62 protein-coding genes and 2 riboswitches are annotated in these 57036 nt (G+C 36.9%); of the genes, 42 read left to right on the top strand and 20 right to left on the bottom strand.

Features of this window, described 5'->3' with window-relative positions; translation table 11 throughout:
• The first annotated feature begins 152 nt into the window (after window positions 1-152).
• The 5 genes from ACFX4G_RS18465 (at window position 153) to ACFX4G_RS18445 (ending at window position 2868) form a co-directional block, all read left to right on the top strand.
• Window positions 153-920, top strand: a complete 768-nt coding sequence (locus ACFX4G_RS18465; RefSeq protein ID WP_377576086.1) for a YqcI/YcgG family protein — start codon at window positions 153-155, stop codon at window positions 918-920.
• On the top strand, window positions 895-1203 hold the full coding sequence (locus tag ACFX4G_RS18460) for a cupin domain-containing protein (protein ID WP_034651653.1): 309 nt from the start codon (window positions 895-897) through the stop codon (window positions 1201-1203). The genes ACFX4G_RS18465 and ACFX4G_RS18460 overlap by 26 nt, the downstream gene beginning before the upstream one ends.
• 21 nt (window positions 1204-1224) lie before the next feature.
• On the top strand, window positions 1225-1812 hold the full coding sequence (locus ACFX4G_RS18455) for a cysteine hydrolase family protein (protein ID WP_274156765.1): 588 nt from the start codon (window positions 1225-1227) through the stop codon (window positions 1810-1812).
• Window positions 1813-1904: 92 nt separating this feature from the next.
• On the top strand, window positions 1905-2396 hold the full coding sequence (locus ACFX4G_RS18450) for a GNAT family N-acetyltransferase (RefSeq protein ID WP_014459898.1): 492 nt from the start codon (window positions 1905-1907) through the stop codon (window positions 2394-2396).
• Window positions 2397-2499: 103 nt separating this feature from the next.
• Window positions 2500-2868, top strand: a complete 369-nt coding sequence (locus tag ACFX4G_RS18445; protein WP_264407574.1) for a hypothetical protein — start codon at window positions 2500-2502, stop codon at window positions 2866-2868.
• Window positions 2869-2904: 36 nt separating this feature from the next.
• Here ACFX4G_RS18445 and ACFX4G_RS18440 read toward each other — a convergent pair whose 3' ends face one another.
• The gene (locus ACFX4G_RS18440) at window positions 2905-4344 is read right to left on the bottom strand and encodes an amino acid permease (RefSeq protein ID WP_013057233.1); all 1440 of its coding nucleotides are present in this window, start codon (window positions 4342-4344) and stop codon (window positions 2905-2907) included.
• Between the two features lie 102 nt (window positions 4345-4446).
• Window positions 4447-4631: riboswitch (Lysine riboswitch) on the bottom strand.
• A 174-nt stretch (window positions 4632-4805) separates the two neighbouring features.
• Window positions 4806-4906, top strand: a riboswitch (TPP riboswitch).
• A gap of 34 nt (window positions 4907-4940) precedes the next feature.
• Here ACFX4G_RS18440 and thiT point away from each other — a divergent pair.
• The 7 genes from thiT to ACFX4G_RS18405 all read left to right on the top strand — a co-directional run bounded on the left by thiT (window position 4941) and on the right by ACFX4G_RS18405 (window position 12931).
• A complete protein-coding gene (gene thiT / locus ACFX4G_RS18435; protein ID WP_377576081.1) occupies window positions 4941-5549 on the top strand; it encodes an energy-coupled thiamine transporter ThiT in 609 nt (202 codons plus the stop codon).
• 156 nt (window positions 5550-5705) lie between these two features.
• Window positions 5706-7124: an ethanolamine ammonia-lyase reactivating factor EutA gene (locus ACFX4G_RS18430; RefSeq protein ID WP_377576078.1), complete on the top strand. Its 1419-nt coding sequence runs from the start codon at window positions 5706-5708 to the stop codon at window positions 7122-7124.
• A gap of 26 nt (window positions 7125-7150) precedes the next feature.
• Window positions 7151-8521: an ethanolamine ammonia-lyase subunit EutB gene (locus tag ACFX4G_RS18425; protein WP_377576075.1), complete on the top strand. Its 1371-nt coding sequence runs from the start codon at window positions 7151-7153 to the stop codon at window positions 8519-8521.
• A gap of 14 nt (window positions 8522-8535) precedes the next feature.
• The gene (gene eutC / locus ACFX4G_RS18420; RefSeq protein WP_377576072.1) at window positions 8536-9249 is read left to right on the top strand and encodes an ethanolamine ammonia-lyase subunit EutC; all 714 of its coding nucleotides are present in this window, start codon (window positions 8536-8538) and stop codon (window positions 9247-9249) included.
• A gap of 21 nt (window positions 9250-9270) precedes the next feature.
• Complete coding sequence (gene eat / locus ACFX4G_RS18415; protein WP_377576069.1) at window positions 9271-10620, top strand: ethanolamine permease; 1350 nt, start codon at window positions 9271-9273, stop codon at window positions 10618-10620.
• 143 nt (window positions 10621-10763) lie between these two features.
• Window positions 10764-11693, top strand: a complete 930-nt coding sequence (locus tag ACFX4G_RS18410; RefSeq protein WP_377576066.1) for a TcaA NTF2-like domain-containing protein — start codon at window positions 10764-10766, stop codon at window positions 11691-11693.
• Window positions 11694-11740: 47 nt separating this feature from the next.
• Complete coding sequence (locus tag ACFX4G_RS18405) at window positions 11741-12931, top strand: TcaA NTF2-like domain-containing protein (RefSeq protein WP_043982806.1); 1191 nt, start codon at window positions 11741-11743, stop codon at window positions 12929-12931.
• A gap of 53 nt (window positions 12932-12984) precedes the next feature.
• Here ACFX4G_RS18405 and ACFX4G_RS18400 read toward each other — a convergent pair whose 3' ends face one another.
• The gene (locus tag ACFX4G_RS18400; protein ID WP_377576063.1) at window positions 12985-13980 is read right to left on the bottom strand and encodes a DUF3231 family protein; all 996 of its coding nucleotides are present in this window, start codon (window positions 13978-13980) and stop codon (window positions 12985-12987) included.
• Window positions 13981-14329: 349 nt separating this feature from the next.
• Here ACFX4G_RS18400 and ACFX4G_RS18395 point away from each other — a divergent pair, with 349 nt between their 5' ends.
• Together ACFX4G_RS18395 and ACFX4G_RS18390 are read left to right on the top strand one after the other, a co-directional pair.
• Window positions 14330-15412, top strand: a complete 1083-nt coding sequence (locus ACFX4G_RS18395) for a tyrosine-type recombinase/integrase (RefSeq protein WP_377576060.1) — start codon at window positions 14330-14332, stop codon at window positions 15410-15412.
• A 141-nt stretch (window positions 15413-15553) separates the two neighbouring features.
• A complete protein-coding gene (locus tag ACFX4G_RS18390; RefSeq protein WP_013083346.1) occupies window positions 15554-15988 on the top strand; it encodes a hypothetical protein in 435 nt (144 codons plus the stop codon).
• A gap of 36 nt (window positions 15989-16024) precedes the next feature.
• Here the strand turns inward: ACFX4G_RS18390 and ACFX4G_RS18385 are convergent, their stop codons facing one another.
• Window positions 16025-16477 carry a MarR family winged helix-turn-helix transcriptional regulator gene (locus tag ACFX4G_RS18385; protein ID WP_013083345.1) on the bottom strand — a complete coding sequence of 151 codons (453 nt, stop codon included), beginning with the start codon at window positions 16475-16477 and terminating at the stop codon, window positions 16025-16027.
• A 198-nt stretch (window positions 16478-16675) separates the two neighbouring features.
• Between ACFX4G_RS18385 and ACFX4G_RS18380 the strand changes: the two genes are divergently transcribed.
• The 3 genes from ACFX4G_RS18380 (at window position 16676) to ACFX4G_RS18370 (ending at window position 19038) form a co-directional block, all read left to right on the top strand.
• Entirely contained in the window at window positions 16676-17464 is a 789-nt protein-coding gene (locus tag ACFX4G_RS18380; RefSeq protein WP_013057222.1) for an HAD family hydrolase, read from the top strand.
• A 342-nt stretch (window positions 17465-17806) separates the two neighbouring features.
• A complete protein-coding gene (locus tag ACFX4G_RS18375) occupies window positions 17807-18274 on the top strand; it encodes a hypothetical protein (RefSeq protein WP_377576056.1) in 468 nt (155 codons plus the stop codon).
• 506 nt (window positions 18275-18780) lie between these two features.
• Window positions 18781-19038, top strand: coding sequence for a hypothetical protein (locus ACFX4G_RS18370; protein ID WP_230184132.1), 258 nt, complete (start codon window positions 18781-18783; stop codon window positions 19036-19038).
• 87 nt (window positions 19039-19125) lie between these two features.
• Here the strand turns inward: ACFX4G_RS18370 and ACFX4G_RS18365 are convergent, their stop codons facing one another.
• The 3 genes from ACFX4G_RS18365 to ACFX4G_RS18355 form a co-directional block, all read right to left on the bottom strand.
• Entirely contained in the window at window positions 19126-20406 is a 1281-nt protein-coding gene (locus ACFX4G_RS18365; RefSeq protein ID WP_377576052.1) for an Nramp family divalent metal transporter, read from the bottom strand.
• Window positions 20407-20562: 156 nt separating this feature from the next.
• Window positions 20563-21501, bottom strand: a complete 939-nt coding sequence (locus ACFX4G_RS18360) for a PD-(D/E)XK nuclease family protein (RefSeq protein WP_377576355.1) — start codon at window positions 21499-21501, stop codon at window positions 20563-20565.
• 496 nt (window positions 21502-21997) lie between these two features.
• Window positions 21998-22492 carry a hypothetical protein gene (locus ACFX4G_RS18355; RefSeq protein WP_097823296.1) on the bottom strand — a complete coding sequence of 165 codons (495 nt, stop codon included), beginning with the start codon at window positions 22490-22492 and terminating at the stop codon, window positions 21998-22000.
• A gap of 416 nt (window positions 22493-22908) precedes the next feature.
• Here ACFX4G_RS18355 and ACFX4G_RS18350 point away from each other — a divergent pair, with 416 nt between their 5' ends.
• Window positions 22909-23409 (top strand): GNAT family N-acetyltransferase, encoded by a 501-nt coding sequence (locus ACFX4G_RS18350; RefSeq protein ID WP_377576048.1) that lies wholly within the window; start codon window positions 22909-22911, stop codon window positions 23407-23409.
• A gap of 34 nt (window positions 23410-23443) precedes the next feature.
• On the opposite strand, the gene uraH is transcribed toward ACFX4G_RS18350, so the two are convergent.
• From uraH to ACFX4G_RS18335, 3 genes are read right to left on the bottom strand one after another with little or no spacing between them, the layout of a single operon-like run.
• Window positions 23444-23800, bottom strand: coding sequence for a hydroxyisourate hydrolase (gene uraH, locus ACFX4G_RS18345; protein ID WP_028408377.1), 357 nt, complete (start codon window positions 23798-23800; stop codon window positions 23444-23446).
• Window positions 23797-24324 carry a 2-oxo-4-hydroxy-4-carboxy-5-ureidoimidazoline decarboxylase gene (gene uraD / locus ACFX4G_RS18340; RefSeq protein ID WP_097823297.1) on the bottom strand — a complete coding sequence of 176 codons (528 nt, stop codon included), beginning with the start codon at window positions 24322-24324 and terminating at the stop codon, window positions 23797-23799. The genes uraH and uraD overlap by 4 nt, the downstream gene beginning before the upstream one ends.
• A 12-nt stretch (window positions 24325-24336) precedes the next feature.
• On the bottom strand, window positions 24337-25659 hold the full coding sequence (locus ACFX4G_RS18335; protein WP_097823298.1) for a nucleobase:cation symporter-2 family protein: 1323 nt from the start codon (window positions 25657-25659) through the stop codon (window positions 24337-24339).
• A 269-nt stretch (window positions 25660-25928) separates the two neighbouring features.
• Between ACFX4G_RS18335 and ACFX4G_RS18330 the strand changes: the two genes are divergently transcribed.
• The 6 genes from ACFX4G_RS18330 to ACFX4G_RS18305 all read left to right on the top strand — a co-directional run bounded on the left by ACFX4G_RS18330 (window position 25929) and on the right by ACFX4G_RS18305 (window position 30524).
• Window positions 25929-26516, top strand: a complete 588-nt coding sequence (locus ACFX4G_RS18330; RefSeq protein WP_377576352.1) for a lysophospholipid acyltransferase family protein — start codon at window positions 25929-25931, stop codon at window positions 26514-26516.
• 20 nt (window positions 26517-26536) lie between these two features.
• The gene (locus tag ACFX4G_RS18325; protein ID WP_013057211.1) at window positions 26537-27022 is read left to right on the top strand and encodes a hypothetical protein; all 486 of its coding nucleotides are present in this window, start codon (window positions 26537-26539) and stop codon (window positions 27020-27022) included.
• A 219-nt stretch (window positions 27023-27241) separates the two neighbouring features.
• Window positions 27242-28315, top strand: a complete 1074-nt coding sequence (locus ACFX4G_RS18320) for a branched-chain amino acid aminotransferase (RefSeq protein ID WP_028408381.1) — start codon at window positions 27242-27244, stop codon at window positions 28313-28315.
• 224 nt (window positions 28316-28539) lie between these two features.
• Window positions 28540-28767 (top strand): hypothetical protein, encoded by a 228-nt coding sequence (locus ACFX4G_RS18315; protein ID WP_097823300.1) that lies wholly within the window; start codon window positions 28540-28542, stop codon window positions 28765-28767.
• A 137-nt stretch (window positions 28768-28904) separates the two neighbouring features.
• The gene (locus ACFX4G_RS18310; RefSeq protein WP_028408383.1) at window positions 28905-29186 is read left to right on the top strand and encodes a hypothetical protein; all 282 of its coding nucleotides are present in this window, start codon (window positions 28905-28907) and stop codon (window positions 29184-29186) included.
• Between the two features lie 411 nt (window positions 29187-29597).
• A complete protein-coding gene (locus ACFX4G_RS18305) occupies window positions 29598-30524 on the top strand; it encodes a manganese-dependent inorganic pyrophosphatase (RefSeq protein WP_014459925.1) in 927 nt (308 codons plus the stop codon).
• Window positions 30525-30542: 18 nt separating this feature from the next.
• On the opposite strand, the gene ACFX4G_RS18300 is transcribed toward ACFX4G_RS18305, so the two are convergent.
• Window positions 30543-31487, bottom strand: a complete 945-nt coding sequence (locus ACFX4G_RS18300) for an alpha/beta hydrolase (RefSeq protein ID WP_097823301.1) — start codon at window positions 31485-31487, stop codon at window positions 30543-30545.
• A 225-nt stretch (window positions 31488-31712) separates the two neighbouring features.
• Between ACFX4G_RS18300 and ilvD the strand changes: the two genes are divergently transcribed.
• Window positions 31713-33389, top strand: coding sequence for a dihydroxy-acid dehydratase (gene ilvD / locus ACFX4G_RS18295; RefSeq protein WP_028408385.1), 1677 nt, complete (start codon window positions 31713-31715; stop codon window positions 33387-33389).
• 67 nt (window positions 33390-33456) lie between these two features.
• On the opposite strand, the gene ACFX4G_RS18290 is transcribed toward ilvD, so the two are convergent.
• Window positions 33457-33885: a GNAT family N-acetyltransferase gene (locus ACFX4G_RS18290; RefSeq protein ID WP_097823302.1), complete on the bottom strand. Its 429-nt coding sequence runs from the start codon at window positions 33883-33885 to the stop codon at window positions 33457-33459.
• Between the two features lie 366 nt (window positions 33886-34251).
• On the opposite strand from ACFX4G_RS18290, the gene ACFX4G_RS18285 reads away from it, so the two are divergent.
• Window positions 34252-35040: a DUF4240 domain-containing protein gene (locus tag ACFX4G_RS18285; protein ID WP_097823303.1), complete on the top strand. Its 789-nt coding sequence runs from the start codon at window positions 34252-34254 to the stop codon at window positions 35038-35040.
• A 46-nt stretch (window positions 35041-35086) separates the two neighbouring features.
• Here ACFX4G_RS18285 and ACFX4G_RS18280 read toward each other — a convergent pair whose 3' ends face one another.
• Complete coding sequence (locus ACFX4G_RS18280) at window positions 35087-36064, bottom strand: DMT family transporter (RefSeq protein WP_097823304.1); 978 nt, start codon at window positions 36062-36064, stop codon at window positions 35087-35089.
• A 100-nt stretch (window positions 36065-36164) separates the two neighbouring features.
• Between ACFX4G_RS18280 and ACFX4G_RS18275 the strand changes: the two genes are divergently transcribed.
• Complete coding sequence (locus tag ACFX4G_RS18275) at window positions 36165-36722, top strand: helix-turn-helix domain-containing protein (RefSeq protein WP_043982780.1); 558 nt, start codon at window positions 36165-36167, stop codon at window positions 36720-36722.
• 44 nt (window positions 36723-36766) lie between these two features.
• Here ACFX4G_RS18275 and ACFX4G_RS18270 read toward each other — a convergent pair whose 3' ends face one another.
• Together ACFX4G_RS18270 and ACFX4G_RS18265 are read right to left on the bottom strand one after the other, a co-directional pair.
• On the bottom strand, window positions 36767-37051 hold the full coding sequence (locus ACFX4G_RS18270; RefSeq protein WP_028408390.1) for a hypothetical protein: 285 nt from the start codon (window positions 37049-37051) through the stop codon (window positions 36767-36769).
• A gap of 95 nt (window positions 37052-37146) precedes the next feature.
• Window positions 37147-37485, bottom strand: coding sequence for a hypothetical protein (locus ACFX4G_RS18265; RefSeq protein ID WP_050691151.1), 339 nt, complete (start codon window positions 37483-37485; stop codon window positions 37147-37149).
• A 336-nt stretch (window positions 37486-37821) separates the two neighbouring features.
• On the opposite strand from ACFX4G_RS18265, the gene ACFX4G_RS18260 reads away from it, so the two are divergent.
• The 6 genes from ACFX4G_RS18260 (at window position 37822) to ACFX4G_RS18235 (ending at window position 45503) form a co-directional block, all read left to right on the top strand.
• The gene (locus ACFX4G_RS18260) at window positions 37822-38940 is read left to right on the top strand and encodes a GAF domain-containing sensor histidine kinase (RefSeq protein WP_377576041.1); all 1119 of its coding nucleotides are present in this window, start codon (window positions 37822-37824) and stop codon (window positions 38938-38940) included.
• Window positions 38941-38955: 15 nt separating this feature from the next.
• Entirely contained in the window at window positions 38956-39594 is a 639-nt protein-coding gene (locus ACFX4G_RS18255) for a response regulator (protein ID WP_377576038.1), read from the top strand.
• Between the two features lie 139 nt (window positions 39595-39733).
• Window positions 39734-40273, top strand: a complete 540-nt coding sequence (locus tag ACFX4G_RS18250; RefSeq protein ID WP_050691148.1) for an NADPH-dependent FMN reductase — start codon at window positions 39734-39736, stop codon at window positions 40271-40273.
• Window positions 40273-41490 (top strand): MFS transporter, encoded by a 1218-nt coding sequence (locus ACFX4G_RS18245; protein ID WP_377576033.1) that lies wholly within the window; start codon window positions 40273-40275, stop codon window positions 41488-41490. Before ACFX4G_RS18250 ends, ACFX4G_RS18245 begins: the two co-directional genes overlap by 1 nt.
• A 132-nt stretch (window positions 41491-41622) precedes the next feature.
• The gene (locus ACFX4G_RS18240) at window positions 41623-44829 is read left to right on the top strand and encodes an SNF2 helicase associated domain-containing protein (RefSeq protein WP_377576030.1); all 3207 of its coding nucleotides are present in this window, start codon (window positions 41623-41625) and stop codon (window positions 44827-44829) included.
• Between the two features lie 17 nt (window positions 44830-44846).
• Window positions 44847-45503 (top strand): MtnX-like HAD-IB family phosphatase, encoded by a 657-nt coding sequence (locus ACFX4G_RS18235; protein ID WP_377576027.1) that lies wholly within the window; start codon window positions 44847-44849, stop codon window positions 45501-45503.
• An 11-nt stretch (window positions 45504-45514) separates the two neighbouring features.
• Here the strand turns inward: ACFX4G_RS18235 and ACFX4G_RS18230 are convergent, their stop codons facing one another.
• Window positions 45515-46609, bottom strand: a complete 1095-nt coding sequence (locus ACFX4G_RS18230) for an acetyl-CoA C-acyltransferase (protein ID WP_097823310.1) — start codon at window positions 46607-46609, stop codon at window positions 45515-45517.
• 14 nt (window positions 46610-46623) lie between these two features.
• The gene (locus ACFX4G_RS18225) at window positions 46624-47181 is read right to left on the bottom strand and encodes a biotin transporter BioY (RefSeq protein WP_377576024.1); all 558 of its coding nucleotides are present in this window, start codon (window positions 47179-47181) and stop codon (window positions 46624-46626) included.
• 153 nt (window positions 47182-47334) lie between these two features.
• On the opposite strand from ACFX4G_RS18225, the gene ACFX4G_RS18220 reads away from it, so the two are divergent.
• The 3 genes from ACFX4G_RS18220 (at window position 47335) to ACFX4G_RS18210 (ending at window position 49868) form a co-directional block, all read left to right on the top strand.
• Window positions 47335-48768: a class I adenylate-forming enzyme family protein gene (locus ACFX4G_RS18220; protein WP_097823311.1), complete on the top strand. Its 1434-nt coding sequence runs from the start codon at window positions 47335-47337 to the stop codon at window positions 48766-48768.
• Window positions 48755-49213 (top strand): GNAT family N-acetyltransferase, encoded by a 459-nt coding sequence (locus ACFX4G_RS18215; protein WP_097823312.1) that lies wholly within the window; start codon window positions 48755-48757, stop codon window positions 49211-49213. Before ACFX4G_RS18220 ends, ACFX4G_RS18215 begins: the two co-directional genes overlap by 14 nt.
• Before the next feature lie 109 nt (window positions 49214-49322).
• Window positions 49323-49868: a YxiF family protein gene (locus tag ACFX4G_RS18210; RefSeq protein ID WP_097823313.1), complete on the top strand. Its 546-nt coding sequence runs from the start codon at window positions 49323-49325 to the stop codon at window positions 49866-49868.
• Between the two features lie 603 nt (window positions 49869-50471).
• Here the strand turns inward: ACFX4G_RS18210 and ACFX4G_RS18205 are convergent.
• Complete coding sequence (locus ACFX4G_RS18205; protein WP_097823314.1) at window positions 50472-50930, bottom strand: hypothetical protein; 459 nt, start codon at window positions 50928-50930, stop codon at window positions 50472-50474.
• A gap of 213 nt (window positions 50931-51143) precedes the next feature.
• On the opposite strand from ACFX4G_RS18205, the gene ACFX4G_RS18200 reads away from it, so the two are divergent.
• The 5 genes from ACFX4G_RS18200 to ACFX4G_RS18180 all read left to right on the top strand — a co-directional run bounded on the left by ACFX4G_RS18200 (window position 51144) and on the right by ACFX4G_RS18180 (window position 53476).
• Window positions 51144-51584: a helix-turn-helix domain-containing protein gene (locus ACFX4G_RS18200; RefSeq protein WP_074684346.1), complete on the top strand. Its 441-nt coding sequence runs from the start codon at window positions 51144-51146 to the stop codon at window positions 51582-51584.
• A 159-nt stretch (window positions 51585-51743) separates the two neighbouring features.
• Entirely contained in the window at window positions 51744-52049 is a 306-nt protein-coding gene (locus tag ACFX4G_RS18195; RefSeq protein ID WP_097823315.1) for a hypothetical protein, read from the top strand.
• A 175-nt stretch (window positions 52050-52224) separates the two neighbouring features.
• Entirely contained in the window at window positions 52225-52437 is a 213-nt protein-coding gene (locus tag ACFX4G_RS18190; protein ID WP_255255701.1) for a DUF3951 domain-containing protein, read from the top strand.
• Between the two features lie 120 nt (window positions 52438-52557).
• Complete coding sequence (locus ACFX4G_RS18185; RefSeq protein ID WP_097823316.1) at window positions 52558-53025, top strand: DinB family protein; 468 nt, start codon at window positions 52558-52560, stop codon at window positions 53023-53025.
• 103 nt (window positions 53026-53128) lie between these two features.
• A complete protein-coding gene (locus ACFX4G_RS18180; protein WP_097823317.1) occupies window positions 53129-53476 on the top strand; it encodes a cupin domain-containing protein in 348 nt (115 codons plus the stop codon).
• A 161-nt stretch (window positions 53477-53637) separates the two neighbouring features.
• Here the strand turns inward: ACFX4G_RS18180 and ACFX4G_RS18175 are convergent, their stop codons facing one another.
• Window positions 53638-54219, bottom strand: a complete 582-nt coding sequence (locus ACFX4G_RS18175) for an LOG family protein (protein WP_097823318.1) — start codon at window positions 54217-54219, stop codon at window positions 53638-53640.
• 99 nt (window positions 54220-54318) lie between these two features.
• Between ACFX4G_RS18175 and ACFX4G_RS18170 the strand changes: the two genes are divergently transcribed.
• Window positions 54319-54639 (top strand): MazG nucleotide pyrophosphohydrolase domain-containing protein, encoded by a 321-nt coding sequence (locus ACFX4G_RS18170; RefSeq protein WP_097823319.1) that lies wholly within the window; start codon window positions 54319-54321, stop codon window positions 54637-54639.
• Between the two features lie 439 nt (window positions 54640-55078).
• Here the strand turns inward: ACFX4G_RS18170 and ACFX4G_RS18165 are convergent, their stop codons facing one another.
• A complete protein-coding gene (locus ACFX4G_RS18165) occupies window positions 55079-56083 on the bottom strand; it encodes a DUF3231 family protein (protein ID WP_377576014.1) in 1005 nt (334 codons plus the stop codon).
• Window positions 56084-56532: 449 nt separating this feature from the next.
• Window positions 56533-57036, bottom strand: a 504-nt coding sequence (locus ACFX4G_RS18160; protein WP_377576011.1) for a DMT family transporter, incomplete at its 5' end; no start/stop codon positions are given.

The raw sequence follows: 57036 nt of genomic DNA, 5'->3' as shown, positions 1-57036 counted from the left end.
AAACACAGCCTCCTTTCTAACTTGTCCAATAGTAGCTTATATATATATAGATTAGAGTTTTATAATTTAGAAGTGGCATTTAGTTAAAAATGCTCATAAACTTTCTTTTCTTTAATACACATGTAACGTTAAGTTCCATAAGGAGGGTTTTAATGGCATCAAAAATGCTTTTTCGAGCCAATGAGATTTTAGAGTCAACGCATGTCCCGTTTTGGGGAAAAGATGCTTTTCAATATTTCCAAAGCGATATATTATCAGAAGAAAATCCATTTCCTTGTATATTAGGGGTAGAAGGCTTTAAAAAAGATTTACTGCGGTTTTCATTTGTGACTACTCCTTATAACTACCAAGATATTAGGAATGCAGCGTCGGCACTTAGAGAATACATAGATACTTTTAAAACCATAGGTCGCTATACATCCTTTGTGTTATTCTTTAAGCCTGAACATAAAGAACGTTCAATGGAAGAGTACGAAACGATGTTTTGGGATACGCTGACGTTTCTTCATCAAATTGATCAAAAGACATGGCCGCAAGACATTCCAAAAGATCCAAAAGATCCATTATGGGAATTTTGCTTTCACGGAGAACCTATTTTTGTCGTCTGTAATACGCCTGCTCATTCTTTACGTAAAAGCCGTAAGAGCAGAGGATTTATGATTACATTTCAGCCTCGATGGGTGTTTGAAGGTATGACAGGAGATTCAAAAATAGGGCGGCACGTACAAAAGGTGGTCCGCGATCGGTTAAAAACATATGATGACGTATCAGCTCACCCTGAGTTAGGGTGGTATGGACAGCAGGAAAACCGAGAGTGGAAGCAATATTTTTTACACGATGATAACAACTATACTACCGGACAGTGTCCGTTTAAATTAAAAAGGAGTGAGCAGCATGGACGTAAAAAAAGCCTCTATTAAAAAAGGAGTTGGCGGAAAGTTTGAAGAAGTAATTAAAGAACTGCTTCCGGCGTATACTGGATACGTTGAAGTACAGCACGATATTGCTTTTCAAACGCACCCATCTCATACCCATCCAACTGATGAAATTCTTCATATACTTGAAGGATCTATTTACTTTACAGTTGAACATGATACGGTTCTATGTCAGGCAGGAGATCGAATACATTTACCGAAACAAACGGTTCATTCCTCAAAAGCCGGTCCTGATGGGTGCACATACGTTATTTCCATTTTAAAATAAAGACGAAAGAAGATGATGCTTATGGTACGTTCCCGGCCAGTGCTGCTGCTTATCGATGTACAAGAAGGGTTTTATTCACCACAGTGGGGGGAAAGAAATAATCTAGATGCAGAAAAACATATGCTGACGCTACTGCAAGCATGGAGGCGCCAAAATTATCCTGTCATTCACGTACAGCATGCATCAGAAAATCCAGATTCTCCTTTACACCCAAGTTCGAAGGGGTTTCAGTTCAAAGAAGGGTTTGGTCCACAAGAAGACGAATACTTCATTCGCAAACACGTGAACAGCTGCTTCATTGGAACAGAGCTAGACAGTTATTTAAAAGCAAATGGCTATGATACGCTTATCTTAATAGGACTAACTACTAATCACTGCGTTTCTACGACTGCCCGCATGGCTGGAAATCTAGGGTACAGAACGTACGTTGTAAACGATGCAACAGCTTGCTTTGATTGTATGTCATACGATGGAAAAACAAGGCTTCCTGCAGAAGATGTACATACATTCGCACTGTCTTCTTTGCATGAGGAGTTTGCAACGGTCGTTTCTACAAAAGAGACACTTCAAGTTCTTCAAACCTTTCAATATGCTCAAAATCATAACTGATGTGCATGCACACATCGGTTTTTTTTATGTAGATTATGTTTCTTAAAAGAAGTAAAATAAAGATAATTCTATACTATAAGGAGTTTGTACATATGATCATTCGTTATGCTAAAGAAGAAGATTTACCTATGCTTGTTGAAATTTATAATCAGTCCGTTCAAACAAGTGCTGCTACTTTTGACTTAACGCCTGTAACGGTAGAACAAAGAAGGGGCTGGTTTAATAATCATATTAGCAATGAACTTTTTCCGCTTATTGTCGCGGAAAAAGATGGGGTAGTAGCGGGCTATGCTTCGCTTTCTTCTTATCGAGATAAAGAAGCGTACATTCAAACGGTTGAGCTATCGATTTATATTGATAAAAATCAGCAGGGGTATGGCATTGGAAAACAGCTTATGAAGCGGATTTTGGAATTGGCTAAAGAACTCAACCATCACGTTGTCATTTCAGGGATTACAAAAGGGAATGATATCAGTATCAAAATGCATGAGCAATTTAATTTTACATTTTGCGGAGAATTTAAAGAAGTAGGCTGGAAATTCGATCAGTGGCAAGATGTGCTTTTTTATCAGCTTATTTTATAAGATGTATGACACCTTTACACATTGTAACGTTTTAGTTTCATGTGTAAAGGTTATTAAAATAATAAGTCATTTTATTATTTTAATACGAAAGGTGTTAGCTATCATGAATACACATTTTCAATATCAGCATATAAGAGCTATTCCAAAAAGATGGTCCAAAAAAGAACTGCATATCCAGCTGAATAGAATCAAACACAATTCTGAACTATCTACTATAACAGCAGATCCGCTTTTTCATCTGTTACAATGTACTCGTTCGGGCCTTCAAACTAAGCAAGAAATCATAGACTACATCCAAAGCATTCCTACTCATCAACTTCCATCTTTTGTAACCCATTTAAGCAGGTTAATTCAGCATATTTATTATATAGAAGCTGCTGATTACTGCAATCGTCCCCTCAAAGGTTATATGCTTGTTATGAAAAAACAGCCCGCCTATATATCTCTACATTTTGCTGATCAGATCACATAAAAAAAGCTCTCTATTCTTTTGAATAGAGAGCTTTTTTTATTCGTATTTTTTCACTGTTACTTGGCATTCTTTTAGCGGAATAAGTTTTGACTTTTTCGTCCATTTGTATCCTAACCAAACAATTAAGAATAAAGGAAGTCCGATATAAGAAACAAGTACACCGTACCAGTCAATCGAATCACCCATAAACGCCGAATAGTTTTGACCTAAAATAACAACAGCACATAAAATAAAGGCAAAGATAGGACCAAACGGGAAAAGTTTTGCATGATATGGAAGTTCACTCAAATCATGACCTTGGGCAACAAATGCTCTTCTAAAACGATAGTGGCTGATTGCAATTCCTAACCAAGCAATAAAACCAGACATACCAGAAGCGTTAAGTAACCATGTGTATACCGCACCGTCTCCAAAAAATGAAGCACCAAATGCAAGTGTACCGACAAGTGCCGTTGCGATTAAGGCATTAACTGGAACGCCTCGTTTATTCACTTTTGCTAAGAACCTTGGTGCTTTTCCATCTTTCGCTAAGTTCCACAGCATACGCGTAGAAGCATACATACCTGAGTTACCAGCAGATAAAACGGCTGTTAAAATAACGGCATTGATAGCCGATGCCGCAAACGCCAGACCTGCTCGTTCGAATATTAGAGTAAACGGACTTACCCGCACATCATCACTTGCTAATGAATCCGCTGTGTATGGAATAAGCATTCCAATAACAAAAATAGCTAAAATATAAAATAACAAGATGCGCCAGAAGACTTGTTTAACTGCGCGAGGAACCGTTTTTTCCGGATCTTCACTTTCTCCAGCCGCGACCCCAAGCAACTCTGTTCCTTGGAATGAAAAACCAGCAGCCATAAAAATACCTAGTACAGTAAAGAATCCACCGTGAATCGGTCCATCACCAAGCGTGAAGTTTTTAAAACCTGGTGCTTCATTGTTAAAGATACCAAAAATCATCATAATACCAATAACTAAAAAGATGATAACTGTTACTACTTTAATTAACGAAAACCAAAATTCAGATTCACCAAATCCTTTTACAGAAAGGTAGTTAAGCCCAAACATAATTAATAAAAACAGGGCACTCCATAAAATAGAAGAAGAGTTTGGGAACCAAAATTTCATAATAAGGGCTCCAGCGGATAATTCAGCTGCAATCGTAATAGCCCAGTTATACCAGTAGTTCCAGCCGAGAGCGAAACCAAAGGATGGATCTACAAAACGAGACGCATACGTACTAAATGAACCAGCTTCAGGCATATAAGCTGCGAGCTCTGCTAGGCTGGTCATCAAAAAGTAAACCATGACGCCAATGATAGCGTAAGCTAAAAGCGCTCCCCCAGGTCCTGCTGTGTGAATTGCTCCACCACTTGCTAGGAATAAGCCGGTTCCGATGGCTCCTCCTAATGAAATCATCGTTAAGTGGCGAGATTTCAACCCACGTTTTAATTCTTGCTGCTCTTGCATAGATAAATACTCCTTTCGAATGTACGGAAAGAGACGGGATAACATAAAAAAAGCCCGCAGTATATGTGCGCGCTTTTAAATCTGAAAACCGCGTCAACCTTCCGTGAAGATAGCTCTTCACATCACTCGCATGATGTGACAGTTCTGTTCCTGTTCGGAGACAGCCCCAGCTTAAATCAACCGAGAAGTGATCTAAACTTCGGCAATTTTTCCTTTCAAGCAACATCCTCAATGTTCTCTGCATTTCCGTTACTTTACTATTAAAAACTGCGACCTCTACCTCATCGATTAGGATGAGGGTTTTTTATATTCAATTGACATAAAAGAAGTATAACAAATACTAAAACGATTGTCATTATAAAAAATAGATTCAGAAAATAGAAACATCTTTGAAATCTCTCGAATCTATTTTGTTACATATGGTATAATGAATGTTGTCATAATACTACATAAATATCCGAACGTACCACAGGGGGAGCCGCCGTGCTGAGAGTGAACGAAATGTTCAGACCCTTAGAACCTGTTAGTTAACGCTAGCGTAGGAATGTGGGAATAGTAGCATATCTATTTGCTTACTCCTGTGTAAACCGTTTGATATGAATGATTCAAAAACAGGAGTGAGAAACGTGAATAAAGCATTACCTTTACAGGCTAAAATTGAAATAGCTATTTTTGCAGCATTAGCACTTCTACTTGATCTTTTGCCTTCCATTAAGATTGCAACGGCTGTGAGTATTTCGTTCTCCATGGTGCCCATTTTTATTATGTGCTTTCGCTGGGGAGTAAAAGGCGGGGCTCTATCTGGTCTATTATGGGGGCTGTTGCAGTTGGCAACAGGAACGGCTTATATTTTAACAGCGCTACAAACGTTTATTGAATATATTGTGGCTTTTGCTTTTATAGGTTTTGGAGGTGTTTTTTCGCAATCTATTAAAACAAATTTAGCTAACAATAACAGATCAAAAGCTTTTGTTTTGATTGTTTTATCCCTTGTTATCGGCAGCTTCGCACGGTATTTCTGGCACTTTATTGCGGGCATTATTTTTTGGGGATCATATGCGCCAAAGGGTATGTCCGCTCTATGGTATTCTTTTTCAATGAACGGTATTTCAATGGTAGGGTCACTAATAGCCTGCTTAATCATTCTTTCACTATTAATTCCATCCGCATCAAGAATGATTGTAACTAAATCACACTCATCATAAGCAAAAAGACTAAATCTACCAAGATTTAGTCTTTTTTGTCATTTGTCACCTTTGTTTACACAAAAGTGTGTCAGGTTTGATAACATAGTTAGTGAAATATTCAAAAAACTGTTTTATGATAATCACCATATTCAAACGAGATAAGGGATTGATAGCATGCTACAGAAATGGATAACGAGCATAGGTTTAGATATTGGAACAAGCACAACAAAATTGATTGTAAGCAAGCTGTTAATAGCAAATCAACAAAATCAATTTACGCTGCCAGGCTGTCAAATTATTGATCGTCGCGTAACGTATGTAAGTTCTATCTATACAACCCCTATGCTAAACGATGTTGAAATCGATGTTCAAAGATTAACGGTACTACTAGAACAAGAGTATAAGAACGCAGGAATCTCCTTAGATCAAGTGGAGGCAGGTGCTGTGATCATCACAGGAGAAACGGCCAGAAAGCAAAATGCAGAAAGTATCGTTCACTATCTAGCCGAACATGCTGGAGATTTTGTTGTTGCAACAGCCGGTGCTGACTTGGAAGGAATATTGGCGGCAAAAGGATCAGGAGCAATCCAACATTCCGCTGAAACAAATGCAGTAATTGCCAATATTGATGTAGGAGGAGGCACCGCTAACATCACTTTATGTCAAAACGGAAAAGTGATCGAAACGTTTACGCTGCATGTAGGTGGAAGATTAATTCGGCTGAATTCAGACGGCTTTGTTACCTACGTTTCACCTTATTTAACTGAATTTTTAAAAAATAATTCTTTAACACTGCGAGAAGGTGAAAAAGCAACATTTGAAAAACTCTCGTCTATCTGTCAATTACTAGCTGAAGAAACCGTGAATTATGTAAGAGCACTAATTCAAACCTCTTCGCTGCTCGTTTCTCCTCATACAAGATCTTCTATCCAACCAGAAACAATTATGATTTCAGGAGGGGTAGGAGCAATGATGGAGAAGCAAAAGCCGAAAACAGTGAGGGAAGTGGCCATACACGGAGACGTTGGTCCGCTTCTAGCATATCATTTTCAATCCATCCAAGTATCTCAATCCGCTGAGACAACGCGCGCTACTGTAATTGGGGCTGGTATGCAAAATACAGAAGTTAGCGGATCAACCGTATATATTGGGTCGAAGCGGCTGCCGTTAAAAAATATCCCGATTGTAGAGATACCCGTTCAGCAAGAAGAGACGTGGAATCCGCAGCTGTTTCAAGAAAGAGTTCGAGCGGCATGTATGCAGGCTTCAACTCTTTTCAGGGCAGAAGACCCCCCTGCTGCTATTGCTTTATCTCATTTTCCTTACTGCAGCTATAAGATGCTTCAAGAATTAGCAAAAATAATAAGCGATGAATTTATTGCTTGTTTTAAGGGAGCTAAGTGCCTCGTTGTTCTATGCGAACAAGATATTGCAAAAGCTTTAGGACAAGCACTAGCTAAACAGAGGAAAGAGTTAGAAATTATTTGTTTAGATCAAATTGATTTTACACACGGAGATTACATCGATCTAGGGTTACCAGTAGCCGGAGAAGCGATCTCCGTTTCCGTTAAAACGCTCGCTTTTTCATCATAATCAGCTGAACACACAAGGAGGAAACGATGTTTAAAACTACACGAATGTTAGGAGAAACATTTTCATTTTATAGCTTAAAAGAAATCATGGCCAAAGCAAACGAAGAGCGTTCTGGAGATCAGCTCGCAGGAGTTAGCGCTGAGTCAATGAAAGAACGAATGGCAGCAAAGCAAGTTCTAGCTGATATCACACTTGCTGATATTCGAAATTACCCGCTGCTCAGCGCAGATGAAGACAACGTCTCGGCATTAATCGAAAGTCAGATTGATTCCTCTGTTTACGACATTATTAAAAATTGGACAGTAGGGGATTTAAGAGAATACCTTTTATCCGATCAGCATAGCGGAGAAGACCTTCTTGCACTTAGCAAAGGATTAAGCAGCGAAATGATTGCGGCAGCTACTAAAATTATGTCCAATTTAGATTTAATTCAAGGAGCTGCCAAGATAGAAGTGCAAACTACTTGTCAAACGACTATCGGCCAAAAAGGAGTATTGGCTTCTCGGGCCCAGCCTAATCATCCTTCAGATAACTTAAAGGGAATGAGAGCATCTCTATACGAAGCGTTAAGCTATGGAATTGGAGATGCGGTTATCGGAATTAACCCTGTTATTGATACAACGGATAATATTTACGCGCTTTTAAATGAAACAAAAAATATAATCAACGAATGGTCAATTCCTACTCAAAACTGTGTATTATCACACGTAACGAGTCAAATAAGAGCAATTGAAAAAGGAGCATCAGCAGACTTGATTTTTCAAAGTTTAGCAGGTACAGAAGCTGGTAATGATTCATTTGGAATTTCACTGTCTATGCTTGATGAAGCGACAGCGCTAATTCATGAAAAAGGAACGGCAAAAGGTCCAAACCGCTGGTATTTTGAAACAGGACAAGGTTCTGAACTGTCAGCAGAAGCTCACTATAACATTGATCAATTAACGCTCGAAGCTAGATGCTACGGCTTAGCTCGTCACTACAAGCCTTTCTTAGTTAATACAGTTGTTGGATTTATTGGACCTGAATACTTATATAACAGCAAACAAGTTCTACGAGCTGGGTTAGAAGATCATTTCATGGGTAAAATGCACGGCCTGCCTATGGGAGTAGACGTATGTTACACCAACCACATGGATGCTGATCAAAATGATATGGATAATTTAAGTATGCTTCTGGGAACAGCTGGAGTGAACTTTGTCATAGGAGTGCCCATGGCTGATGACTGCATGCTAAACTACCAGTCTCTTAGTTATCATGACATTGCAACAGTACGTAATGTGTTAGGCCGTACCCCAACGCCGTTATTTCAAAAGTGGCTTGAAGATCAGCGCATTATGGACAACGGGCGCTTTACATCTAGAGCCGGAGACCCAACTATTTTTATGAATTTGATTTAAGGAAGGTGCTTACTATGATACCAAAGTCAAATCGCGATCAGCTTGAAACACTTAAACAATTTACCCCTGCCCGCATAGGTGTCGGCCGTACAGGAACAAGGCCGCTAACAAAAGACGTTTTATCTTTTCGCACGGATCATGCTGCAGCCGTAGACTCTGTATATGGAGTAGTTTCAGAAGATATTTTAGCCGAGTTTAACCTTTTCTCTGTGAATACACGCGTGGAGTCAAAAGAACATTATTTAAAACGACCGGATCAAGGAAGGTTATTAGCAGATAACGCTAAGAAAGAAATTTTCAAAAACTGCGTGCGGCAGCCTGATGTACAAGTAGTAGTCTCAGATGGACTGAGCGCCAAGGCAATCGAAGAAAACATAAGCGACGTGTATCCAGCTTTAATTGACTCCCTGCAGTCATATGGACTTCATATCGGGACTTCATTTTTTGTGAAAGGGGGACGGGTTGCGTGTATGGATGAAGTTGGCGAGATCATAAAGCCAAAAGCACTTGTGCTATTGATTGGAGAGCGACCTGGACTGGTCAGTGCTGAATCCATGAGTGCTTACATGTGCTATGAACCTAGCAAAGGCAAAAAAGAGTCTGATCGTATGGTTATTTCTAATATTCATAAAAGAGGGACGCCTCCTATTGAGGCAGCCGCACATATCGGTACCATGATTGACAAAATGATTAAGCAGCAAACAAGCGGTGTACATCTTATTGTCTAAACATCAAAAGGAGGAGAACGTATGGCGTTACAAAAACAATTGAAACCTATTCATTTATGGGCTATTTCAGTGGGCATGGTTATTTCAGGACAATACTTTGGGTGGAATTACGGGTTTGAACAAGGCGGGATTATTGGGCTTGCAATTGCAACCTTAATTGTAACTGTGTTTTACACAACGTTTATGTTCAGTTATGCAGAGCTTTCAACATCTATCCCGCAAGCCGGTGGACCTTCAGCTTATGCAAGAAGAGCACTTGGACCTTTTGGGGGATATATCGCAGGAATTGCCTGCTTGCTTGAATTTATTTTTGCTCCTCCTGCTATTGCAGTGTCAACAGGAGCATACCTGCATTTTCTCATTCCAGCCGTTAACCCTGTATACGCAACGGTAGGTGCCTTTATTTTCTTTGTTTTATTAAATTTAATCGGGGTAAAAGAAGTAGCGGTGATTGAGCTTACAGCTACCATTGTTGCACTAATTGGTTTATCTATTTTTTATGTAGCTGGTTTGCCTCATGTACAAACATCAAATATTTTTAATGATCATTCATTTATTAACGGGCCAACAGGGGTACTAGCAGCTATTCCATTCGCTGTTTGGTTCTATCTGGCAATAGAAGGTGGAGCAATGGCAGCGGAAGAAGTGGAAAATCCTAAGAAAAACATTCCTAAAGGATTTATTGGAGCGATTATTACTCTAGCAACCGCAACGTTGTTTACACTATTTGTAACAGCAGGACTTGGCGGAGGAAGCGGGAAGCTAGCCGATTATCCACTTCCGCAGGCGCTGTCTTCTGTATACGGAAACGGCATTTCAACCGTTGTTGCTATTATCGGGCTATTCGGCTTGATTGCTAGCTTAAATGGAATCATCATGGGATTTTCAAGACAAACCTATGCGCTTGCACGAGATGGTTACTTCCCTAAATTTCTTGCTAAAACGAATAAAAAAGGAGTTCCTGTCGGCGGTTTGTTGATTCCGGGAGCAATCGGCGTGATTTGTGCAGGATCTGCAACGTTTGCCAATGCACTTATTATCTTATCCGTGTTCGGAGCAATGATGATGTACTGCATCAGTTTAGTTTCTCTTTTCATTTTACGTAAAAAAGAACCTAACCTGTCCCGTCCTTTTAAAGTGAACTACCCGGTCGTGCCAAGCACTGCCTTAGTATTAGGGATTCTGTGCTTGTACAGCATCATAAAATACAGTGTTCTTACAACAAATTTAATGCTGTTTGGCGTTTCTCTACCTTTAATTTATGTGATTCTTGGAATTTTCCTTCTTTCAATTATTTACTATGTCTTTTATGGCTCTAGACAGCTCAAAAAAGAAGCAGCCAATTCATATCAAGAAGCATCCATTAAATAGGAAGGAAAACGGCTCGCTGTAAAGGCAAGCCGTTTTTCTTGCGAAATTAAAGGGTTGAGCGTTTTTTTGTAGAATGATATACTAGGTCTGTTTGTTGGAAGAATATACATACATTTATATTAGATAAAGAAGGGGCAATTATGATGAACAAACGTAATACAATCATTATCACGGTTGTTTCATCTATTCTGTTATCAGCCTGTCAGCAAGAAGAAACATTAAAAGACGGAAATACAATGATAGTAGAAAAAGATGCAAAAAAAGTACTAAACGAACCAAAAACACAGGTAGAAAGCATTCAATCGATTGATTTAAATAAAGAAGCAATGAGCGGGAAATTTATTACAGCCTGGATGACTGATTACTTTTCAGCGTTTGGAAAGGCAGCGGATCAAAACTCTTTTGATGATTTAAAACCTTTTTTGAAAGCGGACAGTTCTTTTTATAAAGAGCAAAACCTTCTTGTTGAAAATTTCACACGCCAAGGCATCGAGCAGAAGAAGCAAACGTTTCATATTGTCAATTGGTATGAAGAACCTAACCATGTGTTCAAAATACAAACCCACGAGGAAAGTTTATTAAAACAGCCGGGTAAAGATCCTTATACTAAAATTTGTGACCGCCTTTATACAGCCGTTTATCAAAACGATACGTTAAAGTTATCGAATGTAGAACCATTTGACTTTTCATCTAAACCAAATGCAAGCACTGAAACTCCCACTACACAAACAACAGATTTACACGACTACGATGGAAAATGGACCACTGGCAATGATAACGGATCTCCTATCATTCAATTTCTTGCTACATCAAACTCGGAAGCAACGATTAAAATAAATTCGTACCAGCCACCTAGCAAAATCCGCGTGTCAACCGTTGAACAAAAAAATATTCGCTTTGAAAATAACCAAGCAGCCATTGAATATGAAAATGATGGACAAGGAAATAAAGGAACCATTGTCATTACGCTCAAAGAAAATTCCATTTCATTACTTGCTAAAACAGATCAAAATAAAAAGGCAAAGTGGGGAATTCCAAGCGGTGATTACGTGCTCGATACGTTTGAGAATTAAAGATTATTTTAAAAACAGACTAAATTCGGCATTGAGGAGGACACCTTATGCATAAAAAATGGACGATTGCATTCGTTCTACTGCTGCTAATGGTTTTGACAGCCTGTGAAGAAAAAGAAACAGTTAAGTTATCCAAACCAACCGAACCTTCCTCAGATGAAGTGATCCCAAAAGATCAAGCTAAGTCATCTCTTCCGCCTGATCTTGTATCAGAAAAAAAAGCAGAAAAAACTGCGGTTGAGACGATGAACAAAATTTCAAGTACCTATAAAGAATTAGGCGAAGAGTACGAATGGGAAAATGAATCTAACCCTGCTGATTATGAAACGCTAAAAAAAGCGTTAACGCCATACGCAACTTCATCTTTAATTGCAACAAAGCTAAAAAGTATTTCTACTAATTATTACTGCAAAGAATGCAATATGAGCTTTTTTCCTGATGTAACTCATCTGATTCGATTTGAACTTATTAACAATCACGCTGGGCAATTTTCGGTCTCGGCTATTGAGCCAATTAGTAAAGAAGGAAGCGGCGGACTGACCATTTACATGAATTTTAAATACGTTAATAAGCACTGGAAATTAAACGAATGGGATGAAGTTACCTATCATCAAAAATACCTCAACATTACGGCCGATGAATATATCAAATACGTAAAGTCAATTAATCCTTCTAGTGATATTTCATATCAAGGTGAATCTACCCGCACAAATGAAAAAGGCGAAAAGGAAGAAATCTTGGTTTTCAAAGAGAATAATAAAACGTATGCCATCAGCAAAAACAGTTCTCAGCGAATCGACGATTTTAAAGAAGGTGAAAAAGAAAAAGAAGAGAAGGAAGAAAAAGATTTTAATTTAAAAAACATCCAAAAAGTTGATCAAGAAACAGCGGATATTTTCATTGAACATTATTTGCGAGATTTAACAAAGTCCATTAACACGAATAAATTTGAACACGTCCAGCCTTATATCCAGCGGGATAGTGTTTTGTGGAATGATCAAAAGCAGCTTGTGAAAATGCTGTACGAAAGAGATATTCGAGAAGAACTCGTTGATTATTCGGTATTAGACGTGGAATCTGTGAGTGAAGAAGAGAACGAAGCGGTCTATACAATCCAAACGAAAGAAGTCATTTCAATTACAACGAACGGTCAAAGTCAGGAAAAAGAGTATTATCGAACCTATACCGTTTCCTACAGCAATAAACAGCTGCACCTGACTAAAATTGAATCACTTTAAAAAACATCACGCTCTGCGTGATGTTTTTTATTTACAGGTAAGTTCGCAGGATATTAAGACAATTCTTTCCGATCATCTGCTCTTGGCAGTTTTTCGATCCATCCTTTTTTGATTATTATTCGGCCAAAAGAAGAGATGGTTTTTAAATCCCTTAAAATAGAAGCATCACAATGTCCGGCTACGTCTATTCTCATACTAGTTATCATAGCTGCAGCATAATATGTAGTAGCTAAATGAAACAAAAATCCCGCATGAAATACCATTAGTTTATCAGAAAAAGGGGCTACGTCAGAATTTGTAATTTCAGCATCCATCAAGCGTGGAGACTGCAAGTTTTCTTGTTGAAGTAAGGAAGAAAAAATGTTTATATTCTTACTGGCTGTGTGCAAACATTCCTCCATAAAGCTATGGATATCTTTATCTTTCGTTACCTGTTTGAAGCCATTCACAAGTGCTTTAGCTGCCACGCTCTTTTTTAAATTAAAGTAAATGTTTCCAGCTTCCATTGAATTTAGCTGTCTTTTATCTCCGAATAGGTCCATAACATATCCCCATTCTGTAATCGAGTGACCTCTTTCTGTTTTAGAAAAGTAGGGAGATCGTTGATAAATACCTTTCGATATAAGAATTTCAATAGATTTATTATAAAGGTCCATCGCATCAATATTGCATTGATAATAATGGTCACGTATATCTTTGCGTGCTGAAACACTAAAAGATATACTATATCCAGCCAACCCGTGCATGGTCATTTCGTGTATATACACTAACCAAAAGGTGTCCGTAAACAAAGGGGGAGCATCTAGATTTACATCTTTATCAGTAAAGCCAATCGGTAAATCTAATTTTTCAGCTTTAAAAATATCTCTAAGCACGTGCAAATGTTTTTCAGCCAGTTCTAAAGTGAATTCAAAAAGAGAATAAACCTCAGGATCTTTAACCTTTGCTAACACATATTTACTAATACAAACAGACATAGTGTCTTGGATGTATTGTACCCATAAACTTGTAATTTCTGATGACGTCAATCTATTTTTCTGATTATCCAAATCTGATTATCCAAATTCGGTACCTCCAATTATTACTTAAACTCCTACTAGTGTTCCCAAAACATTGCTGTCTAACACAATCAAAATCCTTTACCTAACTAACGCAAGATAACTCTTCCTTATCAAGCGTTCATATGATAAAGTAGAGAAATAAGCAGAAAATAGAATTAATTTTACATATAATGGATGTTTTTATTAAAATCTTTAAAAACCGGCTTTTTAAATTAGGTTTTGAGAGGTTTTTGAAGATTTTTAATGGTATTTGTTGCGAATTGATAAAAAATCGTTATATTCCATTCTGGATCACTTGAAAGGGGTACCTTTGTTTTTATTCATTAGGAGGGGTAAAATGGAAGAATTTAAATTGTCGCCTGTGAAAAATTCGTTTCGTCAGCTAAAAGAGCAGTGGGAAGAGGCAGAGCTGTTAGATGAAGATAACAATTTGAATTTGAAGCACGTTTCAGATGAAGAGTTTATTCAGCTCTTTTTTTCAATGCGTATTATCAAAAAATCACTTTCTCCTCATACGATCAGATCTTACAATCAAGACATGAAAACGATTCTGTCTTTTTTCTACGAACGAGAGATTACATTAAAATCGATTGGATTTATGGAAGTCAAATTATTTAATGAAGAAATGATGAATCAATATGCCAATCGTACCGCTGCAAGAAAGCTAGAATTTTTTAGAAGAATGCTAGAGTTTGGACACGCTACTCATTTTTATCCTTCGCTGTATACAACGTGGATTGAAAAACCATCTATTGCAAAAGGACATTACAGCGACAAGGAAAAACAAAATCGCACCGAGTACCGAGAGCTAACCGACCGGGAAGCCCAGGTGATTGTAAATGCATTAGAATCAGTCGTGCGCATTCGTCAGTATGAAAAGGAATTCAAAGCGCGCAATCGCTTAATGGGAATGCTTTTGTATATGAGTGGAATGCGTTCAAGTGAACTGCTGAGTTTAAATTGGGGAAGCTTCCGGGAAGACCGCCGGGGAAATTTGGTTGTAGATGTGATTGGTAAAGGAAAAAAAGAACGAACGATTCCCGTGTTTGATGATGTGAAAGAAACGCTTTTCACTTACCGGCAAGCGTTAAATGAAAGCACTGAACTAAGTCCTTTTGACACCGAACCGCTTTTTTACTCCATTAAAGAGTACTATCGTATCGGCGAAAAGAAGCGACTGTCCTATACAACGTTGTATCGAACGATTAAATCAGCTGTTTATAAAGTAAAAGGAAACGCGTCTATTTCTCCTCATTGGTTTCGTCATACCTTTATTACAAACAGTTTAGCTAATGACGTTCCGCTTGCGGTTGTGAAGCAAGTAGTAGGGCATTCTTCTATTGCTACAACGAACGTTTATCTTGAAAAACTTCAAGAAGATACGGTATACGACGCGTTTCGAAAATCGGGGTATCGCTAATTATTTATAATATTTTTATGTAAACTAAAAAACATATATTTTCATTTTTACTGCTTATGCGTATGAAATAAGTTGTATAAATGAATAAGTTACTTTTCCTACAATATAATGGTAGAAAGTCGATAAAGGAGGGAGCTATCTATGACGGCTAAACATCCGCTTCACTACCATTTCGGAGAAGTAACGGAGCTTTTTCATTACATATACGAAGTTTGTGAAACAGCAGGTATTTATATTGACTGGAGCGGAACAGCCCAAACCGTTCAGCTATATCGAAGCAAAGAATCTTTTTTATCCGGAGAACGCTACATCGGAGCGATTCAGTATGAGGGAAGCAATCAGTTTCAAAAAAGATGGCCTTCTACCGTCAGTTTGAGGTTTCGACGTGCGAACTTGTCGTTTATTTTAAAATATTGTTTAGAACAAATTGAAGACTACCGCAAAGACACGAACAAAGAACCCTTCATTAATCCAAATGCAGAATCCATCGCGTTTAAATTCACCTCTTTAACAGATGAAACCAAACAAGTGATTTCAAAAATCAAAGAAGTGCTATGCATCGCCAACTACGTGTAAAACCCCGCAGAATGTCAGCTGTGGGGTTTTGGGTATTTAACGCAGGTCTTCTGTGTCTTGAAGCAATTGTTCGGCGCGGTATTCAAGTTTTTGTAAAGTTTCGGTATAAATTTTCACCTGCTGCTCGTTTAATTCGGACGTTAATTCGAAAAATACCTGCTCCACAGCAGGCGTTACTTCTGTTTTTAAACGCAGGCCATCTTCTGTTATTTGAATAAAAAACGAGCGGCGATCTTCTGGATTTCTGATACGCTGAATCCAATTTTGTTTTTCTAGTAAATCTAAAATTTTAGTCAGCGTCGCTTGATCTTTATCCGCTCGTTCAGCTAATTGTTTCTGCGTACTATATTCAGCTTCTGATACGCGTTTTAAAACGGTCCACTGTTCTGGTGTAATCCCAAAAGGACGCAAGCGTGCGGCAACTACTCTGCTTAAGCGCTTACTTGTACGAACGGTGGGAATGCCGAACATTTCTTCTAACGATTCCATATAAAACCTCCTGCATACATACATGCTGTGATTATATCAGCTGTTTTTATTTCTGTAAATTTGTTTGTAAAGAGGACGCTTGATAAAAATAAATTTACAGAATAAATCGCAAATACACTAGACTTATTGTGTGTATCCTTGTAATCTAGTGTAAGAATAGTTAAACTTTTTCAAAAACAGTAGGGGGTACACACATCCATGATTAAAGCGGTATTTTTCGACTTAGATGACACGCTACTTTGGGACCAAAAAAGCGTAAAAGAAGCATTCGTTGCAACCTGTACATATGCAAGTGAGAAATATAATTTAAAACCTGAAGAACTAGAAGAAGCGGTGCGTAAGGAAGCAAGAGAATTATATGCTTCGTATGAAACCTATGAGTTTACGCAAATGATTGGCATTAATCCATTTGAAGGATTATGGGGAAATTTTTTAGACGATCATGATGAATTCCGCAAAATGAAAGATATTGTTCCTACTTATCGTAAAGAAGCTTGGACTCGAGGTCTTCGTGCTCTAGGAATTCACGATGATGCTTTTGGAGCAGAGCTAGCTGAGCGTTTTCCGTTAGAGCGCCGCAAAACACCGTTTGTATACGAAGAAACGTTTGAAGTGCTTGATCAATTAAAAGGAAAGTACAAGCTGCTGCTGTTAACAAACGGTTCACCTGACTTACAAAATACCAAATTGGATATTACATCAGAACTAGTTCCATATTTTGATGAGATTGTGATTTCAGGTGCATTCGGCCGCGGTAAACCTGATCCATCTATTTTCGACCATGCTTTATCACTTATGGATTTAAAGAAAGATGAAGCCATTATGGTTGGAGATAATTTAATGACAGATATACTGGGTTCTTCTCGCGTTGGAATGAAATCTGTATGGATTAATCGTCACGATAAAGAGCGAAATGAAGTCATTCCTACTTATGAAATTACCCATTTAAGTGAACTGCATTCAATTTTAGATGAACTAAATTCATAATACGAACAAACAAAAAAGAGGCGGAAATCGTCTCTTTTTTATTATAAAATAAGCACAGCAGTCTTTGCAGGTCCTATATCCGTTCCAAATCTCACTGATTTCATTCACATTGTACCAATCTTATCCTTGATTACCAGATAAATACCATTTAGCATAGTATATAGACTAGTCATTGGAGGAATAACATGAAGAAAATAGTTACCAGAAGCCTTGTAGCGGCTGTTTTGTTCACAGGTCTCACCGCTTGTGAAGACAAACAAGGCGATACTCACGTCACTTACAAAAACCCCTTAACCTAAACATGCCCCGGGAGCAGACACCATTTCAGCAACAGATGAAACGATGGCCCCTGTAAGTCGGGTAGCTCAAGAAGATGAAACCGATGATCGATTAGGATTTGGAGAACGATCAAAACACGGTCAATATTATGTGTCCACAACGGATGCGCAATTTTATCCTGTTAAAGGAGCTAAACAAGTAAACACCCAGTACATTGTCGTATCCGTTCAGTTTCAGCGAACACCTAATGAACATTTGACTGTAGTATTAAACGACACAACGTTTACATTACAAGACACAGCAACTTATCAAACCTACGAACCGTCTGATGGAGGAAATTTATCGACAGAAACCCCGCACACCCTGTGGACAGCTTTTTCATCACCGTCACTATCTGACGATGAACCCCTTAACCTCGATGTTGCATTTAAAATTCCAAAAAAGTCCAACCATACGTATAACCTATTAATTACACAGCAATCAGAACGAGCGGATGTGTTTAAGTTTGAAGAAGCCAAACAAGATTATTAATTACATATAGAAAAAAACGCCTGTCTTTTGTTTTATAGAAAAAGAAGGCGTTTTTTGTAAAACCATCTTGTTTCTCATAGAAAGAGCAAACGATAGACACAAAAAGAAAAAGAGAATAGACATAAAGCGCGTTAGTGTAGTCAAGTTCAAAAAGAACGTGTATCATTGTAACTGCTGGTAACAAAAGATAGACATAAAATATAAATAAAAAAGTTATGAGAAAGGAAAAGGTGCGTACATCACGTTAAAGACATATGAATCATAAACATACAAAAACAACTACTGAATTTAGTAATAAAAAAATAAACATGCATTTAAACAGAAAGCTATCAGCCGCCATTATAGCTGCGTTTCTTTTTACTTTACTTTTTTGTTTTATGCCAGGTATAAAAGAATCAATTCCTAATTTTTCTATTAAAAAAACCAGTCCGAATTTCATTGATTTATTTCCTTTATACCTTTTATTTTTTACACCCTTCTTTTTAATAATGGGGACGTTAGGCACGGTGATCGTTGATTTATTAGTCAGTGCTTTTGTAAAAGACCGTAGTAAAAAAATTGATTTTATCATGTCATTCATATTTCACGCCATTTTTGGGTTATTAATGTTTGAATTCGGAATGCTGGGCGTCATTCTTATTTTTATTGTGGATCGCCTTCTTTCAATCCGTAAAGAAAACTATTCTTATTTATATCCACTGGGTTGCTTAGTACTGTCGGCCATTATTGGAACTCTCGTCTACTTCATTTTTACTATCGTTTAATAAAAAATAATAGAAAAGAGACCCAATTGTTAGACTATATCTAACTTTTTAGGGTCTCTTTTTTTTCTTGAAAGTTTGATTTATTTACTATGCGAACGTTTGGTAAATCAAAAAGATATTTAAACAAATGACTAATGCTGCTATCACCCAAGCTACAGCCGTTGTAGCTTTATGATTAACCAATCCGCCCATGATTTTTTTGTTGCTTGTAAACATGATAAGAGGAACGAGCGCAAATGCAATTCCGAACGATAAAATAACTTGACTGACAACTAGTGCACTTGTTGGATTTACGCCAAACCCAATAATCAAAAGCGGTGGAATAATTGTAATGAGCCGGCGAAGATATAAAGGAATTCTGCGTTTAATAAATCCTTGCATGATGACATCTCCAGACATTGTTCCGACCGAAGAACTTGAAAGTCCTGAAGATAATAATCCAACTCCGAAAGCAATAGCTGCAAAGGGACCAATTAAATGTTCAAATTGTGTAAAAGCCACGTCCAAATCTTGCACGTTTAGTCCGTTTTTAAAGAATAGAGCGGCTGCGACAATCAGCATGCTTGCATTAATTGCACCAGCGATAATCATGGCAATCACAATATCAATAAATTCAAAGCGGAAAATCGCTTTTTTCTCCGATTCTGTAGTTCCTACCACGCGGCGCTGCGTAAGAGCTGAGTGCAAATAAATTGCGTGTGGCATAACTGTAGCACCTAAAATCCCAGAAGCCAACAGCACGCTGTCTGTCCCGTGAAACTGAGGGACAAATAAGCCGTGGACAACACTTGCACCGTCTGGATGCGCAAGAAACATTTGAGTCCCAAAAGCTAATACCACAATAAAAACCATCGCCGCAATCGCTGCTTCTAGCAGTCGAACACCTCGTCTTTGTAACTCTAAAATAGCAAAAGAGCCTACCGCTGCGATAAGTGCAGCTGGGAACAAAGGAATATGAAATAATAAATAAATTCCAAGAGCAGCCCCGATAAATTCTGCTAAATCCGTCGCCATAATGACCAATTCTCCTTGGATCCAAAGTCCAAAAGAAACGAAGGACGGGAAGTGTTCCTGTGCTATCTCGGGTAAATTCAAGCCCGTTGCAATCCCTAATTTAGCTGATAACGATTGAATTAAGACAGCCATTAAGTTAGAAATTAATACAACCCAAAGCAGCATGTATCCGTATTGAGAGCCTGCTGCAATGTTAGTAGCAAAATTACCTGGGTCAATATAAGCAACCGCTGCGATAAAAGCAGGCCCTAAGAAAGGCAATAATCGCTTAATTCCTTTTGTTTTACCCGACAATACGTCTTGAGCACTTAGCTGCATAGCCGATAATGCTTTACTGCCGTTTTGATCTTTCATGTCTAGTGCTCCTTTCTTTGATGAACAATAAATAGCCCAAGCTAATTTTTTTATATGAAGTATAAAATGTTTCCTTAATGCAAATTATATGCTAGCAAAGGTTCTTTTGACAATAAAAAAGTTCAGCAAAAAATATAGATCATCTTCAGCTGTTTTTTATCCCGTTTGGCACAATTCTTTAAATGCACAGCCGTGACAGGAGGCAGGCGTATCTGTTTGAGGGAAATGCTCAAGCGGAAGAGGCTGATTTACCTCTGAGTCTTCCAAAAAAGTTTTCATATAATCAATACTTGTATCAACTTGCTGAAGAACAGCTTCAATTTCATGAAGAGTAAGCTGATACGTACGCGCACTGCCTGAAAGCAAGTATTCGTTTCGGACTTTTATCTGATCAACGGAAATATTATATTCGGCTAGCACGTAGAGGGCGTATATCGCCAGTTGAAACAAATCATCTTTTGTTTGTTTACTTGTTTTCCAATCAACAATCGTAAATTCGTCTGTGACTGGGTTTTTAAAAAGAGAATGAAAAGGCGCATATACTTTATGATCATACACATTTATAGAACGAAACGACTGATGAGGCTCCACTTCTAAAAAAGGTGAAGATACGATTTCGCAAAACGATTTACTTTGTAAAAAGTGATGTACACAAATGTGTACCCGTTTTTGCATGTCTTTAAGATCTTTTTTAGAAATATAGCCGTTTTCGTAGAATTCTAAAAGCATCTTATACTGAGCAGGCTTATGATACCAAAGCTCTCCATAGTCAGTAGAATCACGCAGTGCGTTATTTAGTAGCTGCTGCGCTTTCTCCGTTAAGTTCTGTTCATTAGGGACAAGCTTTGTAGATGTATAGTCAGAAATGGCCTCTGTAATCACTTGACGCACGGCTTGTCCGGCGTACATAGATAAAGTGGAAACCTTTTTTAGACGATAAGCGCTCTGAGACTGAGCAGAAGCGCTGTCAAGCCATCCGTTATGTGAGACATAATAATGATATGCATACTTTCGTTTACACTGTGTGACCATTTTATGCCTGGAGTACGACCATGAAAATTCAGGGAAATCAGTGATTTGAAACAAGCTATTCACATCCTTTTTCAAAAACTGCGCATAGGTTGGTCTATTAGTATATTCGTACATGAGTTAAAATAGACTGAAAATGTAGAGAGTGAATAGCTACGCATGCATATTATTTTGTGGATTCTCGTGAAATATGTATAAATAGAAAAAACTATTTAAAAATTGATTGCTTTTTTCTGTGGCGGATGTTATATTAATAAAGCGATGAGCTAATTTGTGTAAGTCGAAGGACATGCTTTCGAGCTAAACGTGTGAATGTGGTCACACGGTCCCCGCCACAAACGCATCAAAGACGTCCTGCGTGGACGTCTTTTTCATTTTATAAAAAAGAGAGCGCTAGCGCTCTCTTTTTTTGTGGGATTATTTTCTGAAAGAGTTAAGGACTTTTATTTGAATGCTTTCACTATATTTCTAATACTTCTTTTTTATTCCACACATCGTTTCCTGCTTGCAACAAGAGTTTTCTTATCCGATTTTCTCGACCAAACGTAAATATATAAAAAACTTACTGTATTTGCACATTTGCCGCATATTGCATTGTTCCTCTTGTAGAGGTAATCGCAATATCAACAACGTACAAACCTTGATTTTTAGGAACCTTAAATTCATTATTTTTGACAAACAGCTTGGTTTTTTCACCGTTATCTCTCCATATATGCACACTCACACTACGAATATAAGCACCGTCTAAGTTCGAAAAATGGAGCTTAACTGATTGTTGCTGCTGCAATGGGATACTTTCTTGCTGCGATATGTATGTATATAAATCATATACATTTATTTCTTTTTTTGTTGTTGAACGGCCGTTTGACCAGTTAATAGAACCTTTGTGAAGGTGATAGGTATGTTCGTTGACCGCAAGCGCAGCTTCAGGTTTGTTTTGATTGTATTCTTCCTCTAGAAAGAAAGCACTGTTCTTAAGTAAAAGTAAGAAGAACACTATAACAGCTCCTAGACCGCTTAAGACATATACACCACATTTTGCGGGTTGTACTTTCATAATAATTTCCTTTCACAGACCAATAATTAAGGAGGATAGGTACATAAAATTTCCACTTTTTCTATTCTAAACGATTACAAGTGAAATTACATTTATTGCTTTCTTTCTTCACAAAAAACAGGATAATAGTCATGCGTTTTCTATAAAAGGTCTCCTTAGATCAAAATCAAACCTATATAAAAGGAAGATAAATGGAAATCGAAAGAGGAAACCTAAAAAATTTACAGAAGTTGATAAGTGATTTAAAATTATACAAAGGAAAAAAGCATTTCAAAAAAAAGGAGATTAGTAGGTTTTTTGTTCTACTTCCACTTCTTAAAAATTCGTATTTTTCGTAAGAAACTGTAAAGCTATATTTTATAAAGGTGAACCAATACATATACAAACAAAAGGGACACAGAAAAAGGGGGATCAGCATGGAAATTAGAGAACTAGAATTACATGATGCTGCAAACTTTGTAGATTTGCTTAAACAGATTGAAGAAGAAAGTAAGTTTATGCTGTTTGAAAGCGGAGAGCGAAAGCTGAGTACAGATCAACAGGAGAAAAACATCGAAATCTTTAAGCAGCAGCCAAACTCTACGATTATTGTCGCAGAAGAAAGCGAGATGCTTGTGGGATATATAGCTGCAACAGGGGGTGAAGTTAACCGAAACGCTCACATCGCTTCTTTGACATTAGGAATTCGAAAGACGTTTCAAAATCAAGGGATTGGGACGGCTTTAATCGGTGCACTTGAAGAATGGGCGAGAGAACACCATATTCATCGTCTTGAACTGACAGTCGCTATACAGCATGAAAAGGCTCTTTCTTTATATGATAAAGTAGGATTCGAAATTGAAGGAACAAAAAAACATTCACTCCGAATTGGCGGTTTGTTTATTGATGAGTACTATATGTCTAAATTGCTAAACTAAAAAAGAAACGACGTTTAAAGACGCCGTTTCTTTTTTAACTTCCTCTATAAATTTGGTATCCCCACGGTGACACAAGCAAAGGGACGTGATAATGTTCTTGTTCAGAAGACAATCCGACTCGAACAGAAACTTGATTTAAAAAGGGCGGATTTGTTGTTTGGACTTCTTGTTTTTTATAATATTCCCCAATATGAAACAGAAGTTCGTAATCTCCTGATTCAAACTCTTCAGAAGAGAAGAGCGGAGTTACTAACCTCCCGTCTTCATTTGTAGTACCGTGTGAAATTTTTATTCGTTTACTTTCCGACTGAATATGATAAAAATCAACTTTGACAAAAGCAGCCGGACATCCGTGGGTAAGATCTAAAATATGCGTTGTGATTTTAGTCATGCTCGTTTCTTTGCCTCCTTATCTTCAGTGATTTTATCAGTTAAGCGAAAGAAAGCAATCTTATATACTTCTTCTAATGCTGTATCAAACTCCGTTTGCTCGGTATTTAGTAAACGACTTTGCATTGCCTCGTAGATATCTTCTTTTTGTTTACCTCGTACTGCCAAAATAAAAGGAAACGGAAACTTCTCCATATACGTTCCATTAAGAGAAGAAAACTGTTCATACTCATCTTGTGTTAAGTTTTGTAAGCCTGCTTTGGTTTGTTCTTCAGTAGAAGCAGATGTCATGGCAATATTTTCACCTAGATTTGGATGAGCTTGCAGCAGCTTCAGCTGTTTTTCTATAGATGCTTGCGCTACAATTTCTTTCATCATGCCATGAAGTTGTTCAACGGAAGAGAAAGGGCCTTTAGAATAAGCCTCTTCAGCAACCCAAGGTGAATGTTCAAATATATCACCAACTAGTGAAACAAAATGCTGCTTGCTAAGCTGATTTACATACTGCACGGATACGTTATTCATACTACACCACCTTTATTTTATTTCTGAATAATCTGTCTTATCCAAAGAGACAGAAGGTACTTTTCGTTCAATTGATGCGTTAAAAAAGAGATTTAATAAAATGGCAGCCAAACTTCCCGTAATAACTCCATCACTTACAATTACGCGCAAAGCACTTGGGAGCTGAGTGAATAAATCAGGTACTACCGTTACGCCAAGGCCGAGTGAAAGAGAGCAAGCAATAATCAGCAAATTTTCTTGTTTGGCCAAATCAACAGCACTTAGCATTTTGATGCCTGATGAAATAACTAAACCAAACAACACCACCATTGCTCCTCCTAAAACAGGGGTGGGAATAATGGTTGTAAAAGCAGCTATTTTCGGAACAAGCCCCAGTAATACGAGAATGAAGCCGGCTATTACCACTACATTTTTTGTTTTTACTTTCGATAATTGAACCAGTCCTACATTCTGAGCGAATGTATTGTAAGGGAAAGCATTAAATAGCCCTCCAAGGACAATGGCGATTCCTTCTGCACGGTAGCCTTTTGTAAAATCTTTTTCTGTTAATTCTCGATCACACAGCTTTCCTAACGCTAAAAATACGCCTGTAGACTCAATGATAATGACCAAGCATACGAGAATCATTGTTAAAATAGGGCCGATTTCAAAAGTAGGCATCCCGAAATAAAAAGGAGTGGGAATGTGCAGCCAAGAAGCTTCATTAAAATTAGTAAAATCAACTTTTCCCCTTAATACAGCGGCTATTGTTCCAACTACAATTCCAATCAACACAGAAAGAGAACGAAGAAAACCGCTGAAAAATCGATTTAAAATTAAAATAAGCGCTAGAACACCAAAAGAAAGAAGAAGATTAGAAAGAGAACCAAAATCTTTGCTTCCGACTCCTCCTGCCATATTTCGGACAGCGGATGGTACAAGGGATAAACCAATCATCGTCACAACCGTTCCGGTGACAACGGGAGGGAAAAATTTAATAATTTTGCCTAAAAAACTTGCTGCCAGTACGATGAAAATACCACCGGCAATAATCGCTCCGTAAACAGCACTAATTCCATATTGAGTTCCAATTGCAATCATAGGAGTCACCGCTACAAATGAACTTCCAAGTACAACAGGAAGACCAATACCAAACCACCTGTTCGTCCATGCCTGCAGCAGCGTAGCTAGTCCGCATGTTAGTAAATCAATGGCCACAAGATAGGATAAGTCATGGGCATTTAAATTCAAGGCGCGTCCCACCATCAGCGGAACGAGAATGGCACCCGCATACATAGCAAGTACGTGCTGTAATCCCAATGAAGCTAGTCGAAACGGTCGATTTTGGTTATTCACCTAAAAACCTCCTTTAATTATATCACATGTAATGTTAATAAATATTACATTTATGATGATACATTAATAGTAAAATGTTTTTTAAGGGATGTCATTAGTCAAGTTGACCAAAAACAGAGGTTTCAATATCTACTTTTTTACAATATATAGAGAAGTAGGTAAGCTATTGTGTAAAAAGATGTTACATTTATTTTTTAGTACCAGATATTAATATCAAGTGATATAATTTTGTATATATTTTCAAACAATAGAGGGAAGAGGAAATGTTTATGTATAATCTTGCGGCTCACGTATGTAAATTTTTATTAAAAAGAAGAGGGAAGCTTCACGTAAGGAACAGAGAGTATCTGCCAGCGGATACAGGCTTTGTGATCGCTTGTTCGCATAAGGGATGGGTAGACGTTGTAGCGCTTGGTGCGGCTGTTTTGCCTCACCAAATTCATTTTATGGCAAAAAAGGAGCTTTTTAATCATATACTCACTAGTAATGTATTAAAAAAACTCAACGCATTCCCAGTAGATCGTAACAACCCGGGACCCAGCAGCATTAAAATACCTATTAAATTAGCAAAAGAAGGACAGATCGTCGGGATTTTCCCTAGTGGCACGCGAACAGAGGAAGACGTCCCCTTAAAAAAAGGAGCAGTCACTATAGCGAGCATAGCAAAGGTTCCTATTGTACCCGCAGTTTACAAAGGACCTGCCAATGTAAAAGAACTATTTTCGAAGGGTCCTATTGTTATCTCCTTTGGAAAACCTATCTACCTTGGAGAAGATAAACTGACAAAAGATCGCCTTGCTGACGTGTCAAATCATTTAACATCTTCAATTCGTGCGTTAGAGGAAACAGCAAGATAACTTCATAGCGGAGGTGCACCATGAAGGATTGGGTACAGAGAAAGCTAAACGATGTAATTAGTGATGATGTGCAGGCAAAAATGAAAGAAAAGATGGCTGAAAGCGGGGTAACCGTTCCTATATCCGCTTCTATGCTCATGCGGATTTTTCAAAAGCAAATGACAAAGCAAGATCAAATTCAGCAATTTTCTATTTCATTTCAAGACTCCTATATTCACGTGAATGGAATTATTAAAAAATTTCTAGTGAGAATTCCATTTTCCATTGTGCTAGAACCTCTTGAGGCAAAAGAACGTACGCTTCTATTCAAAATCCATGAAATGAAACCTCTTAATCAAAATTGGATCAACTATCGAATTTTTCACAAGCCGCCTGTTACTACGTATGAAGAAAAACAAATTCATATCAATCTCAATGAAATTGATAAAGTCAAGGTCATTCCAGTAGGGAAAATCAAACAATTTTCAATACAAGATGAAAAGCTTCGAGTGAAAATTGGTTTATAAATGGTTGTAAATAAAATGTAGAAATAGTTTTTTTAGAAAGAAAACCTTTTCAATTCAGCACTTAATTCGATTAGGTGCTATTTCTTTATAATTTTTATAAAATTTTTAGAATTTTTCGTCTCTAACTATTGTGACACGCTTCCCTAAAGTTGTACAATGTAACTTATATAGAGGTTTAAGCGAAAAACCCGTAAATATAAAGAGCAAGGAGAAACAACTATGACAACTTATTCAATCGATGTAACACTAAGTCAAACAAAAAAAGAAAAGCCGCAATCTGATCAATTGCAATTCGGGAAAATCTTCACGGACCATATGTTCATTATGGATTATACAGAAGGCCAAGGATGGCACGATGCTCGTATTGTACCTTATCAACCTATCACATTAGATCCGGCATCCATGATCTTTCATTACGGGCAGTCTGTTTTTGAAGGACTAAAAGCATATGTAACAAAAAAAGAGCAAGTATTATTATTTAGACCAGATGAGAACTTCAAACGTTTAAATAAATCAAACGATCGTCTTTGTATTCCTCATGTTGATGAAGACTTAGCGCTAGAAGCGTTAAAGCAGCTGATTAAAATTGACCGCGAATGGATTCCTACTGCTGAAGGTACATCATTATACATTCGCCCATTTGTCATCGCAACAGAGCCTTACTTAGGAGTAGCACCATCTGACCGCTATCAATTTATCATTATTCTTTCTCCAGTTGGTTCATATTACAAAGAAGGGATTGCTCCTGTAAAAATCGCGGTTGAAAGCGAATTTGTTCGTGCTGTAGCCGGAGGGACAGGAACAGCTAAAACAGGCGGAAACTATGCTTCAAGCTTAAAAGCTCAGCAGCTTTCTGACTCAAAAGGCTATTCACAAGTACTGTGGTTAGACGGCGTTGAACGCAAATACATTGAAGAAGTAGGAAGCATGAATATTTTCTTCAAAATCGATGGAGAAGTAGTAACGCCATCTGTGAACGGAAGCATTTTGGAAGGAATTACGCGTAAATCTATCATTGAGCTGCTAAAACACTGGGATATGCCTGTAACTGAGCGCCGTATTTCTATGGAAGAAATTAAGCAAGCTTATTCCGAAGGCAAACTAGAAGAGGCATTTGGAACAGGTACAGCTGCAGTTATTTCTCCAATTGGCGAACTATTTTGGAATAACGAGAAAATGGTCATTAACGATGGAAACACAGGAGAAGTATCACAAAAACTGTATGACACTCTAACAGGTATTCAAAATGGTACAGTGGAAGATCCATTCGGCTGGGCAGTGGAAGTAGAATAAATTTCGGCAATCGAATATCTTTTTACGTTAAAGAAGCGGGACAGCTCCCGCTTCTTTTTTTGTTTGTTGCCGAATAGTCCAAAAGAAACAAGTTATTTTTTGAATATTTCGAACTATTTATATACTTTTATTGTAAAATAAAATATAATTATCCTTATAAAAGCAATACTTTGTCTTTATTGAAATTTACAGCATTACTTATTCGTTATAAGGGGGAGAACAAGATGCTTTTTTTATCACATGATGAAAAAATTAAACAGCTGGCTTCACACTTAACTGAACGACTCAAAAGAGAATTAAACCAAGAAACCTCAGATGAACAAATGCACGTGCTCATCGGCTATTTGTTTGCTTCTCATTTAATCGAGCACCATCCTACGGGTTATTACGTAAGGTCTCAATACCCTGAGCAGCTAAAAGATTTATATGAAACTTTACACGTCCATCAATAAATTATCTCTTCCTCTTTTGTCCTATATCGTGTAGAATTTTAGAAAATATATGATTTTCTAGTTGATGGCAGAGCTAGGATATAGCGTGGTATGGCATTTACCTTTAAATGATTAAGTAATGGTTTTAGAGGTGAATAATGTTAGCGCAGATCAAAGAAATGAGTTTAGATAAAAATCGTCGTAATCCACATTACCGCGTATTGTTGCAGTGTCCAGACGGGAGTGAACTATTCATTCACTTTAATTATACATACCGATCAAAAACATATTGGTCAAGAGATGTATATTACAACAATGTTCATAAAAAATCTCAGCTTGCTTGGTATACTCAAAGCGTAGAGGAAATGACTGCTCAGCAGTTTCTTGAAGAGCTAGGAGCTAAAGTAAATGAACATTTCAACTTTACACTGCGACGATAACCCAAAAAAGCGCCCTTTAACAAGGGGGCTTTTTTGGGTTATTTTATATAAACAAGGGCAAAATAATACATATTCTCTTTAATAATAGTCACTGCTTCCTTACTTTTTCTTTATAAAAATTGGCAAGATACTGCGTTTAAGTTAGCTATCAAGTGATGAAGAGACGGGTTGTGTTTTATCACTAATTTTTATATAATGAACCTATAAAACCCTCTATTTATATCGGAAATAGAGGTGTTTTTACTATGAAAAAGATACAAAATGGCAAAATATCTGCGGATGAACATCATTTTTCGCAAAAAAATTAAAATAATGTAAAAGTTTATGTTAAAATGGCAATGTTGCGTGAACGAATTAACTAACTTTACGCAAGAATGCTATTTACATACGTAAGAAGGAGAGAGATTTAAGATGGCAAAGACGTTAATTTTTGGACATAAAAATCCTGACACAGATACAATCTGTTCTGCAATTGCATACGCTGATTTAAAGAATAAATTAGGTGTAGACGCTGAACCAATTCGATTAGGCGATATTAACGGTGAAACGCAATTTGCTCTTGAAAAGTTCAACGCTGAACTACCACGTTTCGTTGATGAAGTATCTAAAGAAACAAATGAAGTTATTTTAGTGGACCACAACGAACGCCAGCAAAGTGCAAACGATATTGATCAAGTTCGTGTGCTTGAAGTAATTGATCATCACCGTATTGCTAACTTTGAAACAGCAGATCCTTTATACTATCGTGCAGAGCCAGTTGGATGTACGGCAACGATCTTAAACAAGATGTATAAAGAAAACGGCGTAGAAATTGAACCTAACATCGCAGGTCTTATGCTATCAGCTATCATTTCTGATTCTTTATTATTCAAATCACCAACTTGCACAGACCAAGACGTTGCAGCTGCTAAAGAATTAGCGGAAATTGCAGGTGTAGATGCAGAAGAGTACGGATTAGCAATGCTGAAAGCTGGAGCTGACTTAGGCGATAAAACAGCTTCACAATTAATTTCATTAGATGCTAAAGAATTCAGCATGGGTACAAGTAAAGTAGAAATTGCACAAGTGAATGCAATTGATGTAAACGACGTTTTAGTGCGCAAAGTTGAATTGGAAGAAGCTATTACTAAAACAATCGAAGAAAAAGGATTACAATTATTCCTTTTAGTTGTTACAGATATTTTAAACAGCAACTCTACTGCATTAGCACTAGGCTCTGCTGCTTCAAAAGTAGAAGAAGCATACAACGTAACGCTTGAAAACAATACAGCTGTCTTAGAAGGCGTTGTATCACGTAAAAAGCAAGTAGTTCCTGTATTAACATCTGTATTTGCTTAATAAAAAAACGGTTCGTGTTTAGACACGAACCGTTTTTTTGTCCATATGCACGTCAAGCCAATTTAGTATATCTTCTATCACTTCATCTTTAATTAATTCATTAAGCAACTCATGACGGCACTGTGTAAAAAAGCGGTAGCTTACGTCCTGCAATCCGGCTTTTTTAAAGTCGTTATATACTTTGAGTACCCCTTTTGTATAGCTGCCTACTGGATCATGTTCTCCAGATATTAAATAAACAGGCAGGTTTGATGGTACTAGCTTTATATTAGCTAAGTTAGAGATTTGTTTGATTCCTGTTAATAAGTCATAGAAAAATCCCGCTGTGAAAACTCCTCCGCAGTAAGGGTCATTTACATATAAATCTACAGCCTCATTATCTTGACTTAACCAATCAAAAGGTGTTCGAGCAGGATGAAAGGATTTGTTATACTGTCCAAAAGAAAGTTTATCAAGCAATGGACTAGCAGATCGTAACCCTTTTCTTTTTTTCTCTATTTTCGCAGCTAATATGCCGCCCTTCAGTGAAAGAGAAGGAATGCTGCCAGTACCTGAGAGCATCACACCATGAATGTGCTCTGTATTCAATTGAATATATCTTCTCGTTAGAAAAGAACCCATGCTGTGACCGAAAAGAAAGATTGGTAAGCCGGAATGTTCCGTTGAAATGTGCTTAGTCAGAGCAATCATGTCGTAAACTACGGTGTCAAAACCATTTTCTTCAGCAAAAAAACGCTTTTCTTCATCTTTTAAAGCTGTTTGACCGTGACCGCGGTGATCATTTCCATATACGATGTAGCCATGTTGAGTTAATACACTAGCAAAGTATTCGTAGCGTCCAATATGTTCGGCCATCCCATGGGCTATTTGAACAACGCCTTTTGCAGAATTGTTTTCAACATCCCATTTTTGTGCAAATATTTCTTTTTCCTGATGACCTCTGTAGTAAAAGGATTGTTTCATGCTCAGCATCCACCTTCTGCTTTCCTGTAAAATAAGGGATATATGTATATATTATACTAATTTATGCAGGTGATTTTACTATTTTGAAATAAAAAATGATTATTTTGTCGTAAACCTTTACAAACCATTATGTGATTTGTTAAATTAGTATTTATATTAAAAATTATTAAACAATTTAAAAAGATTCAGTTTTTAATAGGTTAGATGAATACGGAGGGAATTATTGTGGCAGAATTAAGAAGTAACATGATCAAAAAAGGATTCGACAGAGCACCGCACCGCAGCCTACTGCGTGCAGCTGGTGTAAAAGAAGAGGATTTCGGCAAACCGTTTATTGCGGTTGTCAATTCATATATTGATATTGTACCAGGTCATGTTCACTTACAAGAGTTTGGTAAAATCGTAAAAGATGCGATTCGCGAAGCTGGTGGCGTACCTTTTGAAATGAACACTATCGGTGTAGATGACGGTATTGCGATGGGACATATCGGTATGCGCTATTCATTACCAAGTCGTGAAATCATTGCTGACTCAGTTGAAACGGTAGTATCTGCTCACTGGTTTGATGGAATGGTATGTATTCCAAACTGTGATAAAATCACGCCTGGGATGTTAATGGCTTCATTACGTCTGAATATTCCGACAGTTTTCGTTAGCGGCGGACCAATGAAGGCTGGCGTAACGAGCGACGGTCGTAAGATTTCTCTTTCTTCAGTATTTGAAGGCGTAGGAGCTCATCAAGCGGGTAAACTTGATGATAAAGGATTGCTTGAATTAGAACAATTCGGCTGTCCGACATGCGGATCTTGTTCAGGAATGTTTACAGCGAACTCAATGAACTGCTTAGCTGAAGCGTTAGGACTTGCTTTACCTGGAAATGGTACAATCTTAGCAGTTGCTCCTGAACGTAGAGAATTTGTTAAAAAATCAGCTAAACAGCTTATGGAATTAATTAAATTAGATTTAAAACCACGTGATATCGTAACAGAAAAAGCAATCGACAACGCATTTGCTTTAGATATGGCGTTAGGCGGTTCTACAAATACAGTTCTTCATACGCTAGCTCTTGCGAATGAAGCTGAAATTGAGTATCCATTAGAGCGTATTAATGAAGTGGCAGAACGCGTGCCTCACTTGGCAAAACTGGCTCCGGCTTCGGATGTATTTATTGAAGACTTACATGAAGCAGGAGGCGTATCGGCTGCTTTAAACGAGCTATCTAAAAAAGAAGGAGCTCTTCATTTAGATACGATGACGGTTACTGGAAAAACGCTAGGTGAAAACATTGCTGGGTGCGATGTAAAAGACTATAACGTTATTCATCCAATCGATAAGCCTTTCACAGAAAAAGGCGGACTTGCTGTATTGTTTGGCAACTTAGCTCCAGACGGCGCGATCATTAAAACAGGCGGTGTTCAAGACGGCATTACTCGCCACGAAGGACCAGCAATTGTATTTGAGTCTCAAGATGAGGCGCTGCACGGTATTGCTAACGGAAAAGTAAAAGAAGGACATGTCGTAGTCATTCGTTATGAAGGACCAAAAGGCGGACCGGGAATGCCTGAAATGCTAGCTCCAACTTCTCAAATTATGGGAATGGGACTAGGCGCAAAAGTAGCGCTATTAACGGACGGACGCTTCTCTGGGGCTTCCCGTGGATTATCAATTGGCCACGCGTCTCCAGAAGCTGCTGAAGGCGGACCACTAGCATTTGTCGAAGATGGCGACCACATCGTGATTGACATTGAAGATCGTTCGATGAATGTTCAAGTTTCTCCAGATGTTTGGGCAGAACGAAAAGCAAACTGGAAAGGCTTTGAGCCGAAAGTGAAAAAAGGCTATCTTGCAAGATATTCTAAACTTGTAACTTCTGCAAGCACGGGCGGAATTATGAAAATCTAATAGTACAAAAAAGGCTCTCTGCTGAGAGCCTTTTTCTTTATTAAAGTAACTGGGCAAAGAAGCATTTTTAACACGAAAATTCTTTTTTCATAATAACGTGTGGAATACCGTCTTCCATAAAGACATCTGAAACCGTCTTATAGCCTAATTTATGATAAAAAGGTTCAGCCTGAACTTGACCGTGAAGCTTAGCTTGAGTTAATCTTTCTTTTTTCGCTGCTTCTTCTAAGCTAGCCACCACTTCTTTTCCGAGCCCGTATTTTCTAAATTCCTTTAATACGCATATCCGCTCTATTTTGGCGTAATCGTCTACTATGCGGAATCTACCAGAAGCTGCCGGTTCATTGTTATAGTAAATCAACATATGTTTTGCCGTTTTCTCATGTTCATCAAATTCATCTTTTAATGGCACACCTTGTTCTTCAACAAACACTGTTTTACGTATATGAAATACTTCTTCAAGCTGCTCTTTTGTTGTAACTTGCTTAATTTTCATCGAAAATCCTTCCTTTGCTGCGAATTTATGCTTCTTTTTTGTATAATAAAGATATCTGATATAAAAGAGTATAAAGGAAAAACAAAATGTTGTAAATGCAACAAAAAACAAACAAGTGAAATATTACATACATGATGTTTTAATTTCTCGCTGTTTGAACTGTATCAGTAGCATTGAATTTAAGTGCTGAGCGGAGTGTGCTCAAAAAATAGTCCTTCAGCTTTTAACAAACTTTAGAAAGAATTAAAATCAACTGGAACATGTTACAAAAGGAAAGAAAATGTATTATGAAGCGCCATGGCTCTACATAACTTGTAAAAAGAGAAATATTCACAATAGTAGTAGGATGAAAAAGGGGAATGTATCATGCAAATAACCTTAGTGTATAAAGATGAGCAATCGAATAAATTTTGGAAAGTTGAAAGAAGAGACAGCAAGTTAATCATTCACTTTGGAAAAGTTGATACAGCCGGTCGCATGCAAGTGAAAGAGTTTGCTTCCGCAGAAGCTTGTGAAGCGGAAGCTGAAAAGCTGATTCGTGCAAAATTGAAGAAAGGGTATAAGCCTTTAACTTGTTCAATGCAAGTAATGAAAGACAGTACGATGTCAGAGGCTCTCTTTTGGGAACTGATAAAAAAAGCGAAGACAAAATTAGATGTCGACGAGCAAATGGAATGGCTCCGCTCCACGCTAGCAAAGCGTTCTGAAAAAGACATTTTCCGCTTTGATCAGCTATTAAATCAGCATTTTGATCAATCCTATACTTCTTCATTGTGGGCAGCAGCTTATATTGTAATGGGCGGTTGTTCAGATGATTGTTTTGATTATTTTAGAGCCTGGCTTTTATATCAAGGAAAAGACATTTATTATAAAGCAATTGAATCTCCTGAGACGATGATTTCTGTTCTTCAACCACTAGAAGCAGAAGGCTATGCTCCTCAATTAGAAGAATTACTTGCTGTAGCGTGTGAAGCTTATGAAGAAAAGACAGGTTTAGATAACGATTATTATTACGATAAATATGACCAGTTTGACCCAATATGGTACGATGAGCAAGATTTGGATCTTGATTGGGATGAAGATGATGAGGACGGTTTACAGATGCGATTCCCTGTGCTGTGGAGTCGCTATTGGAACAATCACCTCGAATACTAAAAAGAAGAGATGAAACTCTATATACAGAGTTTCATCTCTTCTTTTCTTATTTTGATAGAGTGGGTGACGGCGCGGTCTGAGATAGTTTTGTTTTTTTGTTTAACATACTATTTATGATCATTCCGATTACAATTATCATCATACCAGCTAACGCGATCCCTGTTGGCATACGCCCATTTAATAGAAACACTTCGCCAAGAACGGTAAAAATCATGCTGCCCGATTGAGTTGCTTCAACCGCTCCAAGCAAAGCTAAATTTTCTTTTGCCAAGTCTGTTGCGTGAAAGAAAGTCATCGTCGCAATTACACCTGAACTCATCGCTAATATAAAAGCTTGCGAAAATTGAGGAACTGTTGGCATACCAGTTGTATAAAATCCATATATCGCATAGATGATACTTAGCGGTATACTACCGATAGCCATACCTAAAACACGTTGAAATGTATCTAATTTTCCTTTGCAGACTTCCATCATTTTTCGATTTCCAAGCGGATATAAAAAAGCAGCCATGACGACAGGGAGAAAACCCAACACAAACTGTGAAAGCGTGATGTTTTCAGCTTCTTTAACTTGCATGAGAATCACGCCCACTAAAATAAATGTTGAAATACCAAGCGTTTTGAGTGGAATGTTTCCTCTTACTTTTTTGTTTCCATCTGCAGTTTGAATCGTTACATAGAAAAGTGGAGAAATGAGCGCACCTGCCAAGATCGTTACTTGCCACGTTCCAGCTATAAGCCATGACGGTCCAAAAAGTGAAGAAAAACTTAATAATGAATAAAATCCAATTCCTGCAAGAGTTCCCCAGCCTAACCAAGCGAAAGGATGCTTTTTCATTTCCATCCATAATGGTGTAAACTTCTTTTGTACAAGTACTAAAATGAGTAAAATAGGTAGTGCTAATAAAAAACGAAGAGATGCTGTCCAAGCCCAGCTTGTTCCAGATACATTCATGGCACGATTCACAATAAATGTAGCAGAAAAGAACATAGACGAGAGAAGCCCCCATAAAATTGCTTTCATACTTTTTCCTCCTAATTAATAAAAATACCTAAATGTATATTATAGTATACTTATATACAAAAAAAGTGTATCATAATATAAAAAAGAAAGGAAGAAAAAAATGCATTCAGAAGAAATGATGAAAAAGGTAGGCAACGAGCTTAGAAAAATAAGAACACAGCGAGAATTCACACTCGATGAATTAGCAGATAGGACAGGAGTCAGCAAACTCACGTTAGGGAAAATTGAAAGAGGGGAGACTAATCCAACCCTAGGAGTAATGTGGAAAATAACAACAGGTTTAAATATCCCTTTAACTAAATTAGTGTCAGTTGAACCTTCAGTGGCTGTATCTAAGTGCGGAGAAGGTTTTTCTCTCAAAGGACCGGACGAAGCGTGGAAAGTAGAATTTATTTTTCAAAATCAAATAGATTCAACTATTGAAATGTACCGAGCCTTTCTTTCTCCTCTCGCTACATACTATCCCGAACCTCATCATAAAGGATTAATTGAAGTAGCAACGGTAATGGAAGGCAGAATTGAAATGAAAATAGAAGAAGAGCTATACGAACTAAAACAATTTGACTCTATAAAATTTGAAGGAAGTCATGTACACTCATACAAAAATCTTGAAGAACGTCCCGCTGTTCTGCATTTACTGCTAAAATATGAGGCGTAAAACGGCAGAGCCGCAGTAAAACGAACCATAAAAAATGATTCGTTTTACTGCGGCTCTAATAGCTGTTTATTCATCAGCTTGTTTTGGTAGCTAATATACTTTTTCACTTTAATGATACTTAATGAATATTCTTCAATTAAACGGTGGATAGATTGAACCATACACTCTGGATAATGATGTTTTTTCTGTAAATATACTTTATACTTTCGAATTTGTCTTTCAAAATATAAAATAACTTGTTCAGGCGTTTTCACCAGTAAAGATTGCATGTATTCATTTACTTGCGTTTCAAGAAACGAATAGCGATTCGTGATAAAAAATGTCTTCATCTTATTTTCCTCCCTATATGTTAGTGGTACAAAAAAGAAACCCTTGTGCTAGGATTTCTTTTTTGCTTTTTATTTGAATCAGCTGTGCGCAACTTTTAGGCACTGATACTTGAAATCGAAGACTCTCTATATTTTTTTATTTTGCATTTTATATATGTAGGCGTTTCGCCGAAAAGATTTGCTACGTGTGTAATAGCTCCATAATACGTTTTAGCATCCATCATTTCTTTATTCACAATATAGTCATACAGGGATGATTCAATATCATCAACAAAAGCTAAAATGTGACGCTTTTCGAATAGGAGTTGATAAAGTTCATTAATTAAGTATGGGCTTTGATCAAATTTGTCTTGGAGCTGCTCTACTCGGTACTTTGTCATAGGCACTTCACACAAGATAATGTATCGTAACTCTTCTAAAAATAATTTATTCATCTTTCTCACATCCCTATTCTGTTAATAATTATATAATAGCACTATGCCTTCATATTTGGAAGCGTTTTCAATGTATTAATTTTAATATTTTTTTCTTCTCATTTCCTTTCGTTTTTTCTTTTCTTACGTGAATTATCTGTAGTATAGTTCGTTTTACGTAAAGACTCTAGCTACTTGTTAAACTACCTGACATACTTTTTGGGATTTTTATTATTGATGTCAAAAACTCTTGCATACCTAAGCGGAAACACCTTAAAAATAACGTCCTATGAGCCGGAATCGTCTTTAATTGTGATAAAATAAAAAATGGAAAATACATCATATAGGAGAGAGGCTATGGAAAAAGATCATATTTCAGAGCTTAAGATTTTAAAAGACATTGCCGAGATTTTAAATGAAGGTACTAATTTACATACAATGCTTCACGATGCTCTTTTAAAACTGCTGCAAATAACAGATTTACATACAGGATGGATCTTTTTTATTGATGAAAATGGAAAACATGAGATGATTGCCGCTCAGCATTTGCCGCCAGCTTTATTAAATAAAACCGCTCAGCCTATGTGTAACGGAAGCTGCTGGTGTGTTGATCGATATATGGATGGCCGGCTTCAAAAAGCGTCTAATATTATGGAGTGCAAGAGACTTGAAGATGCCGCCACTTATGAGTGGGGAGATACACACGACATTACCCATCACGCAACGGTTCCTTTACAAGCAGGAGATGAGCGCTTTGGATTATTAAATGTAGCTGCCCCTCATAAAATTCATTTTGAACAGCGAGAGCTTGATTTATTAGGATCCGTCGCTCTTCAAATTGGAACGGCTATCAAGCGGATTAAGCTGACTCAATCTCAGCAGGAAGTAAAACTTATTGAAGAAAGAAACAGACTGGCCAAAGATCTTCACGATTCTGTCAATCAGCTGTTGTTCTCAATTAATGTCACAGCCAAAGCCGGAAGCAGCTTAGCAAAAGATGTGCAGTTAAAAGAGACTTTTTCCTTAATCCAAGAAACCGCTCAGCATGCTCAAGTGGAAATGAAAGCATTAATTTGGCAGCTTCGTCCTCAAGGATTAGAAAACGGCATTGTCAGTGCGTTAAAAAGCTATGGTCAAATGTTAGGGCTTAACGTAAAAGAACAAATTAAAGGAGTGTCCGTTTTGCCTGCTGTGATTGAAGAGACACTGTGGAGAGTTGGGCAAGAAGCTTTTAATAATTGCCGAAAGCATGCGGGTACGGCAGAGGTACATTTAAACGTAAATATAAGCAAAGAACAAGTGATCATGAAAGTCCAAGATAGCGGCAATGGGTTTATGTATAGTGCTTCAGCAGAATTGCCGACGCTCGGGCTAAAAACCATGCATGAGCGAATAAACAGATTAAATGGCAATCTATCTGTTACAAGCAGCATAGGAAACGGAACGGTTGTGGAGGTATCTATTCCTCTTTCATAACAGAAAGGAGCGCACATGAAAATAAAGATTTTAATCGCAGATGATCACCACGTTGTCCGAAAAGGACTTGTCTTTTTCTTGCAAACACAGCCTGACTTAGAAATTGTAGGAGAAGCTTCTAATGGGGAAGAAGCTGTAAAGTTAGCGACATCCCTAGAACCTCATATTGTTTTAATGGATTTATCGATGCCACTTCTCGACGGAATCGAAGCAACAAAAGAATTAAAAAAACAAGCACCGCATGTACAAGTCATGATTTTAACAAGCTTTTCAGATCAAGATCACGTGATACCAGCACTAGAAGCTGGAGCTTCAGGCTATCAGTTAAAAGAAAGTAATCCAGATGAACTTGTATCCGCTATTCGAAAGCTAATGAACGGAGAAAATCAGCTTCATCCAAAAGTCACCACACACTTGCTAACACGGTTAACCAAAAGCAGCGAAAAGAAAGTCAATTTTATTGACCACTTAACGAAACGAGAAAAAGACGTATTAAAAGAAATTGCAAAAGGTAAAAGCAACAAAGAAATTGGTGCTTCCTTACATATTACAGAAAAAACAGTAAAAACACATGTATCTAATATTTTATCCAAGCTTGGGGTTCAAGACCGCACGCAAGCTGCTCTATATGCTGTGCAGCACGGCATTTCCTAACCTACGACTTTAGTTGTAGGTTTTTCTCTGTGCTTCTCCGTCTATATCGGTAGCTTTCTTTCTACCAATAGCATGACGAAAAAAAGTTCAACCATCCCTATACTATACATATAACCAAACGACAGAGGAGTAGATAAGCATGAACATACTTATTATCAATGGAAGTCCCAGAGAAACAGGTCGAACAACACAAGTGACGAGAGAGCTTCACAAAAGCTATCAAAGTTCTTTTTTAGATTTAAGCCAATTATCGCTTCCTATATTCACAGGTGAACCTCATCAGTATGAAACAGAAGAAGTGCAAGAGCTAATTGAAAAAATAGAAAAAGCGGATGGTATTTTACTTGCGACGCCCGAGTATCACGGAGCTATGAGCGGAGCGTTAAAAAACGCGTTTGACTTCTTAAACAGTGCGTATTTTGCGCATAAGCCCGTAGCACTTTTAGCAGTATCAGGAGGAGGAAAAGGAGGCATTAATGCTTTAAATAACCTTAGAACCGTTACACGCGCCTTGTATGCGAATGTTCTATCTAAGCAGTTGGTATTAGACCCTGCAGACATCGTGGAAAAAGGGACTTTACGAAAAAACGCAGCTGACGGAATTCATGAATTAGTTAATGAGCTGACTCTGTATACACAAGTGTCTAAGCAAATTTTAGAAGCTAAGCAAAATGTTTGATGAAGGCGCTTTACAAAGACCGGCGCTTTCAGGCCGTAGTAGCTGCTAATGTTTTATCCTCTATCGGCTCCGGTATTACGATGCTTGCCATTCCTTTACTGTTAGTTGCATCTCCACATGGAAATAGACTATTTGGTACGATTATGCTGATTATGACGGTGATTAGCTTTATGGCTACTCCGTATATCGGCGTTCTTATTGATCGAATGTCACGAAAGAAACTGCTGTTAACCGTAGAATTGACAGGTTTTATCACGGTCATGTTATTTGTAATCGTCGGTTTTGTTACAGACTATTCAACGATTCACTACGTCATTTTGTACGGAACCGGAAACCTTTACTACACGTTTTTTTATCCAACGATTTTCGCTTTAAATCAAGAAGTTTTTTCAAAAGATGCGTTTCAATCATTAAACAGTATCATGGAAATACAAGGGCAGCTATCGAGTATGCTTGCAGGAGCTTTGGCGAGTCTAGTCATTACTCGTTGGTCGCTTCAATGGATTTTAACAGTCGATGCCGCTACGTATATAGCTGCATTTCTTTGTCTATTGAGTATTCCATATAAACAAAACAGGGAACGAAACGACAAGAAACACACTGCTATGAAAGAAGGGTTAACATTTATAAAAGAAAATCGCTCGGTCTCTATTTTTTTACTGCTTTCTTTTATGCCTTTCATCGCTGTGATGATGACGAACTATTTATTTCCTATTTATCTGACTCAAGAATTAAACGCAAGTCCAGCAGCATATGGGATTGAAAGTGCTGTATATGGTTTCGGGGCGTTAACGGCAGGGTTATTCATCGTATCTATTATGAAAAGAATAGGCACAGAGCTAGCGATTATGCTGAATATAAGCCTTTTTGCACTCGGAATATCTATCGTCTTCTTTATGAAGCTTTTGCCGGTTTATTTTTCTATTGTGTTTCTTCTTGCTTTTGCAAATGCAGGTACAAGAGTAGCTCGAAATACGTTTATGATGCAGAAAATACCGAATATCATCGTGGGAAGAGTCGACAGCTTTTTTCGCTTTATCACGTTAGGTATTCGAATTTTACTGATTTTCTTCTTTACGTACGTTACGGCTAACGATCGTATAGGACTGGCTTTTTTAGGACTTAGTCTGCTTTTATTATCATCCGCTGGAGCTGGCTGGATACTCTACAAAAGAAAACAGCGAAAACAGTCTGCATTGCTTAAGAGTGTTTTATAATGTCTGTTGCATGTTATAATAGAGGAATTGACAAATAATGTTCAACGTTTATGACGTTGAACATTATTTGTTCTGAATAGAAATTAAACAGAAACAGCATTGACTGTTATGCGATTGGAAGATTGTGAAGCGATGATAAATAAAACATTAAACAAAGAACAATTAAAAGATTCGTACTCAAGCAGAACGTACTATAGAGGGCACACGTATTACAAGCAGGGACGTGTGCTTGATTTGGAATACAATGAACAGACCACTACGTGGACAGCATCCGTTCGAGGTGCGGAAATGTATACGGTAATGGTTGAACAAAAAGGAAATTCTTTTTATTCATTCTGCGATTGTCCTGCTTATCACGAGTTTTCAGAATGCAAACACGAAGTAGCTGTTTTATTAACCATTTGCGATGAGCGAGCAAAGCCGCAGCCAATTAAAACGAAGCCTTTTCGCCAAAGCAAAGAATACGAGAATGTAAATCACTTTATCGACTTATTTTCAAGCTATCAGCAAACAATAAGCGACCACAGAAAGTATGCAGATAAAGATCCGTTGAAAGTGGAATTTATTTGCAAGTCTTACTCAGAAGAATTTTTACGTTCAGAAGGAATGTACGTAGCGCTTGAAATGAAAGTAGGCGTCGATCGGACGTACGTAGTAAAAAACATTCAAGAATTTTTAACAGACGCTAAAGAATTCAAAACTCACGAATTTACCAAGCGCTTCGAATATGAACCGGCGGAACATTTTTTTATAGAAGAAGATAGGAAAATCATTGAGCTGCTGATGGATATTATGACAAATGAATCGTTTTATAAAAATTCTTATTCCATGTATCGTTCGTCTGCAAATAACAGAGAACTAATCATTCCCTCCATCATAGCCAAAGAGTTATTTCAATTGCTCAAAGATCGGAACTTTACATTTATTCATGACGGGCACTCATATGAAAATATTATCTTTGCTGAAAGCTCAGCTCCTTTTTCATTTCAGTTAAATAAGCACCCGGCAGCTGGATTTGAACTAGACTTTACGGAGCTTCATCAAGCTTCGTTTTTCGATCGATACGGGTGGCTATTTTTAAAGGGGACGTTTTATGAGCTATCTCAAGATCAGCGCATGCTTCTTGAAGGGCTTCGAAAAACGGCGCCTTTGAAGCCAGTCGTACCTATAGCAGAAGAGCAGATGGGCAATTTTTTATCTCACGTCGTTCCAGGACTAAAAAAAGTGGGGAAAGTGGATATCGCAAAAGAAGTATCCCATCAGATTATTGCACCTGAACTAAAAGCAAAAGTATTTATTGACCAGGAAGATGAACAGCTGTTTGTGACGCTTCGGTACCATTATGGGGAGATTTCAATTAATCCATTTTCACCTCAACCTGAAAAGTACGATAAAATCTTAATACGAGATTTAGAAAAAGAAGACCGCGTGATGGATTTAATTGAAACAGCTCCTTTAAACATTTATAAAAACCAGCTGTATTTAAATCAAGATGAATCATCTTTATATGAATTTTTGTTTCATATTGTTCCAAAGCTTGATGAAATAGCGGATGTGTATATTACGGATGAGATGAAAGATTATGCTTATACGGATTTTTCTGCGCCAGTAACAACGGTTGACATCAAAAACAGCAATGGATTATTAGAAATTAATTTTGATTTAGGAGACATTAATCATCAGACCGTTCAAGATGTTTTAAAATCTGTTTTAGAAAAGAAAAGCTATCATCGTCTAGATAACGGTGCGTTTATTCCTCTTGAAAACGAAGGATTTGAGCATATTCAAAATCTGTTTCGTGAGCTGAACGTAACCGAGAAAGACTTAAAGGATAACTCATTGCAAGTACCTTTATACAGAGGAATGCAAGTGGAAGAGATTATGAGTGCGGGTGATAAATCAGCGGCTAAGTTCGGCTCAGCATTTAAAAGATTACTTACACAGCTCAAATCTCCAGAGGAAATGGATTGGGAAGTACCGGAATCCTTGCAGGCATCACTGCGTGATTATCAGTACAATGGGTTTAAGTGGTTTAAATCTCTGGCTCACTACTCTTTAGGAGGCGTGCTGGCTGATGATATGGGGCTTGGAAAAACGCTTCAAAGCATTGCCTATATCCTATCTGAAAAAGAGCTTGATGAAGATAGCAGTGCTTTTTTAATTGTTGTGCCGGCTTCCTTGATTTATAACTGGCGAAACGAATTGGAGAAATTTGCACCGAATTTAACGGTTCAAACCATTACAGGAACGCCGAGCGAGCGTGAGGAGAAGCTAAAACGCACAGCTGACGTATGGATTACATCTTACCCAACGCTGCGTCAAGATATCGATTTGTATCAGCATCTTCATTTTCATGCTTTAATTCTAGATGAGGCTCAAAGTATTAAAAATCATACAACGAAAACAGCAGTAGCTGTTAGGACTATTTCAGCTAAAAAACGTTTTGCGCTGAGCGGTACGCCTATTGAAAACTCACTTGATGAGCTTTGGTCAATTTTTCAGACCATTCTTCCTGGCTTATTTCCAGGGCTTCGCCAGTTTAAAAACATGTCATCGGAGCAGGTCAGTCGAATTGTAAGACCATTTTTACTGCGACGAGTAAAAAAGGATGTGTTAAAAGAACTGCCTGATAAAATTGAAACAACTCATTTATCTGAGCTGACTAAAGAACAAAAAGAATTATATGTAGGGTATTTAGAACAGTTAAAATCATCTTTAGCCGGTGAAGATTTTAATAAAAACCGAATGAAGATCTTGGCAGGATTAACAAGACTTCGCCAGATTTGCTGTCATCCGTCTTTATTCGTTGAAAATTATGAAGGGGATTCAAGCAAATTAGAGCAGCTGCTTGAGATTACAAGAAATGCGGTTGCCAACGGAAAACGTTTGTTAATCTTCTCTCAGTTTACAAGCATGCTTCACATTATTCGAGAAGAGCTCCAAAAAGAAAATCTCTCATACTTTTATTTAGACGGTCAAACGCCATCAAAAGAACGAGTGGAAATGGCCGATCGGTTTAATAATGGAGAACAAGACATTTTCTTAATTTCATTAAAAGCCGGAGGTACAGGCTTAAATTTAACGGGAGCCGATACGGTTATTTTATATGACTTATGGTGGAACCCGGCGATTGAAGAACAAGCAGCAGGACGTGCACACCGCATTGGGCAAAAAAATGTTGTGCAGGTTATCAAGCTTATTTCTCAAGGAACCATCGAAGAAAAAATTTACGGCTTGCAGCAAAAGAAAAAAGAACTCATCGAACAGGTTATTCAGCCGGGAGAAACAATGCTTTCTAGTTTGACAGAAGAAGAGCTTCGAGAACTGCTTAGTATGTAGCAAAGGACGTGTAAGGAATGAAAAAATGGGCGTTTGTATCAGATTTTGATGGAACAATTTCAAAAAAAGATTTTTACTGGATTGTGATTGAAAAGTATTTTCCAGAAGGTGAAGAGCTTTTCCGCCGATGGAAAGCAGGAGAAATGAAAGATATTGATTTTTTATCTACTGTTTTTCAATCCATTCATCAAGAAGAACCGAAAATTTTAGAAGAAGTAGCGAATATTCCAATTGATGAATACGTGCCCGCTTTTATTAAAGCTGTTCAGGAAAACGGCGGAGATTTTTATATTTTAAGCGCTGGAACAACGTACTATATTAAACCGATTTTAGATAAATACGGTGTTGAAAAAGTGGAAGTTTATTCAAATGAAGGATATTTCCATCAAAACAACGTTCATCTGCGTCTAGATCCTGCTCACAGATGGCATTCAGAACGCTACGGCATTGATAAATCTGCTGTTATTCAAGAACTAAAGGAAGCATACGAAACGATTTATTTTGCTGGAGACAGCGAGCCAGATTCGCATCCGGCAAAATATGCAGATGTCACATTTGCAAAAGATTCTTTGCAAGATTTACTGCGCGAACAAAACGTTTCATTTGTTCCGGTTGAGACATTTGAAGATATTGAGCAACATTTAATACAACACAACGTGATAAGAAAAAGATAAAAACAGCGGTATTATTTGATTACTTCAAATAATACCGCTGTTCCTATTCCGCCTCCGCTTCCTAAAGACGCTATGACATATCGCACGTCACGGCGCTTGCTTTCATAAAAAAGACGCGTAGCTAAAATAGCTCCCGATGCTCCGTAAGGGTGTCCTAGCGTCAATGCGCCTCCGCGAATATTCACTTTCTCTTGTGATATTCCCAGTTCTTGCATACAAGCGACAACTTTAACGGCAAAGGCTTCATTGATTTCAAATAAGTCAATATCATCTACCGTAAGAGAATTTCGCTTCAAGATATTTTTAATCGCAGAAACTGGTGCAATAGCAGGGTAAAGAGGTGACACTCCTGAAATATCAGCGTCAATAAAACGCAAAACGGGCTGAAAGCCTAAGGCCCGTGCTTTTTGCTCTTCCATCACAAGGGCAATGCAGGCTCCGTCGTTAATTCCACAGCTGTTGGCTGCGGTGACGGTGCCTTCATTTTTTAAAAAGACGGGGCTGACTTTTTGCAGCAGCTTTGTTAGGTTTCGTTTTTTCATAAATGCTTCATCGTGCATCACGTTTGGCAGAGGAAGCGTTTCTTCTTCAAACAACCTCTTTTCAAAAGCCTCCCAGCTTCTTTCATGACTTAAAAGAGAATATCTGTCCTGCTGATCTTTAGATATATTGTATCGCTGAGCTACGTTTTCTGCTGCGATCCCCATGTCAGGGTCACCAATTTTATCAGGAGAAAAACGTGCTCTTTTTTCAAAAGGAGAAGTACTTGTACTTTCAACGCCTCCAGCTAAATAACACGTTCCAGCGCCTGCTTTTATCAAATAGCTGGCCATTCGAATGGCCTCTAAGCCAGCTCCGCACTGACGATCAATGGTCATTCCCGGGATAGAAAAAGGGAGGTCTGCTTCTAAAGCGGATAGCCTAGCTACGTTTCCTCCTGGACCTACAACATTCCCTAAAATAATGTCATCGATTTCATATTCAATTCCAGCGCTAAGGTGCTTTAATAAAGGAGCCGTTAGCTCTTGAACATGAAAATCTTTCAGTAGACCATTTTCTTTTCCAATGACCGTACGCTTCGCTTTTACAATTGCTGCTTGATAGATAAGTCATCACTTCCTTACATAGAAGCCGTGTTAGAACGACCAGGTACCGCTACTGCTTTTCGAACTTTTGTAATTAGATAAGCCGCGACCACTGCTTTTATACAGTCACCTGGAAGATAAACAAAGCTTAGTTGAAGGGACTTTAGAAATGGAATGTGAAGCTGTAGTGCCTGTATAGGAATGCCGCATGCATATACCAACCCAATCCCAAATAACACATTTACGGCAAATGCCTTTGCAACCGTTACATTTTTTAATCGTGACAGCGTCCAGCCAATAAAGAAAGCTGCAAACACATAGCCAATGATATACCCAGCACTCGGACTCAAAAATACCCCGATTCCTCCGCGTCCTCCAGCAAGTAAAGGAACGCCAGCCGCCAGCAAACATAAAAAAAGAAATTGACTTAAAGCTCCAAGTCTAGCTCCAAGAATTCCTCCTGACAGCATGACACCCATAGGCTGAAGAGTAATTGGAACGGGTGTAAAGGATAAAAAAATAGGAGGGACGAGTCCTAGAGCGCCCATTATAGCCGTGAATAATGCAACATACGTCATATCTTTTGTTTTCATCGTAAACCTCCGCTATGTATGATAAAACATGACTATCGTATCTTATAAAACTCAAATTAGTCAACTTAATTTTTATTAAAGTTTACATTTTGTTTTCTCAAACGTACATTTACGGTACACTAAAAGTAAAAGAAAAAGGGAGTTTAAGCAGTAATGAAACGAATTGAAGAACTAATTTTTTATCAGTGTCAACAAACGCCTGGCAAACTGGCACTATCGGATTCTATTAATAAGCTAAGCTACGGTCAAATGTGGGATCATGTATGCAAAGCCGAAAATCAGCTGAAAGAAAAAGGGATGGAAAAAGGAGAGCTCGTTGCGTTAAGTATGCCAAACAATGCAGATGCTGTTGTGTCATTTTTAGCGATTTTAAAAGCCGGCGGAATTGTGATGCTTTTACATAATGAGCTAACAGAGGCTGAAGTGGATACCTATTTTTCTATTCAATCCCCAAATTGGCTATGGAAAACATCTTCTTTAACTAACATAACAAAAGAAAAACCAATCCTGCCCGTACGGCAAGTGAATGCACTGTCCGATCTATTTTTATTTGGATTTACCTCTGGATCAACAGGGAGACCAAAAGGGTTTGTAAAATCGCATTATTCTTGGTCTTCATCATTTCAAGAGTGGTCGGATATATTTTCTTTAGAGCAACACGACAAGGTGCTTGTTCCTTTACATATCTCGTATTCTGCCCAGCTTTACCCAGTTTTGCATGCGCTTTGCAGCGGTATGCACGCTATCATGCTAGAAGCGTTTACACCTTCGTCTGTTTTTCACAAAGAAGCTAGCTGTATGTCCATTACACCTGCATTAATTTCGCCATTGCTTCGTTATGTACAAAGCAGACCAAAAGAAAAACGACTTCTGCCAAAAAACGTGATTTCAGTAGGCAATAAATTATCTCCTTCCGTTCGAAAGAAATTTTCACAAGCATTTCCTAATGCCTATCTGTATGAATATTACGGATCTTCTGAAATGGGATTTGTTACGGTGCTTTCACCACATACAGCGGAAACGCTGCCTCATACAGTAGGCTATCCTGTTGACAGCGTAGACGTTTTAATCCTGAACGAGCGTGGAAAAGAAGTAGAAAAAGGAGATAAAGGAACACTATTCGTGAAAACAACTCAAGCATTTGAAGGGTTTGTTAAGGACAGCGAAGAAACGAACCGCTCGTTTTTTAACGGATATGTTACGTCACACGATATTGCGGTTCAGCTTCAAGACGGAAGCATTACCATCGTAGGAAGAGACAGAAACATAATCAAAAGCAGCGGAAGTCTAGTGTATGCCGAAGAAATTGAAGAGCTGCTTTTACAAATACCGGGCGTTAGCGAAGCAGCCGTTTTTAGCGTAGTAGATGCTGAACGTTCAGAAGTAGTAGGTGCAGCAATTGTTTTAGAGAACATTTCTCTTTCTGATGTGAGACAAGCGCTGATACAACGAGTATCTGCTTATAAAATCCCGCGCGTATGGAGAGTTTTAACGTCCTTTCCGCGAATGAAAAATGGTAAAATTGATAAAGCAACGATATACAGCTACTTTACAGAGAAAGAAGGGAAGACATATGATCTCATTTGAACCTATTACAGCTGACACGATGTATATTGTGTCAGAGATTATCAATTCAAACGAAGCTTATAACGTGTTAGAAAACGGCAAAAAAGAGCGGAGTGAAGAAGAGCTTTTTAAAGAATATATGAATGGAAAAACGGACAGTTACTTTATAAAAGCCGACGATACATACGTAGGGGTTATTGATTACATGAAACAAAATCCAAACGATGACCATCCGTGGATTGGAGCTTTCATTATTCATAGCGCCTATCACAATTTCAGTTTCGGAACGCAGGCGTATCTAGCATTTGAAGACAAGCTAAAAGAAGAGGGAATTTCCGTTCTACGTCTTGGGGTTCTGTCTCAAAATCCTAGAGCTAAGCTGTTTTGGGAACGCCTTGGTTTTACACAGTATGCCACTAAGCCGCTGCATCATAACCAAGTTAACTGCTTGGAAAAAGAGCTATAAAAAAATCCGTGGGTTATATCCACGGATTTTTTACTGTACTGGAATGCAAATGGAAGAGGTCCGTATTTTCACGTGGTAGATGGGTTAAATCCTTATAAAAAAGGTAGATATGATCAAAGAAGCACCCATTACCCAGAAAATCGTTCAGGATACAAAAAGCGAGAGAAGAACAATAGATAACTATTTAAGAAAAGAAAAAATAGCTGAATTAAAGAGAAAAAACTACTTAAAAAGAGCTGAAGAAGATTTCAAAAAATGCATTCCATATATTTCATCGTTTGAGATAAATAACGAAAAAGTTTACCTGGACAAACTAGAGTTTATTTATTCGTCAAAGCTTAAACTTAAGGCATTCTTCGAACACGATGAACAAAGAATAAAAGTTGAATTAGAAGAATTTCAAAACAAAATAAAGGGTTATCTCAATCAAAAAGTTGTAATTTACAATGGTAGAAAACATGAACAATTGCCTAATTTAATAATTAAATTAAAAGATTTTTATGAAAACTTAGAAAGTGTATTAGATTATACAGAAGCTAATAATTCTGAAGCTTATTTCTGGTTCATACTTATAAATGTTGATGAGAAATTTGGCATTTTCATCAGTAAAGATGAGTATGGAATGGACTCAATTTTCTATTGGGGAATTGAATAAAGAAGATTAAATTATAATGTTTAATAAAAACTGCACCTTTGATTATTTTAAATCTAGGTGCAGTTTTTTTTGCACTTATTGGTTTCCACATGATTAAGGGTGTAAAACACCGTATGTAAATAAAGCTCTTTCAATATAAAGAAATAATGAGAGAAGATACTATTAATTAAATAAGGTGTGTTTTTTTAGATATGACTATAATCAATTATTTTTCATCTCAAGCTGGCCCCATTTCTTTTTCAAAACTTATATTAAAAGTTTGATGTGGAATCCTACTATTTTTAAGCTATTTGTTCTAAAACACTATCAAGATTTGATTTGAATCCATCATTTCTTTCTAACAAGAACGTTCGCAAAGTTTTATGTGTTTTAGAGAACGTTCGTATATTATTTCAAAACTTAAACGAACGGTGAAAATGATAGATTTTCTATATAAATCAAAAGTTCGTAAAAGTATACTTTTGCGGACGCGATATTTAAATCTATTATAAAGTGTTAAAGGAATTGAAGTATTTATACCTATTTCCCTTCTGAAATTGGTGATTATTTAAATGAAGAATAAATAAAGAAAAGCCTCTCTTTAAACAAAGAGGGCTTTTAAGTTTAATTTTGTGGAAATAAAAATGTTTGTCTAAACTTTCGTGCTGAATATTTCTGTCCATCCTTCATAACTCTAAAGGGTTCTTCTTTCCATGTCACAACTACTTCAATCTTTTTTGAGTTAACCGAAATAGGTTGATTTTGATGATGGAAGAAATTCTGTGAATCAGGTATTTTAAATGTGATTAATTCGCTTTTAGTATTTGTATTTGGCTCATCTCTATAGATTTCTACTGTAGCATCATAAACCTGTGCACCTAAGTTTCTCACATCGATACTATAGGTATTAAACTCCTCATTATCCTTCAAATTCTTAACATCGGGTTTGTCTATCATTACTTTCCAATGTTCTGACGATTGAGACGTGGGAAGCTTTTCTGGTTTATAAGCGTAAGTATTAACAGAACCAAGAATGATGGAACATAAACAACTACTAACAATTAAGATATGTGCTTTCCTCATTATAGATCCCTCCAAATCAAAAGATAATAGTATTATTCTTCCAATTAGAGGTGATATACGTAATTTTTATTTTGCTAAACAGGCTAAATGAAGAGCAGAATTTACTGATTACTGATAAAAAACACTATGTTAACTATTGTTTACACCTTATTACAAAGCGTTTATAGCTAATTTTACAGATTTGTTATAAAGTGGTTTATAGAGGTGAGTTAGTTGAGATTGGGTGATCAATTACAAAGGTTAAGAGAAGAAAAAAATATGTCTAGAGAAGAGCTTGCTCAACAGATTAATGTATCTAGACAAGCCGTTTATAAATGGGAAAATAATAAAGGATATCCTGATATTCAAAATCTTTTAAGGTTGAGCGAGATATACGAAACTACCATTGATGAACTTATTAAGAATGATCCTACATTACAAAGAAAAATCGATAACAACCAAGATGAAAGCAAAGAGCTTGACGATGAAGAAATGTTGAATCCAGGTTTTTATATAGGTATAGTCATTATCTTTCTTGGTATTTTTCTTGGTATTGCTTTAGGAAACTTAATTGTTTCTACTTTTTTAAATATTATTGGAACGCTGATTATCTGCTTCTATAAAGATATATTAAAATTTTTGAAAAACATAAAGAAAGATTTCAATGAACAGTAGTAAAAAGCTTTGATTATCCGAATCAAAGCTTTTTTGTTGCCTAGAAGCGTGTTTATGTAAACTAGATCTGCATATGATATTCATGTTATTAAATAAAATAATATGGTGAAATATTACACACGAAATGAAATTCTTGTTTAGGAAGAAGGTGTTTTCTTAATGTTGAAAGTATTGTTGGTATGTATCTTAAGTTGCTTGATTATTTATGGAGGGCAGCTTGTATGGAGAAAAGGAAAAACTACTTTTATCGCTGGATATGAAAAGATGTTTACACCTAAGAACGAAAAGCAGCTTGCTAAAGCATTTGGGATTATTATTATATTATTTGGCTTAGAATCTATTATATTTCCTATTCTCTCTCTATTTTTTGATGGACTTGGAATTTATTATGGATTTCTAGTTGTGTTAAACTTCTTTGCTTTATTTGGAGTCATGATAAAGGATCAGGTACAAGGAGAGGCTTAAATGAAATAAAGGGCATGGAAGATTTTATATTCTCAGGCCCTTTATTTGTGCCGATAAAATCCATTATGGTAACTATGGGTGTATATATTATTCATTAATGTTTAAGCTTTAACGGCATGTTAAAATGTAATTATAAGGAAATTAAAACATGTCAGAACTTATAAGGGGAAAATAATTGAATTCGTTATTGTATCTTACAATGTTATTTATATTAATACTTACAGTGGTTCCTATCATGATTGTAATCATCAAAACGGTTTTCAGAAGAAAACTACCAAGCAATTACTATACTCCATTTGATTATATTTCTGCCCAAACTACTGAGGAATTTCATGAGGAAAAAGAAGAAATTAAAAAAGAAGATGAAAATGGAGATAGTAAAAATTGAGTAAGGATATTTATTGTGGTGTCGAAAATGGACCTTATAATGTATATGATATACAGCTTAAAAATTGTCGATATAGTAAAATAATAGGTATTTACTAATAAAAGGAAGTGAGGGGATGACATGGAGGATAAAATAATATTTAATCAAATGTTATTTACTCGAAAACAAACACTTAAGCTAATTGAAGAGATACCAGATGATTTTATGGATATTATTCCGGAAAGCCATAATAACTCAATTCGTTGGAATGTAGGACATATATTTGTAGACCAAGAAATATGGCTGTATGAACGAATAAAGAATTCTTTAAAGCTTCCTCCATTTTATAAGGAGTACTTTGCTTATGGTTCCAGTCCATTTACTTGGAACGATTGTGTTCCTTTAAAAAATGAGTTAATTGATCATTTAGAGAAGCAGCCCTATCGTATCATGGAAGACTTTAGTAGAGAATTAGATCAAAATCTTGTTGATCCAGTATTATTAGGATTTGATAATACTGCACAGATATTATTACATACTTTATATCATGAAGGTTTACATGTAGGGGTAATTCAATCTATAAAGAAGATATTAACTAAAAAGATTTGAAGTCTATAACTTTTGTATTTACAAATAATATTGTTTTCGTTAATAGGACATGTAGTAGAATAAAAGATAAAAATTAATTAATGATAATCAAAGGAGAATTGTAATGGTAGAGAAATTAGAGTTAGAAAAGATTAATCTTCAGGAAATTACACAAGATATTAAAGACCAACATGTAAATTTTGCTGTATCAAATATTAATAACCATTGCCTTCGTATAGCTGTATTTTCAGGTGAATACAAATGGCACTACCATTCTAATTCAGATGAGCTATTTATGGTTTTAGAAGGAGAATTATTAATTGACTTTAAAGACAAGGATACAGTTGTTTTAAAACCAAATGATACATTACTTATTCCAGCTGGAACTATACATAGAACCAGAGCTAAACAAAGAACTGTAAATCTTTGTTTCGAGGATCAAAACGCTGATACTATCATCATTGATGAGTAAATAAAAGAAAAAGAACATAGATACTGTGAAAGCCATTTAAGATAAGGTTTAAATGGCTTTTAATATATACAAATAAATTCTGATAACGTTGATTATGGTAAGTTACATTGCAAATATACAAAAAAGAACAGGATTAGATAGTAACTAATCCTGTTCTTTTGTTAGCTTTGAGCTTTTGTGATATATGTTTTAACTGAAGGAGGTTGATATGTATTGAATTGATCTAATAAACCTTGTGGTTCTGTATCTACAAGAGCCATAGAACGATATTTTTCCTGTAGAAATTGCTCTTCTGTCATATGATTAAATAAAGAAATAAGTGGTGTGTAATAATCATTAATATTCAATAATCCGCAAGGCTTCTGATGTAACCCTAACTGAGCCCATGTGAAAATTTCAAAGAATTCCTCTAATGTACCTGGACCGCCTGGTAACGTAATGAATCCATCTACAAGTTCAGCCATCTTGGCTTTTCTCTCATGCATAGATTCAACAACAATAAGTTCTGACAGGTTTTTATGAGAAATTTCTCTTTCTTCAAGGAAAGTAGGCATGACGCCAATGACATGTCCGCCAGCTTCTAACACAGCATCAGCCACAGCACCCATTACTCCAACACTTGCTCCACCATATACAAGCGAAATATTACGTTTAGCAAGTTCTTTTCCCAGATCCTTTGCACCTTGAATATAAAGGTCAGATGCTCCATTACTTGATCCACAAAATACAGCTATTCTTTTCATAAAGATCCCCTCCTATGTAATCACCGTTATTGATTATACATAATAATGGATGATTTGGTAAACTTAGTTGAAGTTAAAAAAGGAAGGTGGAACCATTTAATGAACGTAACAGAATTTCAACAATGGGTAAAGGACTACTACAAAATGAGAGGTTGGTCAGATTTAGATATCTTTATTCGAATTGGTTTTCTTGCCGAGGAAACAGGTGAAGTAGCACGAGCTATTAGGGCTTTAGAAATCGGAAGGGATCGACCAGATGAAGTAACTGGAACTTTGGAAGAAAATAAGAAAGAATTAACGGAAGAACTAGGAGATGTGTTAGGTAACTTGATTGTTATTGCTAACAATTATGATATTTCTTTAGAAGAAATATTTAGCTCACATAAAGAGAAGCTTGCAGAGCGTTATTCTAATAGATAAATATAGATGTGATAAAAGTGAAATATACATGTACATATCTAAAATATAGTATTAGGTTATAATTTGTTTAATCAAAAGGTAAGCAAAATTAAAAGGCAACCTCTGGTCTTCAGTAGAGGTTGCCTTTTGAACATCATCATTATGGAATTATATATTAACATTTTTTCCTAAAAAAAGCTATCTCTGGTGAGATATTGCATATGTATAAAAGGAGCTCTTTTTATACATTCTCGTTTCTTTCAACTACCCAAAGAACGTAGTCATATCAACGATGTATAAAAAGACGCATACTCAAGCAAAAGAATCCTTAGCTGAACCCTACTGCCGCAAGGGTTCTTTTGCTTGCTTGGTTCCTTGAAGAGACATTATGTTAACTAGATTTGCATATCGTATACTGCCGAAAAACAGAAAAAACATCCACCTGTATGGATGTTTTTTCTCATTTCTCTTTTGCAATTTCTTTTCTGTTAGGAGCAAGTGGTGGTTGTTCTAACCATTTGTTTTTCACCATAATATTAAACCATTTTTTTGTTACCATTAGATTTTTGAGAATGGTGCCTTCGTAAGTTGTTACAAGATCTGTTCGCATGGCTGATGCTAAACCTGCTCCGTGATAGGCTTGTGCAGCTTGGAATAAGAAACCAATATGATACATCATTAATTTATCAGAAAAAGGAGAGTCTGTTGAAGTTGTTACTTCTGTCTCCCACGATTTAGGAACGGGTAAATTATCTGCGTGCATGATTTTTAAAAAGGATTGTATTTGATCATCAGCTGTTTTCTCCGACGCCTCTAAAAATTTTCTTACTTCTTTTGATTGAGCGACCTGACTAAATCCAATGGAAAGAGATTTAGCCATAATGCTTTTTTTAAGGTTGAAAGAAATACTTATGATTTCTATTGCCGTTAAACGTCTTCCTTTTCCGAAAAAACCATCCGTGAAATCCTGGCTAGAAATAAATTCTGGGTTCGTAGCAGGATAAAAATAAGGGTCCCTCTGAAACTCCCCTTTTTCAAGTAATAATTCAATCGTTTGATGATACATCCTTTTTGCATCATTATCACATGTATCGTAGAAGTGGCGTAAGTCTTCTCTGACAGAAACACCTAATGAAGTTGTATGTCCTAGCAAGCCATGTAACGTCATGATATGTAAATAATTCAAGCAGAATATATCAGTGAATAATCTTTTAGTACCTTTATTGAGGTCGGACTCAGTAAATCCAATTGGAACTGGAAACCCTTCCTTTTCTATAAAAGCTACGATTTGTTTCTTTTGTTTTGCGAAGGTCTTGATAGCATCTTCAAAAACGATCTTTATTGACTCATCCTCAATAATAGAGAACATATATCGATTTACTACATCTGTCATCGTTCCGTTTACATACTCTCCCCATAGTGTTCCTATTTCGGAAGATGTGAGTTTTAACTTATTCTTATCCAAATTATCACCTCTTGGATAATATTTACTAACTTATTAATAGATATGAATTTTTTCTTAATAAAATAAGGTTTTTAGCATGTAATTTCCGATAAAATCCATTGTGGTAACTAGAAATTCGTAGTAGATATAGTCCAAAAAGAAAAAGTTACCAGATCTAAGGTAGCTCTTTTCTATTGGTTATCCTAACTAACTGGTCTGTAAGAAAGAGAATAGCAAAGGGAATAGCAGAAATACCTAAAATTGTAAGAAAGACTTTATGAATTTTACCATTCATTTATATGAATCCACCTTTATATATAGAGTGAATATTTCAGCTTTTCTTAAGTAGAATGCTCAGATAAAGGAAAAGTATGTATAACAAATAGCAGCTTGAATTAAGCTGCTATTTGTTTATGGTTTCCTATAAAATCCATTATGGTAACTAGACTTGTATATATTCTAAAAAGAAACTAGGCTTTTTCACTGTGTTTACCTTTTGTACCAAAGTAATTTGTCCCAATAACTCCTGCAATAATGATAATGGCCCCGACTAGATGATAAAGGTGAAATTGTTCTTTCAAAAAAATTACTCCTGCCAAGATTGTAATGAGTGTAGCAAAATTACTGAAGACACTCATTTTAGATGCTTCTATTTTTGATAAGGCGTAATTAGAAAGATAGGACGTGACTAAAGATGATAATAAACCTAGATAGACAATTGCAATCACAAAATCTAGATGAACAAAAGGCTCCATAAATTGATGGATAGTGTTATTTATTAGATGATTTGTCAATGCCAAACCATTAAATGTAATAAAACCAAATAAAGTCATTATATATGTGATAGTGAATAAGGAATATCGTTGAGTTAAATTTCTAGCACATACATTGTATAGGGACGATACAAGTGCGGAAATTAAAATCAAACCACTTCCTAGTAGACTAGGATTTTTATTTCCTATATCGTTCATATA

The organism is Priestia sp. YIM B13486 (assembly GCF_042787865.1).
Lineage (GTDB): Bacteria > Bacillota > Bacilli > Bacillales > Bacillaceae_H > Priestia > Priestia megaterium.
This window is presented reverse-complemented; position numbering and strand designations above follow the sequence as displayed.

Bases quoted from the DNA above. Each gene is read 5' to 3' on its own strand.
- ACFX4G_RS18305 (WP_014459925.1), top strand. From the start codon at position 29,598: ATGGCAAAGACGTTAATTTTTGGACATAAAAATCCTGACACAGATACA.
- ACFX4G_RS18390 (WP_013083346.1), top strand. From the start codon at position 15,554: ATGACGGCTAAACATCCGCTTCACTACCATTTCGGAGAAGTAACGGAG.
- ACFX4G_RS18310 (WP_028408383.1), top strand. From the start codon at position 28,905: ATGTTAGCGCAGATCAAAGAAATGAGTTTAGATAAAAATCGTCGTAAT.
- eutC (WP_377576072.1), top strand. From the start codon at position 8,536: ATGATACCAAAGTCAAATCGCGATCAGCTTGAAACACTTAAACAATTT.
- ACFX4G_RS18330 (WP_377576352.1), top strand. From the start codon at position 25,929: ATGTATAATCTTGCGGCTCACGTATGTAAATTTTTATTAAAAAGAAGA.
- ACFX4G_RS18380 (WP_013057222.1), top strand. From the start codon at position 16,676: ATGATTAAAGCGGTATTTTTCGACTTAGATGACACGCTACTTTGGGAC.
- ACFX4G_RS18225 (WP_377576024.1), bottom strand. From the start codon at position 47,181: ATGAAAACAAAAGATATGACGTATGTTGCATTATTCACGGCTATAATG.
- ACFX4G_RS18245 (WP_377576033.1), top strand. From the start codon at position 40,273: ATGAAGGCGCTTTACAAAGACCGGCGCTTTCAGGCCGTAGTAGCTGCT.
- ACFX4G_RS18170 (WP_097823319.1), top strand. From the start codon at position 54,319: ATGAACGTAACAGAATTTCAACAATGGGTAAAGGACTACTACAAAATG.
- ACFX4G_RS18240 (WP_377576030.1), top strand. From the start codon at position 41,623: ATGATAAATAAAACATTAAACAAAGAACAATTAAAAGATTCGTACTCA.
- ACFX4G_RS18255 (WP_377576038.1), top strand. From the start codon at position 38,956: ATGAAAATAAAGATTTTAATCGCAGATGATCACCACGTTGTCCGAAAA.
- ACFX4G_RS18385 (WP_013083345.1), bottom strand. From the start codon at position 16,477: ATGGAATCGTTAGAAGAAATGTTCGGCATTCCCACCGTTCGTACAAGT.
- ACFX4G_RS18195 (WP_097823315.1), top strand. From the start codon at position 51,744: ATGTTGAAAGTATTGTTGGTATGTATCTTAAGTTGCTTGATTATTTAT.
- uraD (WP_097823297.1), bottom strand. From the start codon at position 24,324: ATGAATAACGTATCCGTGCAGTATGTAAATCAGCTTAGCAAGCAGCAT.
- ACFX4G_RS18215 (WP_097823312.1), top strand. From the start codon at position 48,755: ATGATCTCATTTGAACCTATTACAGCTGACACGATGTATATTGTGTCA.
- ACFX4G_RS18460 (WP_034651653.1), top strand. From the start codon at position 895: ATGGACGTAAAAAAAGCCTCTATTAAAAAAGGAGTTGGCGGAAAGTTT.
- ACFX4G_RS18445 (WP_264407574.1), top strand. From the start codon at position 2,500: ATGAATACACATTTTCAATATCAGCATATAAGAGCTATTCCAAAAAGA.
- ACFX4G_RS18300 (WP_097823301.1), bottom strand. From the start codon at position 31,487: ATGAAACAATCCTTTTACTACAGAGGTCATCAGGAAAAAGAAATATTT.
- ACFX4G_RS18365 (WP_377576052.1), bottom strand. From the start codon at position 20,406: ATGAAAGATCAAAACGGCAGTAAAGCATTATCGGCTATGCAGCTAAGT.
- ACFX4G_RS18450 (WP_014459898.1), top strand. From the start codon at position 1,905: ATGATCATTCGTTATGCTAAAGAAGAAGATTTACCTATGCTTGTTGAA.
- ACFX4G_RS18430 (WP_377576078.1), top strand. From the start codon at position 5,706: ATGCTACAGAAATGGATAACGAGCATAGGTTTAGATATTGGAACAAGC.
- ACFX4G_RS18220 (WP_097823311.1), top strand. From the start codon at position 47,335: ATGAAACGAATTGAAGAACTAATTTTTTATCAGTGTCAACAAACGCCT.
- ACFX4G_RS18375 (WP_377576056.1), top strand. From the start codon at position 17,807: ATGGCCCCTGTAAGTCGGGTAGCTCAAGAAGATGAAACCGATGATCGA.
- ACFX4G_RS18355 (WP_097823296.1), bottom strand. From the start codon at position 22,492: ATGAAAGTACAACCCGCAAAATGTGGTGTATATGTCTTAAGCGGTCTA.
- eat (WP_377576069.1), top strand. From the start codon at position 9,271: ATGGCGTTACAAAAACAATTGAAACCTATTCATTTATGGGCTATTTCA.
- ACFX4G_RS18210 (WP_097823313.1), top strand. From the start codon at position 49,323: ATGATCAAAGAAGCACCCATTACCCAGAAAATCGTTCAGGATACAAAA.
- ACFX4G_RS18270 (WP_028408390.1), bottom strand. From the start codon at position 37,051: ATGAAGACATTTTTTATCACGAATCGCTATTCGTTTCTTGAAACGCAA.
- ACFX4G_RS18265 (WP_050691151.1), bottom strand. From the start codon at position 37,485: ATGAATAAATTATTTTTAGAAGAGTTACGATACATTATCTTGTGTGAA.
- ACFX4G_RS18285 (WP_097823303.1), top strand. From the start codon at position 34,252: ATGCAAATAACCTTAGTGTATAAAGATGAGCAATCGAATAAATTTTGG.
- ACFX4G_RS18395 (WP_377576060.1), top strand. From the start codon at position 14,330: ATGGAAGAATTTAAATTGTCGCCTGTGAAAAATTCGTTTCGTCAGCTA.
- ACFX4G_RS18325 (WP_013057211.1), top strand. From the start codon at position 26,537: ATGAAGGATTGGGTACAGAGAAAGCTAAACGATGTAATTAGTGATGAT.
- ACFX4G_RS18350 (WP_377576048.1), top strand. From the start codon at position 22,909: ATGGAAATTAGAGAACTAGAATTACATGATGCTGCAAACTTTGTAGAT.
- ACFX4G_RS18205 (WP_097823314.1), bottom strand. From the start codon at position 50,930: ATGAGGAAAGCACATATCTTAATTGTTAGTAGTTGTTTATGTTCCATC.
- ACFX4G_RS18455 (WP_274156765.1), top strand. From the start codon at position 1,225: ATGGTACGTTCCCGGCCAGTGCTGCTGCTTATCGATGTACAAGAAGGG.
- ACFX4G_RS18315 (WP_097823300.1), top strand. From the start codon at position 28,540: ATGCTTTTTTTATCACATGATGAAAAAATTAAACAGCTGGCTTCACAC.
- ACFX4G_RS18250 (WP_050691148.1), top strand. From the start codon at position 39,734: ATGAACATACTTATTATCAATGGAAGTCCCAGAGAAACAGGTCGAACA.
- ACFX4G_RS18235 (WP_377576027.1), top strand. From the start codon at position 44,847: ATGAAAAAATGGGCGTTTGTATCAGATTTTGATGGAACAATTTCAAAA.
- ACFX4G_RS18185 (WP_097823316.1), top strand. From the start codon at position 52,558: ATGGAGGATAAAATAATATTTAATCAAATGTTATTTACTCGAAAACAA.
- ACFX4G_RS18410 (WP_377576066.1), top strand. From the start codon at position 10,764: ATGAACAAACGTAATACAATCATTATCACGGTTGTTTCATCTATTCTG.
- ACFX4G_RS18175 (WP_097823318.1), bottom strand. From the start codon at position 54,219: ATGAAAAGAATAGCTGTATTTTGTGGATCAAGTAATGGAGCATCTGAC.
- ACFX4G_RS18405 (WP_043982806.1), top strand. From the start codon at position 11,741: ATGCATAAAAAATGGACGATTGCATTCGTTCTACTGCTGCTAATGGTT.
- ACFX4G_RS18440 (WP_013057233.1), bottom strand. From the start codon at position 4,344: ATGCAAGAGCAGCAAGAATTAAAACGTGGGTTGAAATCTCGCCACTTA.
- ACFX4G_RS18290 (WP_097823302.1), bottom strand. From the start codon at position 33,885: ATGAAAATTAAGCAAGTTACAACAAAAGAGCAGCTTGAAGAAGTATTT.
- ACFX4G_RS18465 (WP_377576086.1), top strand. From the start codon at position 153: ATGGCATCAAAAATGCTTTTTCGAGCCAATGAGATTTTAGAGTCAACG.
- ACFX4G_RS18275 (WP_043982780.1), top strand. From the start codon at position 36,165: ATGCATTCAGAAGAAATGATGAAAAAGGTAGGCAACGAGCTTAGAAAA.
- ACFX4G_RS18180 (WP_097823317.1), top strand. From the start codon at position 53,129: ATGGTAGAGAAATTAGAGTTAGAAAAGATTAATCTTCAGGAAATTACA.
- uraH (WP_028408377.1), bottom strand. From the start codon at position 23,800: ATGACTAAAATCACAACGCATATTTTAGATCTTACCCACGGATGTCCG.
- ACFX4G_RS18425 (WP_377576075.1), top strand. From the start codon at position 7,151: ATGTTTAAAACTACACGAATGTTAGGAGAAACATTTTCATTTTATAGC.
- ACFX4G_RS18320 (WP_028408381.1), top strand. From the start codon at position 27,242: ATGACAACTTATTCAATCGATGTAACACTAAGTCAAACAAAAAAAGAA.
- ACFX4G_RS18280 (WP_097823304.1), bottom strand. From the start codon at position 36,064: ATGAAAGCAATTTTATGGGGGCTTCTCTCGTCTATGTTCTTTTCTGCT.
- ACFX4G_RS18260 (WP_377576041.1), top strand. From the start codon at position 37,822: ATGGAAAAAGATCATATTTCAGAGCTTAAGATTTTAAAAGACATTGCC.
- thiT (WP_377576081.1), top strand. From the start codon at position 4,941: ATGAATGATTCAAAAACAGGAGTGAGAAACGTGAATAAAGCATTACCT.